Here is a 55037-nt window from a genome sequence, read left to right as displayed (position 1 = left end):
CCTTGTCTACGGCTGGCTGGCGTACCTGATTGTGCGCGGCTTCTTTAACCGTTCCGGCCAGCAGATTGCATTGGGCGTCATTCTTGGTTTTCTGTACTCCGGTTTGGTGTGGGGCATGTTCCCCGGCAACCCGGGCGTGAGCTGGCAGGCGCACCTGTTCGGTGCGATTGGTGGTGCAGCTGCTGCGATGATCATCACCTCTGATGACCCGCCGGCACTGGTGATGAAGCGCCAGCGCAAGCAACTGGAGAAGCAGCAACTGAAAAACGCCCAGCAACCGGTGCAGATGCCGTACCAGCAGAACCCGTTTGGTAACCAAAGGCGTTAGGTGAATCCGGTGGTAGAAGCTGTGGACACTGTGGGCACTGTGGATGCGCAAGCCCCGATTGGGATTTTTGACTCCGGCGTTGGCGGACTCACCGTTGCGCGCGCGGTGATGGATCAGTTGCCGCATGAGTCCATGATTTACATCGGCGATACCGCGCACGCCCCCTACGGGCCGCAGCCGCTTGCAGATGTGCGTGCTCACGCCCAGCGCATCAGCGACGAGCTTGTAGAACGCGGCTGCAAGATGCTGGTGATCGCCTGCAACACGGCCACGGCTGCCTTTCTTCATGACGCGCGGGAGCGCTACAACGTACCCGTCGTGGAAGTGATCCAGCCAGCGGTGCGTCGCGCTATGGCTACTACCCGTAACGGCAAGGTCGGCGTGATTGGCACCCAGGCCACGATTACCTCCGGGGTGTACCAGGACCTGTTCGCGCTCAACCCGTCGGTAGAGGTCACGGCCGCGGCGTGTCCGGCATTTGTCGAGTTTGTGGAGCGCGGTATCACCTCCGGCCGCCAGATCCTTGGTGTGGCGCAGGGCTACCTTGAGCCGCTGCAGGCAGCCGGCGTGGACACTCTTGTGCTTGGGTGTACGCACTACCCGTTGCTGTCTGGCGTGATTCAGCTGGCTATTGGAGACGGCGTGACGCTGGTCAGCTCTGCCGAGGAAACATCTAAGGACGTGCTGCGTGTGCTGACAGAGCAGGACATGCTCGCCGAAGCCGGTATGGGAGAGGGCCGCGCTACCGCACCGACTCGCGTATTTGAGTCCACCGGCGACCCGGAGAAATTCGACCACCTTGCGGAACGTATTTTGGGCCCGCGTATTCATGCCGTGCAGCGCTGAAGGCATGCGTACCTAGTACAGTGTCATCCATGAAGTTGACCATCATCGGTTGCTCTGGAAGCTTGGGCGCGCCGGGCAATCCCGGATCTTCGTACGTGGTGTCCACTGAGGGCAACCCGGACGTAGTGATGGATTTGGGACCGGGTGCGCTTGCTGGGCTTCGTAACCTGGGCTTTGATCCGTCGGCAGCGCACGTGACGTTTTCGCACTTGCATGCGGATCATTGTTCGGACACGGCGTCGTTGTTGGTGTGGCGTCGCTACCACCCGGAGCGCCCGGCGGTGGGGAAGAACCGGATGTATGGGCCGAGTTTTACCGCGGACTTTATTGGCCAACTGGGTGCCGATGGGCCGGATAAACCAACTGACATCACGGATACGTTTGATGTTGGCGTGTGGCAGGAGCACCAAGCGGTCGCTTTCGAAGGCGTGACTATTACGCCGTTTGCGGTGGAGCATCCCGCTGAAGAGTCGCATGCGTTGCGTGTCCAAGACAACGCCACGGGTGCGGTGCTGACGTATTCGGGTGATAGCGGCTATACGGCGTCGCTAGTCAAAGCAGCTCAGGGTGCGGACCTATTTTTGTGTGAGGCTGCCTGGGGGCCTTCGGCTGAGGGACAGCCGGAGGGCATGCACTTGTCCGGTGAGGAAGCCGGCCGCATTGCGCGTGAGGCCGGGGTGAAGAAGCTGGTGTTGGTGCACATCCAGCCGTGGAGTGATAAGCAGGCCACCCTGGAGGCTGCCCGGACGCAATTTGATGGCCCGATTGTGCTTGGTGAAGCGGGAGCGGAATTCACTGTGTGAGTTAGGCTGGGTCGCATGACTGATCCAGCTTTGTTTACGCGTGCGGATGGCCGTGCGTTTGATGAAATGCGTCCGGTGCGCATCACCCGTGGTTTTACCTCCAACCCGGCGGGCAGCGTGCTCGTGGAGTTTGGTAACACTCGCGTGATGTGTACGGCTTCTGTGGAAGAGGGCGTGCCACGTTTTAAGAAGGATTCTGGCGAGGGGTGGCTGACTGCGGAGTATTCCATGCTGCCGGCCGCAACGCATGAGCGCATGCCGCGTGAGTCTATGCGCGGCAAGGTCAAGGGCCGTACGCACGAGATTTCTCGTCTGGTGGGTCGTTCGCTGCGCGCTGCGGTGGACCTGAGCCAGCTGGGGGAGAACACCATCCAGATTGACTGTGATGTGCTGCAGGCAGACGGTGGTACCCGCACCGCTTCGATTACCGGCGCGTACGTGGCGCTGGCGGATGCGATTGGGGTGCTCAAGGAGCGTGGGGTGGTTCCGGGTGAGCCGTTGTTAGCCCCGATTGCGGCGGTAAGCTCCGGGATTATCGACGGTCACGTGTGCCTCGACCTTCCCTACGAGGAGGATTCCCGCGCGGAGGTGGACCTGAATGTGGTGATGCAGGAGGGTGGCAACTTCGTGGAGATCCAGGGCACGGGTGAGCACGGCCTGTTCGGCCGCGATGAGCTCAACCAGATGCTGGACGTGGCGCAGAAGGGCTGCAACGAGCTGATTCGCGCGCAGCGAGAGGCGCTTGGTCTGTGAAGCTGCTCGTAGCCTCCGGGAATGCGAAGAAGCTTCGTGAGTTAGACCAGGTGCTTCAAGATCTGGATATTCGGGGTGTGGAGCTTCTTTCGCTTAGCGACGTTGACGCGTACCCCGAACCACGCGAAACCGGCCTTAGCTTCGCGGAGAATGCCTTGATCAAGGCTCGAGCGGGCGCGCGTGCTACAGGCTTTGCGTGCGTGGCGGATGATTCGGGTCTGAGTGTGGATGCGCTGGGTGGCATGCCGGGGGTGTTGTCTGCGCGCTGGTCGGGTGCGCATGGGGACGATGAGGCAAACAATCGTCTTTTGCTTGCCCAGATGGAGGACATCGAGCAGCGTGCTGCGGCGTTTGTGTCCTGCTGCGCGCTGGTGGTGCCGGACTTGGAGGTGGGGTCGGGCGCTTTGCGGGAGTTCACGGCTGAGGGGCGTTGGGAGGGCCAGCTGCTGCGCGCCCCGCGTGGGGAGAATGGCTTTGGCTATGACCCGCTGTTTGCACCCGCTGATGCCGATGGGCGTTCGTCTGCGGAGCTGACGGCGGAGGAGAAAAACGCCCGCTCCCACAGGGGGCAGGCGTTGCGGTTGCTGGCACCGCATATTGCGGCGTTGCTCTAGAGCTGGCTTTTAGAGCTGGCCTTTAGAGCTGGAAGGTCTGCTTCACTTCTTTACGACGCTTCGCTTCCACCACAAACGACAAGAACGGCACCACGCCTGAAATGGCCGTAACCACCCACGTTGCTGCCGGCCAGCGGGCGGTGGTGCCCAAGTTCAGCGACGTCATCAGAAACAGCACGTACGCGAGACCATGGACGCGTGCCACCCAAGCCAAGGCTGCAACATCCATGTGGAAGCCATACTCCAAGATCATGCGGATCACCAGCAGGATCAGCAGTATGCCTGTCAGCCACGCGGCTACCGAGAACAGGTTCAGCGCAGTGCGCACACGGCGTTGGCGCTCCGGGTGGATACGGGGCTGTGCCGACTGCTGGGTGGATTCCTGAATGGGCTCCGTCATGAATCGCCTTTCTCTGGGTCTGGTTGGTGTCGACGCTGTGGCGTTAACAACTCGTTGTACTCGTCTATGTCGAGGTGTGGGCGTTCGGGCAAGAAAGACTCATCAATCGCCCTCGGGCCGACGGCGGAGGAGTCTGCGCCGTATTTGGCAACATCGGCCTCATACATGTCTTCCATTGCTTTGCCAGCGTTGATGGCGTCGATCTTTTCGTTCTCCATCCGGATTCCGGTGCGATACGCGTAGACAAAGAACGCCCCGAAGAACGGCCACTGCAAGGCGTATCCCAGGTTCTGGAAGGTACCGGTACCGGATTGGTAGCGCTGCCACTGCCAGTTGGCCAGCAAGATGGTGGTTATCACCGCGGCGATCAGGAGGAGAATGTGCCAGGCGCGTACGCGCACACGTTGACGCGGTTGCTCTGGTTGTTCATTCATATCCCACACCTTACCCCCGTGCGGTGCGGGGCAAAACGGTCAAGCAGTGTAAAATGTCTAACGCATGCGCCCGTGGCGGAATTGGCAGACGCGCTGGATTTAGGTTCCAGTGCCTTAGGGCGTGAGAGTTCAAGTCTCTCCGGGCGCACCACTTATGGCTAGATACCCCAGTCGCGCAGGATGCGGCCAACGTGGCCGGAGGCGCGGACGTTGTACTGGGATTGTTCGATTTTGCCGTCGTTTACCAGGAATGTGGAGCGAATGACGCCTTCGACGATTTTGCCGTAGTTGTTCTTCTCACCAAACGCACCCCATGCGCGCAGCACGTCCTTTGACGGGTCGGAGAGGAGCTCGACCTTCAGGTCGTGGTCTGCACGGAACTTTGCAAGCGCCTCTGGTTTGTCGGGGGAGATGCCTACAACTGCCACGTCAGCATCCGCAAAGGCGGACCACTCATTGGTGAAGTCGCAGGCTTCGGTGGTGCAGCCGGGAGTGTTCGCGCGGGGGTAGAAGTAGATAATGACGCGCTTTCCTGCGTAGTCAGACAGCGAGACTTCCTCGCCGCGGTCATTGGTCAGGGTGAATGCTGGGGCGGTGTCGCCTGCTTCAAGTCGAATCTGCTCAGTCATGCCTCTCCGTTTTACACGTTTTTCTATTAGTGTGGTTCGCAGTACTGAGAAGTTTTGATTGGAGTTTTACCCGTGGCACGTGACATCAACGACATTGAGCGCGAGCTTGCTCGTACCCGCACCCAGCTCGCCAGCACTTTGGATGAGCTCGCGGACCGTACCAGCCCCTCTGCGCTTGCAGACAACGCGAAGGGCCAGGCGAAGAACCTTCTGCAGGATGAGACTGTGCAGAAGGTCATCGGTGGCATCGCAGTGGGTGTTGCCGCGTTGGTGAGCATTAAGTTCTTCAACAGCCGCAAGCGCAAGAACGAGCTCAAGGAGCTGCAGCGTCTGCTGGCCAGCCGCTAAGATCAACAGGTGCGACCAAAAATCATTCTTCGCGCCGCCCGTACACCGCAGTCATCGCCATCCTGGCAATCGCACTGCTTGTACTGGCGGCGTTGTTTGTTGTTCCCCGATTCCGCAGCGGCGCTGGCGGCGACGGCGCCCCGAACGACGTTGACGTGCACTTTGTTGGCATGATGGTCCCGCACCACGATCAGGCCATCGAAATGTCCGATGTGTTGCTTGCCTCCGATGTGGAAGACCCGGCTGTTCGTGACCTCGCGCAGCGCATTAAGGAAGGCCAGGAGCGGGAGAACGAGCAGATGCTCGCGTGGGCCGACGAGTGGGGGATCGAAGAAGACATGGAGCTTCACTCCCAACACATTGCCAACGGCATGTTCATACCCTCGCAGCTTGAAGCGTTCCGCAACCTTTCCGGCGATGAGCTTCGAGCAGAGTTTCTCGAGATGATGCACCACCACCATGCCGAGGTCATCGCGATGACGCAGGGCGAAGTGGACAACGGCGGATACGCCCCTCTGAAGAAGATGGCGAAAGAGATGATTGCGGTGCAAACCGCTGAGATGCGCGAGATGGAGCAGCTGCAAGCTGCCGGTTAGTCCACGATTTCCGCGCCGGCCACTTGCATCTCGGTGAGTGCGGCTTGGCCACGTGCGGCGTCGACAGGCGAGCAAAGCTGCGGAAGTACCCGCACGGAAAACCCTTCCTTCAGTCCGTCTAGGACCGTGGCACGCACACAGTGATCGGTAGCAATACCCACAACGTCGATCTCGTCAATGCCCTCAGCGCGCAAATAGTCCGCGAGTAGGGTGCCGGCCTCAACATCGCCTACACGGCCCTCAAAACCCGAATAGGCGGCCGTAAACGCCCCCTTGCGGAAGAAGGCGTCAATCTTGTTGCTGTGGGCGTCTAGCGGCGCACGAAGCGCAGCCCCTTCCGAAGACGCGACGCAGTGCACCGGCCAGGTATCTACAAAATCTGGAGTCTCCGAAAAGTGTGAGCCCGGATCAATATGCCAATCCTGCGTGGCAAGGATGTGGGAGTACTCACTGCCATCCGCCTGAGCCACCAGTTCTGCGATGCCAGTGGCGACCTGGTCGCCCTTCTCCGTGGCAAGCGAGCCACCGGGGCAGAAATCATTTTGAACGTCCACAATCACTAACGCACGAGTCATGTGGCTAGCGTAGCGAAAAGCCCCTAGCCTTTGTGTAAAAGCTAGGGGCTTTGCCCTTGTGCGCCATCAGGGAATCGAACCCCGAACCCACTGATTAAGAGTCAGTTGCTCTGCCAATTGAGCTAATGGCGCAACGGGATATGACTATAGCAGCGTATTTATTATGTGTGAAATCGCCTGTTCAGGGCGGATTTTTGCGATAGTGTTGCGCGTTTAAACTTTTGTTTGTTTGGCGCTATCGTGTCATGGGTACAACAAATGGTGCTTGGGCCTGAAGGGGCTCGGAAGCTTGAAGGGTGGCGAAATGCGAAGCAGGGCAATTGCGGCGACGCTAGCAGGCCTAATGCTGTGCGGAATCACACTCATTGCTTGCACCATTGGGGAACCCGGCACGGGCCAAGACGCTGACGCAGATACCTCGCTTACCACCGGTGCTGCAGCAACCACCACCGCCGCAGCTAAACCGCCACGCATTTCCGTCAAGGACGGTGCGACGGGGGTGGAGCCATGGGATGGGGTGATGGTGACGTCGGCAAGCAAACTGCTCGAGGTCAGCATGACCAACGAACAGGGCCGGGAAATTGACTCCAAATTCAATGCGGACAAGACCGAATGGACCATCGATGAGCCGATGGGCTACGGGCGCACCTACACGTTGACCGCGAAAAACGTGGACGGCAAGACGTCAACCGCCACGTTCAGCACCATCGTCCCGGACCGGCAAGCCACGGCAGCTGTGGGGCCCCTCGACGGATCAACCGTTGGTGTGGCGCAGGCCGTGAGTTTCCGCTTCAGCGTGCCAATCACGGACACCAAGGCGGTGGAAGACGCAATTACTATCGAGACCTCAAACGACACCGAAGGCGGCTTCTTCTGGCTCGACCCTTATGAGCTGCGCTGGCGTCCGAAGGAATACTGGGAGCCCGGCACCAAAGTGGACGTTGCGGCCGAGTTCTACGGGCGCGATTTTGGTGGCGGCACCTGGGGATCCAGTGACATCAACATCAGCTTCACCATCGGTGACGCAGTGGAGACCGTCATAGACAACGCCACGAAGACCCTGACTGTGACCCGCAATGGTGAGGTGCTGAAGTCATTTCCCATCGCGCTTGGTCGCGACGGCGCCTACGACACCCCCAATGGCACCTACGTGGTCGGTGACGAGCACGCGAGCCTGGTCATGGATTCCCGCAGCTACGGCCTCGGCCTGGACCAGGGTGGCTATGTCACGCCGGTGGATTGGGCGACGCAGATGTCTTACTCCGGCATCTACGTCCACTCCGCACCGTGGGCTGCCTGGGCGTGGGGCAACACCAACGTCTCCCACGGCTGCGTCAACGCATCGCCGGAGAATGCCCGCTGGTTCCAGGAGACCGTCCGCCGCGGTGACCCCGTCATTGTGAAAAATGCGCTGGGAGGGGACCTTTCGCCTTACGACGGCCTCGGGTACTGGAACTTTCGCTGGGAACAGCGCTCCGGCGGCTCTGAAGACCCAAACGCTTAAGGCTAGGCCTTAGCGCTTTCCTCCTCGGCTTCGATCTGCGCGTTGAACTCTCGCTTTGAAGCCTGCCACTGGTCTTCCGTCATGCCGATCCGCCAGTAACCGGAGATGGACACGTCTTGGCGTGCAATTTCCGAATCAACGAAGAGGAAACGGCGCATCTCCTTAATCATCTCCGCGACACCGTGGATAAACCATCCCGTTTTCTTGCCCTCGGGGATGCCGGCTTCGCGGACAACGCGGGAAAGCTCAGTGCCGTGGGTGGCACCGTTGCGGGTCACCCAGTGGATTTCCACACCTTCGCGGGTGGGCAGTTCGAACGTGCGGTCATCGGCTTCGATCTCGATGTAGGCGGTGGCCGTCGCACCCTCAGGCAAGTGCTTTAATCCAGCGCCGATGGCGGGGGCGGAAGATTCGTCTCCAGCAAAAACGAAGTGGTCGTAGTCTTCCGTCGGGCCCCACGCGCCGCCTGGGCCGAAGAAGCCAAACTTCTCTCCCACCTCAGCCGTGCGCGCCCAGGGGCCAGCCAGCCCAGCGTCACCGTGGGTGACAAAGTCAACGTCGAAGTCGCCGGTTTCCGGATCCAGGTTAATCAGGGTGTAGGTGCGGGTAACCGGCTGCATGTCACGCGGCAGCTCTTCGCGGACTTTCACGGCATCAAATGGCCAGGAATAATCGGCGCCTTCTGGCACGAACAACAACTTGATGTAGTGGTCCGTAAACTCCAGCTCTCGGCCCACGAGGGCAGGGGAGTTCATGCTCAAACGAACCAGGTCTGGGGAAAGCTGGCGGCGGCCCGTCACGGTTGCTTCGTTTGCCTTGCGAACTTTGCGCCGTGGCGCCGTGTTATTTGTTTGCTCGGCCATAGTCATCACAGTCCTCGAGTTCTTGCTTGGGGAATGTCTGTCGAGGCCATCGTACACGTTTTGGATTTAGGTAAGGCTAACGTATGTTGAGGGTTTGGTCTTTTGCGCACAACGAAAACCGGCGCCCACCCGAAGGTGAGCGCCGGCGCTAGGGGTGGCTGACGGGGCTCGAACCCGCGACACCCAGGATCACAACCTGGTGCTCTACCAGCTGAACTACAGCCACCATCGCTGTTTTGCACTAGCCATAAACGCTATGCTTAAACAGCCCTGCCTACCTTAGTACGACCGCCCGGGGAAACAAAAATCGCAGGCCAGTCGCGCTAACGCAGAAGCGGTGTGGGCTACATGCCGCACAGTGTGCGGGTGGCGTCGGAGAGCCTAGCCAGGCGTGCGTCAGCAGCCTCCCAGTCCACAACACCAGAACCAGTCTCCATGACTACCTCCAGGTAGCACTTCAGCTTTGGTTCGGTGCCGCTTGGGCGGATGATTACGCGGTCATCAGCCTCGGTGCGAATCAGGATGCCGTCAGTGCCGGGGGTGTTGCCATAGCCGCCAGCAAGATCGACGTACTCCGTAACGGCAGAGCCGACCAGCTCTTGCGGCTGTAGAGCGCGCAGTCGCTGCATGGCCTCGCTGATCAGGGACAAATCCTCCACGCGGAATGTCAGCGGCTGCGTGCGGTACAGGCCGTAGGTGCCGGCGAGCTCGTCGAAGTGCTCAAGCACACTCACCCCGCGTGCCTTCAGTTCAGAGACCACGGTTGCGGCGACGATGGCGGCACTAATCCCGTCTTTGTCACGCACGTGTGCGGGGTCCACACAGTGGCCGATAGCTTCCTCGTAGCCGTAGACAAGCTCAGGTGTGCGCCCGATCCACTTGAATCCGGTGAGCGTGGTGGCGTGCTTCAGGCCGTGCGCTTTGGCAATCTGGCCCAGCATCCTCCCGGAGACGATGGAGCAGGCAGTCGCGCCGCCAGAGGCATGTGAGGCCTTATACTCGCCGATCAGAGCGCCGGTTTCGTCGCCGGAGAGCTTCACCCATCCGTCCCCGATCGAGGTGCCTGCAGACGCCTCGTCGCGCGCCGGGACCGCCAACGCACAGCGGTCCGCATCCGGATCGAGAGCAATGATCAGGTCCGCACCCACCTCGTTCGCCTTCGCCACAGCCAGGTCGAGTGCCCCGTCTTCTTCCGGGTTGGGGAAAGCCACCGTTGGAAACTCCGGATCAGGGGCCCATTGCTTATCTACGCGCACTACGTCCCCAAAACCCGCCGCCGCCAGCGCGTCTTCTGCCAACTGCCCACCTACGCCGTGCATGGGGGTTAGCACGATGGTGATGTCCGCGGCGGGTTTGCCAAGTGCCGCTGCGGCTTCGATGTAGGCGGGGCGGGGGTCGGGGTTGTCGTGAGCGCCTGCAAGCACAAGCTCCGTAGCCCCAGGAGCTTTCGCGATCTCGGCTGCAATCTCCTTGTCCGCGGGTGCGATGATCTGGACACCGGCAGCATCACCTGTGGCAACGCGGCCGCCAAGGTAGACCTTGTAGCCGTTGTCCCACTTCGGGTTGTGGGAGGCAGTAACCATGATGCCGGCGTCCGCCTCAAGGTGGCGCACGCTAAATGAGGTCAGCGGGGTCGGCTCTCCCAGCGGCAACAGCATCGCGTGGCCGCCAGCGCCAGCGACAACCTGCGCTGCTGCTTGGGCGAACTTGGAGGAGCCGTGGCGAGCGTCGCAACCAATGACCACGCGCGGGGTTTCCACCTGCTTGTTCAGCCAGGCCATCAAGCCTGCGGTGGCGCGCATGACAACCGCCTGGTTCATAGCGGATTCGCCGAAGCCAATCGGGCCGCGCAGCCCGGCAGTGCCGAACTCCAGTGGGCCGGCAAACGCGCGTGCAAGCGCCTCCTCATCGTTGTTATCCAACGCTTCTTGGAGCGCCGCACGGGTCTTCGGGTCGGGATCCTGTGCCAGCCACGCGCTAGCATGTTCGCGAGCTTGTTCACGCAGCATCGTCTACTCCCAACCGTCCAGCACAGCCTCGGTGCCGGACAGGCCCAAGCGCGAGGCGCCTGCCTCGATCATGGTGCGGGCGGTTGCGGCATCGCGGATACCACCGGAGGCCTTGACGCCAAGCTGCGTGCCCACGGTCTTGCGCATCAGCTCCACCGCGTGCGCCGAAGCGCCACCCGCCGGGTGGAAACCGGTGGACGTCTTCACAAACTCCGCGCCGGCGGCAACGGAGGCTTCGCATGCTTTGACGATTTCCTCGTCCGTAAGAACTGCGGACTCGATGATCACCTTGAGCAGCACGTCACCGCAGGCCTTCTTCACCGCGGCGATGTCTTCGCGTACGGCATCCCAGTTGCCTTCCTTGGCAGCACCGATGTTGATCACCATGTCCACCTCGTCCGCGCCGTTGTTCACACACCACGCGGCCTCAGCAGCCTTGGCCGCAGTGGGCACTGCACCCGAGGGGAAGCCGCACACTACGGCTACCTTGAGGTTGTCTGGCGTCTGGATTGGAAGCATGGACGGCGACACGCAGACGGAGAAGGTGCCCAGCCGGGTGGCGTCTGCAATCAGCTTCTCCACGTCGGCGTGGGTGGCCTCCGGCTTGAGCAGCGTGTGGTCAACCATCTGAGCGACATCTGAGCGAGTAAGTGAAGTCATGGGTTGTTCTCCTTCAAGGTATGAGTGGTGTCTGGGTTCTTAGGCGCGCTTAAGCGCGCTTAGGCGGGCTGTTTCATGCGTGCCGTCATTGCGGCGTAGAGCAGCGTGCCGGCAACGGCGATGGCAGCCAGGATCAGCATGACCATCGGGTATGTGCCAGCGCTATCCGCCAGGAAGCTCGGCGCAGGAAGATTCAGGTCTGCCAACTTTGCGCTGTACGCAATGCCAAGCGGCACGGCCAGGTTGATGGTCAGGTTGTAGAAACCAATGGCAATACCGGACTTTGCAGGCGGGATGTTGCCGATAGCAGTAGCCACCAACGGTGCGTAGAGCAGGGCGAAGCCACTAGCAAACAGCAGGGACGACAACACGAACACCCACGGGCCGACCTGCATGAAGAACGCCACAATAAGCAGTGCCACGGTAATGGAGGAAAGCGCGGTAAAGATCGCCGGGCGGGTAGGCAGGAACTTGCCGATCTGACCAGAGAACACGCCAACCAAAATGGCGGCGGTGTAGCCGGGGATGAGCAAGTACGAAGCAGTGTCTGCCGTCAGGCCGTGGACCTGCTTTGCCATTGCCGGGAACAGCACCAGGTAGCCGAGCTGCACCGAGTAGACAATGAACACCAAAATGATGGCGGTGACGTACGAGCGGTTCTGGAAGAACTCCGGATTGACCAGCGGGCGCTTGCCGTTTTTCACGTACATGACAAACAGCACCACAGCGGCGAGCAGCGGCACCAGCCACAACCAGTTAAACGCCTGCATGAACATGATCGCGGAGGTGGCCAGCACGGCGATCAAGCCGAGGCCGATCCAGTCCACGTGGCCGGATTCCAGCGATGCCTCCTCCGGCACGGTTTTCAAAATCACCGGGATGGCCAGCACGAGCACCAGCGGCACGAGGAACATTGCGGTCCAGGAGACCTGGGTTGCAATGTAGCCGGAGGTCAGCGCGCCGAACAGGGTTGCTGCCTGGAAAGCTGCGGTGGAAAAGCCCAAGTAGGTCTTCTGATCCTTGGGTGCGAGGTGCTTGGTTACGTAGATAACGTAGAGCGTTTCCGCAGCGGCAAGGCCGGTGGTCTGGATGATGCGGCCGGTCAGCACCAGCGGCCAGGAGCTCTGGCCGAAGTAACCAATCAAAGATCCGATCAGGGTGAGCACGATGCCCACGAGCAGCAGCTTACGAATGCTGACTATGTCTGCCAGCGCCGCGTAGACCACGGCGCCGATGCCGATGATCACACCGGCCAGGGAGGCTTGCAGACTGACCTCATTGAGCGACAGGCCAAGCGCCTCACCCATCGGGTCAGTCATGAACTTGAAGCCGTTATCAATGATCAGTGAGAAAACGAACGTGAACAAAATGATGGGCACGGCGTGCTTCGGGCTGATTTTTACGTCGGTGCCCGGCTGGGAGCCCGCCTGTGCGGCCTGTGTTGTCATCGCTTCGGACTTTCTGTGTCAGGGATTTCTTGGTGAATGTGCTTAGACAGCAGCCAGCGGCAGCGCCAGCTCCATCATCTGGGTGAATGCGCTCTCGCGCTGCTCGGCCGTAGCCTTTTCGCCGGAGCCGATGACATCAGAGACGGTGAAGATGCCCAGTGCGTCAACACCGGCTTCAGCAGCAGTGGCGTAGAGGCCAGCGGATTCCATCTCCACGCCGAGCACACCCATGCGGGTCCAGCGGTCATTCACGTCATCTTGGAAGTTGTAGAAAATGTCAGAGGACAAAATGTTGCCAACGTGGATGTCCACGTTCTGCTTTTTCGCTTCCTCGGCGGTGGCAGAGAGCAGCTTCCAGGAGGCCGTCGGGGCGTAGGTGCCCGGCAGGTTGTACTGCTCCAAGAAGCGCGAGTCTGTGGATGCAGAGGATGCGACGATGATGTCAAAGAGCTTCAAATCCGGCTGGAAGCCGCCGCAGGAGCCGACGCGTACCAGCTTCTTCACTCCGAAGAAGTGGATCAGTTCGTAGGCGTACAGACTGATGGACGGCACGCCCATACCGGAGCCCATGACCGAAACCTCGTGGCCCTGGTAGGTGCCGGTGTAGCCGAGCATGTTGCGCACGGCGTTGAACTGGACAGCGTCTTCAAGGTAGGTCTCTGCGATGAACTTTGCGCGCAGCGGGTCGCCGGGCATCAGGATCGTTTCAGCGATCGGGCCGGTGGGCACAATGTGAGCGGTTTGGGTGGTTGGAATCGGGCTGGAGTTTGCCATGGTGCGGATGTCCGCCTTCCTGAGAGTGAACCTGTTCTTGCGCCCTTTATTGTAGAAAACCCTCAGAACATATGGCAATTGTTATTTTTGCAAATGTTTACGACGTTCGTGGAGTGCGAGCACGCGCCGGGCCGTGTGCTCATCAATCACCAGGTCAGTAGCCAGCCCCATCCACAGCGCAGTTTCAATTGCCTCAGCCTTGTATGTCCCGCCGGCAATGAGCACGCGGCGCGGACGTGCACGCAGATCCTCCAGGCTGATGCCTACGGTCAAGGCATCGATATCCGGGGCAGCAATCTGCCCGTCGTGGGTGTAAAACCGCGAACACACATCACCAACGGCAACTCCCACGAGCTGCTCCACCATGGCGTCCGAAAGATAGCCCAGGTTCATCACCAGGGATTCCCTGCGTGCAGAGCCAACCGTAAACGCCACGAGATCCGTCTCGCGGCCTTGGTTTAGCACATCAGCAATGTGGGAATCCTGCTCCACAATGTGCTTGGTTTCCACCTGGTCAAAAATCACCGGCAGCGGCAGCGCAAGCGCAGGGGCGTTGAACGCAGCGCAGAACAGGTTCATCGTCTCAAAGTTGTTCGTAGACAAGTTTGAACGCGAAGAACCGCCTTTCAGCTGCACAATCTGGCGCGCCCGAGTATGCGTGTGGCGTAGGTTGCGAGCCACATGCAGCATGGTTTTACCCCAGGACACGCCAACAGACATGCCATCTTCTACCACTTCTTCCAAAAAGCGTGCGCCCGCAATACCAAGGTCATCGGCTATCGACGGATGATCGCCCGCCCCACTCGGCGCCTGCGGAGGGTGCACCACGCGCACGCCATCAAGACTGAACAATGCGCGCAACCGATCACCAACCTGCGCACCCGCCTCCTGCGGGTCATGGATCTCAATAACCACAAAGCCACGCTCACGGGCATGCTGCAGAAGCTTCGCCACCGTCGGGCGCGAAATACCCATCTGCGCCGCCACCTCCGCCTGGCTTAAGCCCTCGCGGTAATACAGCTTTGCGGCGTCAATCGCGTCACGGTCGCGCTGCACCGTGCCCGAACCCGCCGTGCCCGAACGCTGGCCCGAACCTACCGTGCCCGAACGCTGGCCCGTCATAGGTACGGCTTGTAAGCTTCGTGCGCGTTATTCGCGGCGGCCTTGGCAGCGTCGCCGTCGGGGCCGGGGGAGGGGGTGAACACACAGCGCCGGTAGTAATCAAGCTCCTGGATGGACTCCACGATATCCGCCAGCGCACGGTGGCTCATGCCCTTATCCGGCTGGTTCTGGTACGTCTTCGGATACCAGCGGCGCGTGAGCTCCTTGATGGTCGAGACATCGATCATGCGGTAGTGCAACGCAGCGTCAACCCGTGGCATCTGCTCACGGATAAACATCCGGTCCGTAGCAATGGAATTACCCGCGAGCGGCGCCGGGTGATTGGGATCGCAGTGCTTTGCAATCAGCTCCAACACCGCGTCTTCGGCTTCTTCGATGGTCACGGCGGAACGCTCAATCTCGTTCAACAGCCCGTTTTCAGAGTGCATGTTGCGCACGAAATCATCCATCTGCGCAAGCTGCGCTTCAGTGGCGTGGACAACCAGATCGATGCCGCTATCCAAAATGTTCAGGTTCGCGTCCGTGACCAAGGCGGCAACCTCCACAATCACGTGGCGGGAGGGGTCAAGCCCGGTCATTTCGAGGTCGACCCAGACCACGCGATCGTCGCGAAGCAAAAGCTCAGGCATCCTGCTCTTCTCCCATCTTTGCGTAGAAGGACCCCAAAAGCGGCGAGAGCGAACCGCGCGGGGCATACGTTGACACAACGTCCATCGCCTTCGACAGCGGGCCCGGTACAACGCGACGCTTGTTGCGGCGCATCGCACGTAACGTGTCATCAGCGCAGGACTCATACGTGGTCCAAAGGAAATCGGGCACAAGCTTGTCAATAAAGCTCTGCTCTTCCTCCGGAATCTCCGCCGCACGCACCGGCCCCGGGGCAAGCAACGTGCAGTGCACGCCCGTGGGTTTCAGCTCATAGTGCAGCGACTCCGTAAACGTATTCACGCCCGCCTTAGTGAAAACGTAGGTGGAGTTGTTCGGAATAGGGGAGTTACCCGCGGCGGAGCCAACGTTGCACAGCGCACCGGTGCCGCGCGGCACCATCTGGTCCAGCACCGCCTTGGTCAGGCGAAACACCGCCGTGGCGTTCAAATTGAACTGATCCACCTCGTAGTTCCAGTCCTGGCGCATGAACGGGCCGAAGCTAGCAATACCCGCGGAGTTGACGCAAATGGCGACCTCACGGTTCTGGATGTGCTCAATCAGTGCGGTCACGTCACGTTCCTTTGACAGGTCCGCCGCAAACACCTCCACGTGCACACCGTGCGCGCTCGCCAGCTCCTCCGCCAGCGCCATCAGCACGTTTTCGCGCCGCGCCACGACAATCAGGTTGTAACCGCCCGCGGCCAGCTTGCGGGCCATCGCCTCACCGATGCCTTGGCTCGCACCGGTGATCAGGGCATAGTTGCTTTTCGACGCCTCCGGGAAACTCATAACCCTAAACCCTACCCACTTACGTCACTTTCACCGGCGATAGAACGCAACGCATCCATATGGCCGCGGTACGCGGCAAGGCCCGCCTTGGTCAGGGTTACCCACACGGTGTCTTTCGCGCGGATGGAGCCATACTCGCGAAAGCGGGTGACGTAGCCGTGCTCTTCAAGCACGCTGAGCTGCTTGGATAACGTTGCGTCAGTGGTGTCTACGATGTCTCGCAGCTGCGCAAAGCGCATTTCCTTGCGGATGTTTTCCTCAGTAGCGCCCGCTGCGGCCAGGGCTGCGCAGATCTTTAGACGCGTAATCGGGTGGATGATTGGGTCGAGCTGGCTCACTTGGATACTCGCCCCCACGTAAGGCTCGTCGCCACGATGAAGACGATCGCGATGAGTGTGCCAGCGGTAGCTGCCACGGCGATGTTGTTGCGTGGCAGGAACTGGAGACCGACGTATAAAACGGTGTAGCTAGCCATGTAGAAAAGGAACGTGGTCCAGCTCCACGTGGTGTCGTCCGGGCGCACCTCTTGCTTGTAGGAAATGCGCACCGCAGATTTCCTGCGCCCCTCTACGGCCCAAACAAGAACGATGGTGCCCGCGATGAGGAGGAATGTGATCAGCACTTGCTCCATAAGTGCCGTGAAAAACGCCAGACCCATGGCAATTCCAGTTGGAATGATGTACGCCCACGGTTTTGATGTGGTTGTCTCGGTTGCGCGCGTTTCAACGTATTCGGCGGCGCGCAGTGCATCACGGGCGTCTCGTACGGCTTTTGCTGCCTCCATATTTTCCATAGTGGAAAGTGTACGCGGCTTTGGAACTGTTTGCAGCTACCTAGACGCAGCTACCAAGCGAAAAAGGGACTGATAGCTACAGGTAGGTAGCTACAAACGTGGATTCCGTTGCTGAACCTCGACGAAAAGCGCCCCCAGCAGGACTCGAACCCGCGACACACCGGGTAGAAGCCGGTTGCTCTAATCCACTGAGCTATGGAGGCAGTACACGAGGGATTGTAACGCAGCCCAACACACAAAGAACACCAAGAGCCGGTTAGGCCTAGAAAACGTTGGAAACGTAGGGTTGTTGCCATGCGTGAAAAGCGGTCTGTGCAGGCGGCGTGGCCGTTCTATCTCACCTCAATACTTCTTGCAGGAATTCTGGCGGGAACGTTGGGGCAGTTGTTCTCCGGTGAGTCGCTGGCGGTGCTGGGTATTCCTGACCCGGGGTGGCCGACCACGTTCGGGCTGCCCGCAGTTCGCGGGGCGGCGTGGATGCTGGCGGCACTGGCCAGCGGGTCCTTCCTCTTCTCCGCGTTTCTGATCCCGCCGAAGCAGGTGGGCAAAGACCTCAACCAGGCCCCATTGACGGTGGATGGGGTGGTGGCGTCGCGGGTGGGGGCGTGGGCGTCGATAAGCATGATGGCTCTCGGACTGATCATGATTCCACTGGTGCTTTCAGACGTTTCGGGCCAGCCCCTAAAAGATGTCCTGTTCAGCCCCGGCGCGTGGTCCACCGCCATTGACCAGGTCAAAGAAGCCAAGGTGTGGCTCATCGTTGCTGCGATCGCAGCAGTAGTGGCGGTCGGGGGATTCATAGCACGCACCTGGTGGCCGCAGGTGGCGCTGTTTCTCGGCTCGGTGCTTGCCATCATGCCGCTGGCGCTGACCGGCCACTCCGCATCCGGCGGCAACCATGACTTTGGCACCAACTCCTTTATCTGGCACCTGGTTGGGATGCTGCTGTGGGTCGGGGCGCTGATAGCGTTGGTGGCACACGGGCGCAGGCTTGGACCCAACATGGAGCAGGCGGTGCGCAGGTACTCAACCATTGCGCTGGTGAGCTTTATTGTCATGCTGGCCTCCGGCGTGGTTAACGCGTTGATCCGCATCGCACCTGAGCAGCTCACGCAGTACCACTACGGGTGGGTCCTGCTTGTTAAGTTTGTGGGCATCTTCATCCTGGGGCTGATGGGCTTTGTGCACCGGCAGAAAACCATTCCAGTGTTGAGCACCAACCCGCGGGCGTTTACTCGTCTGGCCACCGTAGAAGTGCTGTTCATGGCACTGATTACCGGCCTGGCGGCAACGCTTGGGCGCACGCCGCCGCCACCGCCGCAAGTGTTCAACATCACTGTGATGCAGGTGAAGATGGGCTACGACTTGCACGAGCCGCTCACCGTGGGCAACTGGCTGACCTTGTGGCGTCCGGAGCTGCTTTACAGTGCAATCGCCTTGCTGTTGGCCGTGTATTACCTCTCCCTGGTGCGACGCGTGAAGAGTTGGGAGCTCTCCCGCACCCTCTGGTGGCTTGCGGGCTGTGCGACGATTGTGATCACGCTGTCTTCGCGCTTAGGAATGCACATGCCGGCGTCCTACTCCGCACACATGACAGTGCACATGATCCTGTCCATGGTGGTACCAGTATTTATGGTGCTTGGCGCGCCGCTGACGCTGATCCGCCGCGCCTACCCGGAAGGCGAATTCAACCCGCGACTGTGGGCGGAGAGCTTCCAAAACTCGAAGTTCTTGAGGGTTGTGACGTTCCCGCCTCTGAGCTTGGGACAATTCGTGTTCTTCTTCTACGTGATGTACCTGTTCCCGTCGCTGTATGAGCTGATGATTTCGGAACACGCAGGCCACGTGATCATGAACGGCATATTTATGGTCTCTGGCTACTTCTATTTCTGGGAACTGATTGGTCCTGATGAGATCCCGGGCCGTGTCAGTGCGAAGGCGCGCCTTGCGTGGCTGTGGGTGTCCATGCCGATCCACCTGTTCATGGGTGTCTACCTCATGCAGCTCAGCACGGTGCTGGCAGAGGACTTCTACCGCATGCTGGCACTGCCGTGGGACCCGGATCTGTTGGCGGACCAGAAGGCCGGCGGTGGCATTGGTTGGGCGTCTGGCTCGTTCCCGCTTGTGATCGTCTTCGGCGTGCTGTTCCGTGCCTGGTTGGCTGAGGACCGTGAGGAAACCCGTGAGGTGGATCGCCGCGCGGAGGAAAACGATGATGATGAATGGCGCCGCTACAACGAGATGCTGGCGCAATACAATCGCCAATAGGGTGTCCTGAACTGCGCGTTTTCATTAAGTGTGGATAACTTCCGAGTTATCCACAGCTTTTTTCTTTGGGGGTTGGCAAGCAGGTGTTGCCGTGAGATTCTGCCCGTGGGTACGCAAAAGAACGTGCCCGAACCGCCGGGAACAACCGGTAACTGTTTAGAAGGAAAATCACGGAAAGGGGGGCTCTTCCATGAGCACCGACATCACCATCCACGGCAACCTTGTTGCAGAACCGACCATCGCCTGCGTAGGAGAGAAGGGAACCGCACTGTCCAAGTTGCGCGTTGCTTCTTCACGACGCCGCCGCACCGACGAAAAGGATGAACACGGCAAAGACGTCTGGATGGACATTGACCAGCTCTACATTGACGTCAATTGCTGGGGTGACCTGGCGGTAAACGTCAAGGCGTCGCTGTTTCGCGGCAGCCCTGTTGTTATCACCGGCCGTTTGCTTACAGAGTCGTGGGAGGAAACCGGCGAAGACGGCAAGACCGTCAACCGCTCAAAGATTGTCATGCGCGCGAGCCGCGTCGCGTTTGACTTGGGAAACTTCCAGATCAACTCGCGCAAGACCACCAGCGTCTCCCACACTGTGGAGGGCACCGAAGAGGTACAGGTGAAATCCTTAGAAGACCTGCTGCGTGGCAACAGTCAACCTCGCCAAAGTGCGGAGGACCAGCTGCCGCCGAGGAAACCCATGGCGCCAAGCTTTGGGGATAGAGCCAACACCGCGCCAACGACTGAATCCAGCGCCGAATCTAACGATGAGCTAGTCGGTGCCGCGGCAGGGGTTGATGAGGACGGGAGACCCTTTTAGAAACCTAGTGTTCCTGCCGCTCTAGCAAGGGCGCGCGTGATGTACCCTGTGGAAAGCATTTCAAGCACTGTTTAACACAAGGGGATACCACGTGGCTGAGTTCATCTACACGATGAAAAATGTTCGCAGGGCCATCGGTGACAAGGTCATTTTGGACAACGTCACCATGGCTTTCTACCCCGGCGCCAAGATTGGCGTCGTCGGCCCCAACGGCGCCGGTAAGTCGTCCTTGCTCAAGATCATGGCTGGCATTGACCAGCCGAACAACGGTGAAGCGTTTCTGCAGCCCGGTGCCTCCGTTGGCATTTTGCTGCAGGAGCCGCCGTTGAATGAAGAGAAGACGGTTCGTGAGAACGTCGAAGAGGGCCTGGGCGAGATCTTTGAGAAGAAGCAGCGCTTCGAGGCGATCGCCGAGGAGATGGCCACCAACTACTCCGATGAGTTGATGGAGGAGATGGGCAAGCTCCAGGAGGAGCTGGATGCCGCTGACGCTTGGGAGGTTGACTCCAAGATTGAGCAGGCGATGGAAGCGCTGCGCTGCCCGCCGTCTGACGCTGCGGTAACCAACCTGTCTGGTGGTGAGCGCCGCCGCGTGGCGCTTGCGAAGCTGCTGCTGAGCGAGCCGGATCTTTTGCTTCTTGATGAGCCGACGAACCACCTGGACGCCGAGAGCGTGCTTTGGCTGGAGAAGCACCTGCAGACCTACCCGGGTGCCGTCCTTGCCATTACTCACGACCGCTACTTCCTGGACAACGTCGCAGAATGGATCTGTGAGGTTGACCGCGGCCAGCTCTACCCGTACGAGGGCAACTACTCCACCTACCTGGAGAAGAAGGCTGAGCGTCTTGAGGTTGCCGGCAAGAAGGACCAGAAGCTGCAGAAGCGCCTGAAGAACGAGCTTGAGTGGGTGCGTTCCTCCCCGAAGGCACGCCAGGCGAAGAACAAGGCTCGTCTAGAGCGCTACGAAGAGATGGCTGCTGAGGCGGAGCAGTACAAGAAGCTGGACTTTGAAGAGATCCAGATTCCGACCCCGCCACGCCTGGGCAACAAGGTTGTTGAGGTTGAGCACCTGGACAAGGGCTTTGACGGCCGCATCCTGATCAAAGACCTGTCGTTCACCCTGCCGCGCAACGGCATTGTGGGCGTGATTGGCCCCAACGGTGTGGGTAAGTCCACCCTGTTCAAGACCATCGTGGGCTTGGAGGAGCCGGACGCCGGCACCGTCACAGTCGGTGACACGGTGAAGCTGTCCTACGTTGACCAGAACCGCGAGAACATCGATCCGGAGAAGACGGTGTGGGAAGTGGTTTCTGATGGACTGGACTACATCGTGGTTGGCCAGAACGAGATGCCTTCACGCGCATATCTGTCTGCCTTTGGTTTCAAGGGTGCGGACCAGCAGAAGCCGTCCAAGGTGCTCTCCGGTGGTGAGCGCAACCGCCTGAACTTGGCGCTCACACTGAAGCAGGGCGGCAACTTGATCCTGCTCGATGAGCCGACGAACGACTTGGACGTTGAAACCCTTGGTTCCCTGGAGAACGCGCTGCAGAAGTTCCCGGGCTGCGCTGTGGTGATTTCTCACGACCGGTGGTTCTTGGACCGCACCTGTACCCACATCCTTGCCTGGGAGGGCAACATTGAAGAGGGCAAGTGGTTCTGGTTCGAGGGCAACTTCGGCGACTACGAGAAGAACAAGGTTGAGCGCCTTGGTGAGGAAGCGGCCAAGCCGTCTCGTGTGACACACCGTAAGCTCACCCGCTAAACCACACGCTAAACCACACGCTAAGCAGCTGTTTACCCCGCGCTGGATAGAATTCGGCGCGGGGTTATCTTTGGCGGGTAGGGTTTAGCACATGTCTGAACAGGGTGTAACAAATAACGTCCACGTGTATGAAGTGCCGCTGCGGTGGGGGGACTTTGACCGCTATGGGCACGTCACAAACTCCGCCTACCTGGAGATTGCTCAGGAGGCGCGTCTTGCGTTTGCTCGTGAGTACTTCTACTCGCGGGGCCACGATTTTGCGGTGTTTGTGCGGCGTGTGGAGGCTGACTACATGCGTCCTATCCTGCCGAATACGGCGACCGCGGTGATTGAAACGCACGTTTCGCGTTTGGGCAACACGTCGTTTACTACCCACCAGGAGATCAAGGACTCGCAGGGCAGGGTCTGCTGTGTAGTGGAGTGCGTGCAGGTGACGGTGGATGACGCAACTGCTACCCCACGTTCGATTACAAAGCAGGAGATCGGCATCCTATCGCTGACGGCAGCACCGGATGCGGGGGAGTCGGAGTAAAAGTAGCCGCAGTGTCTGTGATTTCCTTTAGCACGCACGGCGGCCAAGGCCTTGGCGGCGTGCGAGCGCTGCTCCAGCGCGCAGTAGCACTAGATCCGCATGCGCTTGCTCGCTTCCAAAAGGTGGGCGACGCTCTGAACGTGTTTGTGACCACGCCGTTTGATTGCATTGTGGCCAGGCGCGTCGCGGGCGAGGTTTCGCGTGACGGTGCGGCTGTTTCGGCCGCGGAGTTTTTGGAAGCACTCGCCGAGCAGACCGTGACGACGCTTAGCATTGGTCGCCCGCAGGATGCCTCCTGGCCAGGTGCCCTGCCGCCGGTAGAGGGCTTCCAGCTTTGCGACGAAGTGCCGGTCAGCACCGCACGCCAACTCGCAGACGAAGGCAAACGCCTTGCCAAACAATTCTCCGGACCGGCAGGGCCGCCGCGCTCGCTTTTAGACGCCATTGTGATCACCTCAAACGCCACTGCGGAAACCCCTGTCGAGGTGCCCATGCGCATGATCTTTACGTGCACGGCCTTGGGCCTAATCCCGGGCTTTGAGGCGCCGGCAAACATCCCACGCCACTTGCGCGTAGCCAGCGCCGGTAGGTGGGTGCGCCTAGATGCCCCGTACGGATCCGTGTTTAGAAACGCGGGTCTGGGATTGCTTTTCTAAAAGTCAAGCCGTTGTCCGTTGTAATTAGGCGGGGCTACCCGGCTCCTGGTTAATCATCATGTACGCCACGCGCTGCATGTGGTTCCAAAGTTGGTGGCGGTGGTGGGGCGAAAGCTCGTCGTCAGTAAATTGCTCCAATGAGCGCCCCATGAGTTCTAGCCAACGCTCTGCCTCAGCCATGCCAATTTTGAAGGGGAAGTGGCGGCGGCGAAGCATCGGGTTGCCACGCTTTTCTTGGAACGTGCGAGGCCCGCCCCAGTACTGTTCGAGGAACCAGCGGAGGCGGTCCTCGGCACCGTCGAAATCACCCTCCGGGTACATGGGCCCGATCAGATCATCGGTTTTGACCTGGGTATAGAAGCCTTTGACTAGGCGGGTGAAAAACTCGGTGCCACCGACGTCCTCGTACAGGGTGCGCTCCTGGTCATCGCGCGGTGGCATTGGGGTGATCTCCACCTCAATCTCCTTTCGTTGCAGCTGTGTCTGTGTCTGTGTCTGAATTTCCAAAACCAACGAGTACCGAATCCATTGGGGCGAGCACGATGCCAGCATCGTGCAGGTCTTTCAACACGCGGTGGTTGATGAAACGGGCGACGGACCACTGCTGGCCGGGCATCGTCTTTAAGGTAACGCGGAAAGACGCGTACGTGGGGTTGAACTCCGAGGGACCAAGCATGGATGGCGGGCTCATAACCTGGTCGCGGATCTCCGGATCCTGGCTGGCTGCCTGTGCAGAGCGCTCAATGATTGCGGCGGCCTCATCCGGGTCTGCCATGACTGAAACCGGGATCTGCAACCGCGCAACCGAATACAGGACGGAGTGGTTGCCAACGCGGTCAATGTCACCGTTACGGACATGCCACAGTGCGCCGTCCATGTCGCGGATAGTGGTAACGCGAAGGGTCATCTCCTCAACGTCACCAACAATGTCATCAACCTGAATGGTGTCTCCAACCCCGTACTGGTTCTCCAGCAGGATGAACATGCCGGAGAAAAAGTCTTTAACAAGGGATTGTGCGCCGAAACCAATGGCCACGCCTACAATGCCGGCAGAAGCGATCAAAGGTGCCACGTTCACGCCAAGCTGGTCAAGCACGGCGAGCAACGCCCACGTCCACACCACAATGGCGGCCACTGAACGGGCAACGTTGGACAAGGTCTGCAGGCGTTGCCGGCGCCGGCTTTCCTGTGCGCGGTCCTGCGGAGTGTCGGGGATTTCGCGTGAGCGCAAAAGGCCAGGGTTTTTCATGCGGGCGTGCGTGGCGCGGCGGATGAGGTGTGCGGCAACCCTGTCAAGGATGAGCGCTATGACCAAGATCAGCACGATTTTTAACGGCCGTTCGAGGACCAGCTCACGTGTATCGGGATCCTTCCACCACGTGGAGACCCCTTCTACTGCTTCTTCGAGGTTTTGCGCAGCTGCCAAAATGTAGGTGGTATTCATCAGAGCCACAGTCTACGCGAGTGGGGAAGGGGAGCGTGCATATAAATCGTCGATAATGAACAGCTTGGTCTAGATAATGGCTACGATGCTTGGCATGTCTACCAACACGAGCAATCCAGGCCCGTCGACTGCAGCGATTCACGCAGGTTACGAACCAGATAGCCTCTATGGGTCCATCAACACGCCTATTTACGCTTCCACCACGTTTGCACAGAACGGTCTAGCGGAACTGCGTGGCGGCTACGAATACACCCGCGTTGGCAACCCAACAATCACCACGCTGGAGAAGTCCGTTGCAGCCCTTGAGGGTGCTGACTTCGCTGTCGCGTTTGCATCCGGCATGGCCACGGTGGACGTGGTCCTTCGTACGCTGCTGAAGCCCGGCGACCACATCGTGGTGTCCAATGACGCCTATGGCGGCACTTACCGTCTGATCCAGCAGGTGTTTTCCCTCTGGGGTGTGGAAAATACCGTGGTGGACATGACCAACGCCGAAGAGGTCGGCGCGGCGGTACAGGACAACACCAAGGTGATCTGGGTGGAAACCCCGACGAACCCGCTGCTGTCCATCGTGGACATTGAGGCGGTGGCCAAGGTGAAAGGTGATGCTGCGCTGGTGGTGGATAACACGTTCGCCTCGCCGTACCTGCAGCGTCCGTTCGAGTTCGGCGCGGACGTGGTTTTGCACTCCACCACCAAGTACATCGGCGGCCACTCCGACGTCATCGGCGGTGTGGTTTGTGGCAAAGATGACCTGATTGAGGGCTTTGAGGAGCAGCTGCGGTTCTTCTTCGGCTGGGTGGGCGCGATCCCATCGCCGTTTGATACGTACCTCACGGGCCGCGGCTTGAAGACGCTGCCGGTACGCATGGAACGTCACTGCGACAATGCCGAGGCCGTGGCTAAATACCTTGAGGGGCGTGAGGAAGTTGCCCGCGTGTGTTACCCGGGTCTCGAATCCCACCCTGGCCACGAGGTGGCGAAGAAGCAGATGCGTCGTTTCGGCGGCATGGTTTCCGTGCTATTTCAAACTGAAGAGCAAGCCAAGAAATTCTGTTTATCCACTCAGCTGTTCTGCCTTGCGGAATCGCTCGGCGGGGTGGAGAGCTTGCTTGAGCACCCGGCAACCATGACCCATGTATCCGTAGCTGGGTCTGCGCTTGAAGTGCCCGGCGAGCTGGTGCGTATCTCTGTTGGCATTGAGGATGAAGCGGACCTGATTGCAGACCTTGAGCAGGCGTTTTCACAGCTTTAAGCGAAGGCTGCGGGGAAGCGCATTCTACGTTGATTGCTGGGGATTCTGTAAGCACCTTTAAGTCTGCAGCGAGATTTATATCCCAAGAGGCTTGGCGATGATCTAACAGAATTCAGCCTCATCGCCATCCGGCCGGATGCCGCAAAGTTGCGCGCGGTCAATGCCGGCTAACTACTTATTAGCTTCAGCGTCCACCGTGCGGTTGCGCAGCTTACGCGCCGTGCGATCCTGGCCTTCGGCCACAACGCGCTTCAGGCCGGAGGGCACATGTGGATCATTAAGCAGGGCATCGGCCTTATCCACGCTTGCCTGATCCACAGCCCAACCCGGGTACATGCCCTCAAGGGTGCGCTGCGCCATCTCATTGGTCAGGCGGTCCCATAGGCCAGGGGCAATGCGAAAGTAGTCCTCTGCCAAACCTTCCAAACCTTCGTCGGTGAAGGTGAGACCGTCCATGAGATAGCGGGCCTCAAGGTTGGTCAGGTCCTCTTCCACAAGCTTCTTCCACGCCCACGCCTTGTCAGCAACCGCGCGCACGCGCAGGCGAGAGATCGCACCCTCGGAGGAGTCGTCGCGCTCCTGGTCAGCAGCCGACGCCGGCAACTGGCCAGCCGCAACCAGGGTGGTGATAGCAAGCCAACGCACCTCCTGGTTCTCAGAGGTCTCCAGCAGGCGCTTGAAGTACGCCACTGTCTCATCGTTGGGCTGCAAACGCGCCAGAGCACGATCCGAGATTGCGAGCGGCTCAGCACCACGGAAAGCGTTGTTGAGCAGGTCAAAGCCCTCGGCCTGCCAGGATGGGTCCACAAACCCGCGCACTGCCGCGGTACCCTGTGCAAACAGGCGCTCCTGCACACTTGGGTGCGTTTCCGCAGGCGCAAACCGGGCCACCAGGCGCACAAACTCACGAGCCGGCAGGACACCGTCGCGGGTGGCCTCCCACAGCGACGACCACACCAAGGTGCGCGCCAGCGAATCCTCAATCTCACCCAGGTGCTCAAGCACGAAGCGGGTGTGCTCCTCGCTCAGACGCATCTTGCAGTAGGTCAGGTCCTCATCGTTCACCAGCGCAAGGTCGTGTTCCACGCCCGCCAGCTCTGGGATCTCGGTGCGCTCACCGTGGATGTCGGTTTCTACTTGGTGGGTGCGTTTGACGCAGCCGTCGACAAGCGAGTAAAGCCCCACGCGAACGCGGTGCGGGCGCAACACATCAGACTCCTGCACCACCGCAAACCCATCGGAAGTATCTGCACGCAGGGTGGACACGCCCGTGGTGCGCAGCCACGCGTCAGCCCAGTCGGACAAGTCGCGGCCCGAGGCCTGCTCAAGCGCCCCAAGCAGGTCATCGAAAGTGGCGTTAGCAAACGCGTGGTTATCAAAGTGCGTACGCACACCCGCGAAAAACTCCTCATAGCCCACATACGCCTGCAGCTGCTTCAACACGGAAGCCCCCTTGGCGTAGGTGATGCCGTCAAAGTTCTGCTCCGCAGTCTCAATATCCGGGGCGTCTGCGGCAATCGGGTGCGTGGTGGGCAGCTGATCCTGCTGGTACGCCCATGCCTTCTCCACAGCGGCAAACGTGGTCCACGCCTCTGGGTATTCGCCGATGCCGGTCTGCGCGGTGGCGGCGGACCAGGTAGCGAAGGACTCATTGAGCCACAGGTCATCCCACCACTGCATGGTCACCAAATCGCCGAACCACATGTGCGCCATCTCATGCAGGATCGTGTCGTTACGACGCTCAAGGCGGTACGGTGTGGGCTCAGAGGTGAAAATGTACTCATCGCGGTACGTCACGGCACCCACGTGCTCCATGGCGCCCATGTTGTACTCCGGGCAGAAGATCTGGTCGTACTTGTCACCAAACGGATACGTGCGGCCGAAGTTGGCATGGTAGAAATCAAACCCTGCCTTGGTCTGCGTAAATAGACGCTCCGAATCCATGTGCGGGATCAGGCTGGCACGCGCGTACAAGCCAAGCTCGATCGTGCGCTTGCCACCGTTGTCGCCGGTGCATGTGTAGGTGTCCGTGACGCGCTCATACTCGCCGGCCACAATCGCAATGAGGTAGGTAGACAGCGGGTAATCAATCTTGGTGGTCCACGTCTTGGTGCCGTTGCCGTTGTTGGTGACTTCTACCGTCTCGTTGAGCACCACCGTGTACGCATCAGGTGCGGTGACCGCAATGTCGTAGGTTGCCTTCAAATCCGGCTGGTCAAAACCAGCGAACACTTTCATCGCCATCGCTGGCTCAAACTGGGTGTAGAGGTAGTCCTTGCCATCCACCGGGTCGGTGAACTTGTGCAGACCCTCACCGGTGCGGTTGTAAGTGATGGTGGCGTTGACAGTGAGCTCGTGTGCGCCGCTGGCAAGCACAAGCTCATTTCCGTTGGTGGGGGTGCCGTCCAGGGTTGCTGCAAACTCATCAGCAACCAGGTCAAAATGGGTCTGACCTGCCTTGGAGTCAAACGTGACCACAGTGCGGGAAGTGAACTGCTCCTTGCCAGTCACATCCACGTGGATGTCGTAGTGGACATTGTCAATCAGCGATTTTCGTGTTTGCGCATCATCGCGCGTCAGATTCGTTTTCATAGGCGCCACGCTACTGAATATCGCTACAGTGGGCCGCATGAGCCTCAGAAAAGTAACCTTCTATTTCGATGTCTCTTGCCCTTTCGCCTGGTTGACCTCCCGCTGGATGAAGGAAGTGGAAAAGGTCCGTGAGGTTGAGGTGGAGTGGGTGCCGATGTCGCTCGCAGTTCTTAACGACGGCCGCGACCACCTCCCCGAAGCCTACAAAGAAGCCATGAAAGCGAACTGGGGGCCCGCGCGTGTCTTTGCCAAGGTGAAATCTGAAAAACCAGAGATGGTTGACGCACTCTACACGGCGATGGGCACCAAGATTCACGCGGAAGGCCAGGACCACAAGCAGGGCTACGGTGCGTACGACGAAATCATCCGCGCAGCCCTTGCAGAGGTTGGTCTGCCTGAGGAATTTGCTGAGGTAGCCAACGTTGACGGTGACGATGCGCTGCTGCGCGGCTACCACCAGCAGGCGATGGACGCCGTTGGTGACGAGGTGGGCACCCCGGTACTCAAGTTTGGCGACACCGCCTTCTTCGGCCCCGTTATCACCCGCGTACCCACCGGCGAGGACGCAGGCGAGATGTTCGACCACGCCGTTGGCCTGGCGAAGTTCCCGTATTTCTTTGAGATGAAGCGCTCCCGCACCGAGAACCCGCAGGTGCGCTAGTTTTTGGGTCTGATCTGACGCTGGTTTTGGGGCTGGTTTGGTGGGGGCCGGTGGGGGTCCGGGGTACGCTTGTGGGCATGCGTATTTACCTTGGAGCAGACCACGCCGGATTCGAGCGAAAGAACCAGATCAAAGCCCACCTTGAGGCCCAGGGCCACGAGGTGACCGACTGCGGCGCCCACGAGTACGACGCCGCTGATGACTACCCGGCGTTTTGCATCGCCGCGGCCGAGGCCGTGGTAGCTGACCCGGGTTCCCTGGGCATTGTGCTTGGCGGTTCCGGCAACGGTGAGCAGATCGCCGCGAACAAGGTCAAGGGTGCGCGCTGCGCCTTGGCGTGGAGTGTTGAGACCGCCAAACTGGCCCGAGAACACAACAATGCCCAGCTCATCGGCATTGGCGGCCGCATGCACACCGAGGAAGAGGCGCTGGCCATTGTGGACGCTTTTGTGACCCAGCCGTGGAGCGAAGAGGAGCGCCACCAGCGCCGTATCGACATCCTTGCCGAGTACGAGAAGACCGGTGTGGCGCCGGAGGTCCCGGGTGTCTAAGGGCGTTGCTGCTTTCAGCCGCCCTTTGGCGGTACCGTGGCTGTCCTTTGGCGGTACCGTGGCGGTCCCACAGCTGTCCTTTGGCCGTTTGTAGCTACCTACACCCGGCTACCTGCCGTTTTTATCGCTAGTAGCTGCAAGTAAGTAGCTGCAATCTTTGCTGGGGCATCCCTCACGCGGGGTGTTCCGGCGTTATCAACGAGCGATCGAGGGGGGGATTCACGATGCAGATAAAGAAGACCGCGTTCAGCATGGCGTTGGCGGGGGCTGTGTTGTTAGTGGGCGGATGCGTGCCGTCCGAGAAGATCGGCAGCGTAGCTGCCTCGCAATCCGCCGCGGAGGAGGATCCGCGGGCCTTCTATTTCGAATCGGGTGTGCTGGAGTTCGGTGACTTCGACCCGTATTCGCTTGGCGACTCCCTCTTCAACCCCTGCACCGAAATCACCCCCGAAGAATACGCGGCGGCTGGCTTTCCGGAGGTCATCGTGAAAGACGAGGGGCGGACGATGGTCGGACTGAACTCGTGTCTTGTGTCGAGTACCGAAGAGCAGAAAAAGCATGCGGTATCTGTTTCCTTTGATAATGGCAACACAACCAGGGAGATGATCGAGACCCAGGGCCTCTTGTATCCCGAGTACCGTTCGGAGCTCATTCCCGAACTCTTCGCATTCGCGGCTGAGGATGGCTACCCAGGTTTCTGTTACACCCAGATTGATACCGCTCGTGGAGGATTCGGTGCCTCAGCAGGAGGCCATGAGTTGCATGTGACAACCGGAGAAATGTGCACCCTCGCGATCGAGGCGATGGAACAATTATTCCGGACGTTTGGAAGCCCGAATGTCCACTAGAGTTTGGTGGGAGGTTTTGAAATCCGAGTTAAGGGGGATTTGTGATGAGAAAGAGGTCGGCTGCGGTCAGCTCAGTGTTGGCAGGAGTTGTGCTGTTGGTCAGTGGGTGTGTGCCGTCCGAAAAGATTGAAGGCGTAGCTGCGTTTCCGCCTGCGTCTTCGGTTTCGGCTTCGGAGTCTGCCGCGGGTGAGACGCCGAGGGCGTTTTACTTCGATTCGGGGGTGTTGGAGTTCGGGGATTTCGATCCTTATTCGCTTGGTGATTCTCTTTTTAACCCCTGTACCGAGATCACCCCGGAAGAGTATGCTGCGGCTGGTTTTCCGGAGGTCATCGTGAAAGACGAGGGACGGACGTTTCACGGGTTGAACACCTGCCATCTGCCGAGTACGGAGGAGCAGCTCAAGAAAGCGGTAGGGATTTCATTCGCCAACGGGAACATCACCAGAGAGATGGTTGAGGAACGAGGGCTCTTGTTGCCTGAGTATCGCTCCGAGCTCATTCCGGAACTCTTTGCCATTGCGGCAAATGAGCACTACCCAGGCATCTGTTATATCCAGATTGATACCGTGCGTGGAGGGTTTGGTGCTTCAGCTGGGGGTGACCCGCGGTTCGTAACAACAGAAGAGATGTGCAACGCTGCGATCGAGATTGTGGAGCAACTGTATCGCACGTTTGGCAACCCTGATGTCCACTAGAGTTGTCCACTGGAGTTTGGTGGGCGGTTTTGAAATCCGAGTTAAGGGGGATTTGTGATGGGAAAGAGGTCGGCTGCGGTCAGCGCGACGCTGGCGGGGGTTGTGCTGTTGGCGAGCGGATGTGTGCCGTCCGAAAAGATTGAAGGCGTTGCTGCACTTCCGCCTGCGTCTTCGGTTCCGGCGTCGGAGTCTGTCTCGAGTCAGCTGCGGGCGTTTTACTTCGAATCGGGGGTGTAGGAGTTCGGGGATTTCGATCCTTATTCGCTTGGTGATTCTCTTTTTAACCCCTGTACCGAGATCACCCCGGAAGAGTATGCTGCGGCTGGTTTTCCGGAGGTCATCGTGAAAGACGAGGGACGGACGTTTCACGGGTTGAACACCTGCCATCTGCCGAGCACGGAGGAACAGCGAGACAAAGCCGTGACAGTCTCGTTTGCAAACGGGAATACCACCAGAGAGATGATTGAGGCCCAGGGACTTCTATACCCCGAGTACCGTTCTGAGCTCATTCCGGAACTCTTCGCTTTTGCAGCGACCGATTTTTACCCAGGCTTTTGCTATACCCAGATCGATACTGCGCGCGGAGGCTTCGGCGCTTCAGCCGGAGGTGATTCGAGGTACGTAACAACCGAAGAGATGTGCAACGCTGCGATTGAGGTTGTTGAGCAACTCTATCGCGCGCTCGGTAGCCCCGATGTCCACTAAAGTGTACACGGTTCCTGCTGTCAAAAGACGTTTTAGGCTCTAAGATGGTGTCTCACAAGGCTGAACCAAGACACCAAAATACGGGGGATTTTTCATGAACCAAGTAGTTCGTTTAGATGTAGAAGCACTGATGCGGGGGATTTCCCTCCTCAGGAAGGAAGCAAAAACAACTCGGAGTTCTGGGCGCGAGGGGGTCAGGAGCGCACTCGCTACTTTCTCCCAGTTATCGGGGTTTCGTGAATCCGGGCAAATGCTGGGAGCAGTCTCGGCAGTCAATGCACCGAAGTCGTCTTTTGCGTTGGCTTCACACATGCTGGATGCTGCGCACGTTTCCGAGGTCAATCTGAAGAACATGCAGCGTGCTGATGATTCGCTGGCGGGCGCGTTTTCCGCGATCAACTTTGCCAACCAGGATTCGTTTTCGGAGTGGTTGGGGCGCATGGAAGCGTCGACAGGACTCTCCAACGCGAAGGCCCCGAGTTTTGCGCCTACGGCACCCGTTGTTGTGCCGCCCATGAGCCTGCGCGTGCTGGAGCGGCTCCTCGCAGCGTCGAACGTGGCTGCCGCGGAGGCTGAGGCAGCGAGTTGGACAATGGCAGCCCGCGCTCTGGATGAGTCCGTGATGGCACTGTTTGAGGTGAAGAATTGCTTTGCCCCCTCAATGGAAACAGCATGGGTCCAGCGTGGCGACGCGCACGTGAACAAAATCCAACGCGCCGGCAATGTTTACGCTCGCCGTGCTGATGCGATGTCCGCGCACACCACAGCGCTGGGGAGCTTGGCGTCGGCAGAGACCGTCATGGCCGCGGTGGCAGCAGCGGCGGCCATGGCGCTTCCGCCCGCGATGCGTCCGGCGTATGAGGCACAATACCTCGCAGTCTTCGCACCTAGGGCGACCTCGCAACTTGCGGCAACGGTGCCGTCGTTTGTCCAGCTGTTGCCCGACTTAGATCAGCTTTCGGGCAACCCCTTCGACATCCGGGAAATCAACGCGCCAGACGCACCATCGTTTGAACGCTCGCCGCTGCCGAAGGTCATCCAAGAATCCTTCCGGGCTCTCGGCCACGCGGACCTTGCCCGAGCAACCACGCCTGATGACGTCATCGGCGCATACGGCAAGGTCAACCCAGATGTTGTTGAGGCGATTAAGGCGGGTGCGACGCAGACGCAGGCGGCGTCGTTGGCGGCGCCGTCGATACCCCCGTCGTTAACCCCGGGCGCGGGGATGGTTGGTGGCGCGCCGGGCAACCTTGCATCGGGTGGTGCTGGTTTGAACGCTATGGCACCTGGCAGCGTCGGTAGTACTGCTGCTTCGGCTTCTGCGGCCGGTACAGGTGCTCCGGCAGGTGGCGTTGCGGGAGGCATGGGGGCTCTTGGCGGGGGTGGCGGTCGTGCGCAACAAAGCAACCGCAGCGGGCGCAACCCCGGTCTAAGAAGTGATCTCGCAAATGGGCTCGCCGCGGGCGCAGGCGCGGGTGGCGTCGCAGGAGGCATCGGCGCTGGCGGCGCACCGCTTGCTGGTCCGGGAATGGGCGCTGGTGCAGGGGCCTCGCCACTATCGACGAGCACTACCACCGCACATACAACACAAGGACGTGGAACTGCGTTTGCCGGTGGACCCATGGGCGTAGCTGGAGCCGGTCAAGGGCAGCAGGGCAAACAACGTAAGGCCGCCAAAGTTCAAGCGGTGACCAGCGCAGTTGAGCGTGAGGGCAACCTCAGGGCGCTGCTTGGGGAGGCACCGCTGGTGCTACCCAGCGTCATCGACGGCAACGTGCGTGAATGAGGGGAGTAGCGGAGATTATTTGGGGTTGGCATTGCGCGCCATGCGGATAACCTCCACGCCACCCATCAAGGCAAGACCGCCAATGGTGAGCGTGGGGGCGTTCGCGGGGAGATCGTGTTGGGAGATGGTGACGCTTTTGTCGTCGTGAATCTCGAAGCCACCCATGAGGGCGAAACCCTCGCTGAGGACTCGGATATCCTCAGGCACGATGATGCGCACCCCGCCCATCAGGGCAAGCGTGTTAATCCTGGTGTGCGCCTCGGTGAAGCGAGCTTTGAGCAGGTTCAGATCCGTGCCACCCATCAGGGCAAGGGAGAAGTGGCTTGGCGCAACAAGCCAGTTGCCGGAGCGTCCAACACCACTCATTACGGAAACAGAGATGGCGCTACCCCCAGGCTCACCCGTGACCATGGACAACGCGCGGCTGGTGTTTGCTCGCGGAGCCAACGGTGCGTAAGGCATGTTCTGGGGAAGCACGTCGTCGTTGCCGGGGACATCCAAATCAGCGGTGAGATGTTCAACCTCGTCGGCATAGGTTGCGCCCCACGCTTGCTTAGTACGCAGGTCAAACTCTTCAGTAGTGAGCTGGCCATCGGCATACGCCGCCGCCAAGGCATCGGTCGTTGCCTGGCGGGCGGCACTGGAAAGGCGTTTACGAGGTTCGTTTGCTGTGCTCACGTGCTCTAGCCTAAGTGAAAATAATGGGTTTAGAAGTCGAAGCCGAAGTCAAAACCGCCGCCATCAAAGCCGCCGCCCTCGAAACCGCCCATATCGCCCGTGCCTTCAGCACCACCGACATCGGACATGCCTTCCATGCCACCCATGTCACCAGCCATGTCGCCGCCGAAATCGCCAGCCCCAAAGGCCTCCGGCGACGGGGTTCCAGCCATGCCTGCGAACATTGCGGAGTAGAACATCATTGAAGACGCAGCCCACATACCTGTCATCATCGCCGGAGCCCACCACGCAGTGGAGTACCAACCGGCCGGAACAGGACGACCAGCGACGGCGCCGCCGGGGTAGTAGTGCGGGGTAGCTGCAGTAGCCACGGGGGAAGCGGTAACGACGGTGCCGTCTTCCTGACGCACGGAGCGCTGCTCAGTCACGCGGCCCGCCTGGCGTTGCCCCTCAAGCTCAGGCAGCTGCGGACCTGCAGGAAGCCCCATGATTTCGCGGGCGGCGTTGACGTAATGCAAGCCCTCAAGCGCAGACTCGCGGGCGAGCATCGCCTGCTTGGGGGTGCGTGCGTCCGCAAGGCCGGCAGAAGCTGCGTTGAAGCGCTCGGAAGCGTCAGCCATGGCCTGGGTTGACGCGGCGTCATTACCGGAAATTGTGAGCACTTGGGAGCCTAAACGGTCGGTCCAGCGTTTGGCGTCCGCCAATGCGTCGTCAAGCGAAATCTGCTCCTGCTGCCGCTGCTGTACCTGCCGATCGCCACCGGAAGGAAGCAACACTACAACCGCGCCAACAATGAGGACGATGAGCAAAAACGTGAGCAAGAATCCTCCTAAAATTCGTTGTTGTTTGGTTCAACGGGTGAACCTGCGCTAAAGTTCCGAGCAGCTCATCTGAGCAGCGTTTAGGCGCATGGGAATGTCGTATAGTGGCTAATACCTCAGCCTTCCAAGCTGAAGACGCGGGTTCGATTCCCGTCATTCCCTCCAAGAAAAGCCCCTCTGAACGGGGCTTTTTTGTTTTTTCGCGACCCGTTGCTATCTCTTATAGGCACGGGTATTACAATGACCCGACGTGAGTTTTTCACGACTCACGGGGCGTGGCGCAGTTTGGTAGCGCACCTGCTTTGGGAGCAGGGGGTCGCAGGTTCAAATCCTGTCGCCCCGACAAGGTTTTTATAACCGTTCAATCGATTTAGTACAGGAGTTATTCGTGAAGACAAACGTCGAGAAGCTCAGCGACACCCGAGTCAAGCTGGACGTCTCCGTCCCCTTCGACGAACTGGGTCGCGAGATTGACCAGGCGTACAAGGCAATTGCACAGCAGGTCAACATCCCGGGCTTCCGTCGTGGCAAGGCTCCTCGCCAGCTTATCGACGCTCGATTTGGCCGCGGCCCAATCCTCGAGCAGGTAGTCAACGACATGCTGCCGTCCCGCTACGACCGTGCGCTGTCCGAGAACGAGCTGAACCCGCTGGGCCAGCCGGACATCGAGATCACCAAGATCGAAGACAACGACGTTGTTGAGTTCACTGCCGAGTTCGACGTACGCCCGGAGATTGAGGTTCCGGACTTCTCCAAGATTGACGTGACCGTCCCGGCCCGCAAGGTTGACGACGAGGCTGTGGACAAGGAGCTCGACGACCTGCGTGGCCGCTTCGGTGAGCTGAAGGAAACCAAGCGTAAGCTGAAGACCGATGACTTCGCTGTGATCGACGTTGAGGCGACCGTTGACGGTGAGAAGCTCGACGAGGCTTCCGCAGAAGGCCTGACCTACCAGGTTGGCTCCGATGACCTGATCAAGGGTCTTGACACCGCACTGCGCGGCATGAAGACCGGTGAGGACAACGAGTTCACCACCAAGATCGAATACGGCGAGCACAAGGGTGAAGAGGCCACCGTGAAGGTGACCGTGCAGCAGACCAAGGAGCGTAAGCTGCCGGACCTGGATGACGAGTTCGCACAGCTCGCTTCCGAGTTCGACACCGTTGAAGAGCTGCGTGAGTCCACGAAGTCCCAGCTTGAGGAGGGCCTGAAGGCTCAGCAGGCTGCCGACATCCGCGACGAGGTGCTCAAGGCTGCACTGGCTCAGGTTGAGTTCCCGCTGCCGGAGTCTGTCGTTGATGAGCAGGTGCACAACCAGCTTCACCAGCTCCTGGGCCAGCTGGCACATGACGAGAACGCTCTCGCTCAGCTGCTTGAAGCACAGGGCACCACCCGCGAGGAGTTTGACAAGGACTCCCGTAAGCAGGCTGAAGAGTCCGTGCGCACCCAGCTGTTCCTCGATGCTGTCGCAGATGCTGAAGCTCCGGAGGTGACCCAGGAAGAGATCACCGATCACATCCTGTTCACTGCGCAGTCTTACGGCATGGACCCGAACCAGTTCATCGCAACGCTGCAGCAGAACAACCAGATCGGTAACCTGTTCGCCGACGTTCGCCGCGGCAAGGCCCTGGCAGCTGCCATCTCCCGCACGTCTGTGAAGGATGAGGACGGCAACTCTATCGATCCGAACGAGTACTTCGGCGAGATCGAGGACGAGGCTGACGAGGCTTCCGCCGACGAGTAAGGCTTGTTAACGCAAGCGCCCCGTGCACCCGGTGAGGGTGGTGCGGGGTGTTTTTGTTTGTTGCCCGGACGCCCGTTTGTAAACGACCACGGGGTCATTTACAAAGCCCCAGGTCGGGTTTGTCACATCCGTAGCAAGGCGGCTTCGCTTACAAAAACCCGCGCCAGGGCACCCGATGCGCTGAAAACAAATGCAAAATCTTTCAGGCCCCTGCGGTTTTGCAGTCACATCCGTAACAAATCGAAATGTTTGCAATGGGACTAGCGTGGCGAGCGGGACAAAAGGTGGCGCAAGTGGGTAAAAGAGCCAAAAGGAGTGGGAAGGGGGCGTACGCCGGTAGCGAACGTGGGCGTCGATAGTGTAATGCCCGAGTAAGGTAGTGGCGTTAATAACTAGTGAAAGCAACAAAGGTCTTTAGAAAGGACGCGGCAACAATGACGCAGCCGACTGGCATGAACTTGGGTGACTCGGTCTATGAGCGCTTGCTCCGTGAGCGCATTATTTTCCTGGGCCAGGAGGTGAATGATGAGATTGCGAACAAGCTGTGTGCGCAGATTCTCCTTCTGTCCGCAGAGGACCCGACCCGTGACATCAACCTCTACATCAACTCCCCGGGCGGCTCTGTGACCGCGGGTATGGCGATTTATGACACGATGAAGTACTCCCCGTGCGACATCGCCACCTACGGCATGGGCTTGGCTGCTTCGATGGGTCAGTTCCTGCTCTCCGGCGGCACGAAGGGTAAGCGCTACGCGCTGCCGCATGCACGCATCATGATGCACCAGCCGTCCGCAGGTGTTGGCGGTACCGCAGCAGACATTGCTATCCAGGCTGAGCAGTTCGCGCAGACCAAGCGTGAGATGGCGAAGCTGATTGCGGAGCACACGGGACAGACCTTCGAGCAGATCACCAAGGATTCTGACCGTGACCGTTGGTTCACCGCGCAGGAAGCCAAGGAGTACGGCATTGTGGACCACGTTATTGAGCACGCCGCTCAGGCTGGTGCGCACGCAATCGGCGAGTAATCACCCGGCAAGCGACAACGCAAGCAAAATCACAGAGGAGAACTTTTCATGACTTTCCAGATGCCCACCTCGCGTTACGTGCTGCCGCAGTTCCTCGAGGAAACCAGCTTTGGCACGAAGCAGATCGACCCGTACGGCAAGCTGTTTGAAGAGCGCATTGTCTTCTTGGGTACCCAGGTGGATGACACGTCTGCAAACGACATCATGGCGCAGCTTCTGGTGCTGGAGTCCCAGGACCCGGATCGTGATATCACGATGTACATCAACTCCCCGGGCGGTTCTTTCACCGCGTTGATGGCTATCTATGACACGATGCAGTACGTCCGCCCGGACGTCCAGACGGTCTGCCTGGGACAGGCTGCGTCTGCTGCGGCTGTGATCTTGGCTGCAGGTGCCCCGGGTAAGCGTGCGGCACTGCCGAACTCACGTGTACTGATCCACCAGCCGGCAACTGAGGGCACTCGTGGCCAGGTGTCGGACTTGGAGATCCAGGCCAATGAGATTGAGCGTATGCGTCGCCTCATGGAGGAGACGCTTGCGCACCACTCGGGCCGTAGCCCGGAGCAGGTCCGTATTGACACGGACCGCGACAAGATCCTTACCGCCGCCGAAGCGAAGGAGTACGGGATCATCGACCAGGTCTTTGATTACCGCAAGCTGAACGCGTAACCAGAGCGTAACCAGAGCGCGTAAGCCAACAGCGCCAACAGCGCCAACAGCTCCAACAATAAGCCGCCCTCACCCCCCAAATAGAGAAGGGAAGAGGGCGGCTTTCGCGTTCTTGAGCGTTACTCCGCAGGGGTGCAGTACACCGCGGCGTTGCGGATGGCTTCTGGCGCGCCGTTGAAGTCGTCGCGGGCCCAGCAGACGTCGTTGCCCACCGTGCCGTCTGGGTCGACGCTGGCCCAGCCGTTGCCGCGTGCCTTCCAGAAGTACTGCTGGCCATCCAGCATTGTGCGGGCCCATTCGCGGTCGCAGAAGGTGGAGAATTCGCGGCCGTTGGCGTCGCTCTGGCTCGGCCATGCGCACTCTGCACCCGGGAGTGGCTCGGGTTCTGGTTCGGGCGCAGGTTCCGGCTCTGCTCGGCGGGTGGTGCTGGAGGTAGAAGTAGAGGTACGTGTTGAGGTACTCGAAGAGGTGGATGAGGAAGAGCTGGTTGTAGAAGAGGTTGTGGTCTCCTCGGGTTCTTCGGTGGTTATTTCAATTTCTGGCTCCGGCAGTTGCGAGGTGCTGGTGTATGGGAAGTCCAGCACTGGCTCGGCCAGGCGCACCTCATCACCCTCGCTGCCACAACCGGCCAGCAGCATCGCTGAAGTGGCGACGATTGCGGCAGCGGTCTTGACACGGTTCACGCGAGTTTTTCCTTTCGGAGCTTTTTTGCTTATCGACGTACCAATCTAACCCATCACGCCCCCAAAAATCCCGTCACCACCCGGTTGAATTCTTCTGGGTTCTCAACGGCCAGCTGGTGGGAGCCGTCGAGAACTGCGGATTGCACAGGGCCAGCAACGCCAGCGGCGATTTCGGCGAGCTGTTCAGGGCCGGTCCCGGCATCGTCTTTACCTGCAACGGTGAGCACCGGGCACGTGATGTTGCCTAGTTGGTCGGCGAAGTCCCAGCCGGCGAGGGCGTCGCCGTTTTGGGCGTAGCCTTCGGCGTTGATACGCAAGATCATCTCGCGTACCTCGTTGACTGTTTGTGGGTGGCTGGCGCGGAAGCCTTCGGTGAACCATGCTTGGATAAACGCGTCGGCGAGAGCGCCCATGCCTTGCTCGCGGGCGATGGTGGTGCGCTCGATCCAACGTTCTTCACCGCCAAGGAACGTGGCGGTTGCGCAGAACACTGCCTTTTCCACGCGGCCAGAATTGGCGGTCAACCACTGCGCTAGCGCACCGCCGAGGGAAAGCCCGACGATGTGGAAGCGGTTGACTCCTACGGAATCCAACGCTTGGGTGATGTCCTGGCAAAGATCCTCCACGGTGGTGGAGCCGGGAGCTACCTGTGCAATCTCAGACTGGCCGTGGCCGCGGTGATCTACGGTGACTACCCGGAAACGCTTGGCAAGCTCTGGGATGAGTGCGCTCCACGTTTCGTGCGTGGTAGCGATAGAGCTAAGCAGCACCACTGTCTTCTCAGCGGTGCCGTCGGTGGGGCCATGTTCAGTGACGTGTAGGTGAGTCATGGCCCCATTGTTATGAACGTTGACTTAGCGGGCAACCGGCACTGGCTCTTGTACAGGAACAGTCCGCGCTAGAATCGTGCGAGTTTGACTGAGCAAGTATGATCAAGAGATCACCTGTCCGAGATGGACTCAGACACCACGCAGGAGTTTTTGAAGGTACATGGCAGTAACGCACGACAGCTCAGACCTGCTGAAATGCTCGTTCTGTGGGAAGACGCAGAAGCAGGTTCGCAAGTTGATCGCCGGGGGCGGCGTTTACATTTGTGATGAGTGCATTGAGCTGTGTAATGAGATTATTGAAGAGGAGCTGGCGGGGGCGGGCACGCAGGCGTCGGCAAGCGAAGAGAAGCTCCCTCGTCCTTCGGAGATCACTGCCTTCCTTGACCAGTACGTGATTGGCCAGGATGTGGCAAAGCGCACGCTGGCGGTTGCGGTGTACAACCACTACAAGCGCATTAAGGCGGAGCAGAAAGTGCTTGGTGCGCGCCGTCGAGACGAGGATGTGGAGATTGCGAAATCCAACATCTTGCTGCTCGGTCCAACAGGCTCCGGCAAGACCTATCTTGCGCAGACGCTGGCCCGGATGTTGAATGTGCCGTTTGCTATTGCGGACGCGACGAGTCTGACTGAAGCAGGCTACGTGGGCGAGGACGTGGAAAACATCCTGCTCAAACTGCTGCAGGCGGCGGATTTTGATGTCAACCGTGCGCAGACCGGCATTATTTACGTTGATGAGGTGGACAAGATTTCGCGCAAGAGCGAAAACCCCTCCATTACTCGCGACGTGTCTGGTGAAGGCGTACAGCAGGCCCTGTTGAAGATCCTGGAAGGCACTGTGGCCTCCGTACCGCCGCAGGGCGGGCGCAAGCACCCCAACCAGGAGTTTATTCAGCTGGACACCACCAACATCTTGTTCATTGTGGCCGGCGCATTTGCTGGCCTGGACAAGGTGATCGCTGAGCGTGTGGGCAAAAAGGGCATCGGCTTTGGAGCAGAGATCGACTCAAAGGCAGAGCGCGATGACTCGAATCTGATGTCCAAGGTGCAGCCGGGTGACTTGGTGAAGTTCGGTCTGATTCCGGAGTTCATTGGCCGTCTGCCAATCTTGGCGCACGTGGAGGACTTGGACCGCGAGTCAATGGTTCGCGTGCTCACGGAGCCGAAGAACTCTTTGGTGAAACAGTACCAGCGTCTGTTTGCCATGGATGGTGCGGAGCTGACCATTACGGAGGATGCGCTGGGCGAGATCGCCGACAAGGCCGCCGAGCGCAAAACCGGCGCCCGTGGCCTGCGCGCGATTATGGAAGAGCTGCTGGTGCCGGTGATGTATGACCTTCCTGACCGCGAGGATATTGCAGAGGTTGTGATCAACGGTGCGGTGGTGCGTGGCGAGGAAGAGCCGCGCTACTTGGCTGAGGATGAGGAGCAAAGCGCCTAACGCCGCCAGCACTCAAGAGCACTCAAGATCTCTGTGCCGCTCACGCCTATACTCGAAGGTGTATCTGACCAGCTTCTGCATGGAAGGGCTTCGAGAGAAATGGCATCGAATTTGGCACAGGCGAAACAGCCGGTAAAGGTCACCATCACTGGCGCCGCGGGCAACATTGCATACTCCCTGTTGTGGCGTGTGGCTTCGGGTGACGTGTTCGGCCCGGATCAGCCGGTGGATCTGACACTGCTGGAGATTGAGCCGGCGGCAAACGCCGCTGAGGGCACTGCGATGGAGTTGTCTGACTCCGCGATGCCGCTGGTGCGTGGGATTACGGTGACCACGGATCAGCGTGCAGGTTTCGAGGGCGCGAACGCAGCTTTCCTGGTCGGTGCGAAGCCGCGCGGTAAAGGCGAGTCCCGCGCTGACATGTTGGCTGCCAACGGCAAGATTTTCATCGAGCAGGGCAAGGCGATCAACGCTGGCGCGGCTGATGACATTCGCGTACTGGTGGTTGGCAACCCGGCGAACACGAACGCCTACATTGCGGCGAAGGCTGCCGGTGATGTTCCGGCTGATCGTTTCAACGCCTTGATGCGCCTAGACCACAACCGTGCGCTGTCCGTGCTGGGGCAGAAGCTTGAGGCATCCACGGATGCGTTTGAGCGCGTTGTGGTGTGGGGCAACCATGCTGATACGCAGTTCCCGGACCTGACCTACGCGCAGCTTGACGGTGCTGATGTGATGCCGAAGGTTGACCAGGCGTGGTACACCGACGAGTTCATTCCGCGTGTGGCAAAGCGCGGCGCGGAGATTATTGAGGTGCGCGGTAAGTCTTCAGCTGCGTCGGCTGCGTCGGCTGCTGTGGATCACATGCGTGACTGGGTACAGGGCACTGATGGTCGTTGGACCACGGTGGCGCTGCCGTCCATGGGTGCATACGGCGTGGATGAAGGCTTGGTCTTCGGCTTCCCGGTGGTTGGTGCCAACGGCCAGTGGCAGGTAGTTGAGGGCCTTGAGATCAATGATTTCCAGCGTCCGCGCATTGATGCGAACGTGGAGGCGTTGCGCTCTGAAGCAGAGGTAGCGGCGCAGCTTTTCTAAGGGTCTAAGATGGTTCGTTGTGACTGAAGCGACGAACTTGCCTGCAACGAACCTCCCTAGGTCTTGGGACCCGAAGGAACAAGAAGAGCGCCTTTACGAAGGCTGGGTCAAGGCGGGGTATTTCACCGCCGACCCGGCTTCGGAGAAGTCGGCGTATTCCATTGTGCTGCCGCCGCCGAATGTGACTGGTCAGCTGCACATGGGGCACGCGCTTGACCACACTTTGATGGATTCCTTGGTGCGCCGTAAGCGCATGCAGGGCTATGAGGTGTTGTGGCTGCCGGGTATGGACCACGCTGGTATTGCCACCCAGACCAAGGTTGAGGCGAAGCTGAAGGCTGAGGAGGGCAAGGACCGTTACGACTATGGTCGTGACGAGTTTGTAGATCGTGTTTGGGAGTGGAAGCACGAGTTCGGCGGCACGATTACCACACAGATGCGGGCTATCGGCGACTCGGTTGATTGGTCGCGTGAGCGCTTTACGCTTGATAACGGCCTGTCGCGCGCCGTGCAAACCATCTTCAAGCAGCTGTATGACGCTGGCATGATTTACCAGGATTATCGCCTGGTGAACTGGTCTCCGGTGTTGGAGACCGCGGTGAGCGACATTGAGGTGGTGTACAAGGACGTCGAGGGCGAGTTTGTCTCCATCCGCTACGGCTCGCTCAATGATGATGAGCCACACCTGGTGGTTGCAACCACTCGTGTGGAGACGATGCTGGGTGACGTTGCTATTGCCGTGCACCCGGAGGACGAGCGCTACGCGCACCTAGTTGGCCAGGAGTTTGACCACCCGTTCCGCGATGACCTGAAGCTGAAGGTGATCGCTGATGATTACGTGGACCGCGAGCTGGGTACCGGCGCGGTGAAGATCACCCCTGCGCATGACCCGAACGACTACGAGATGGGTCTGCGGCACGATCTGGACATGCCGATCATCATGGATGAGAAGGGCCGCATTACTCATACCGGCACCGAGTTTGATGGCATGGATCGTTTCGAAGCCCGCGTGAAGGTGCGCGAGGCGTTGGCGGAGCAAGGCCGCATTGTGAAGGCAGTGCGCCCATACGTGCACTCGGTTGGCCACTCGGAGCGTTCCGGTGAGCCGATTGAGCCGCGTCTGAGCTTGCAGTGGTTTGTGAAGGTGGCTGAGCTGGCACGCATGTCCGCTGAGGCGGTGCGTGAGGGTGATACCGAAATCCACCCGACCTCCATGGAGAAGCGTTACTTCGACTGGGTGGACAACATGCACGACTGGACGATTTCACGCCAGTTGTGGTGGGGCCACCGTATTCCGATCTGGTACGGGCCGGAAGACGCTGAGGGCAACCGCGACGTGGTCTGTGTTGGCCCGGATGAGGAGCCGCCGGCAGGCTACGAGCAGGACCCGGATGTGTTGGACACGTGGTTTTCCTCTGCACTGTGGCCGTTTTCCACGATGGGTTGGCCGGACCCAACCCCGGAGCTGGAGAAGTTCTACCCAACCACCGTGCTGGTCACGGCGTACGACATTTTGTTCTTCTGGGTTGCGCGCATGATGATGTTCGGTACCTTTGCTGCAACGCAGACCCCTGAAGTGCTGGGCCAAGGCGCAGATGGCCGCCCACAGATCCCGTTCGAGCACCTGTACCTGCACGGGTTGGTGCGCGATGAGAAGGGGCGCAAGATGTCGAAGTCTTTGGGCAACGGCATCAACCCGATGGACTGGGTGGAGCGCTATGGTGCGGATGCCCTGCGGTTTGCGCTGGCTCGTGGTGCGAACCCGGGTGTGGATCTGCCGATTGGTGAGGATAACGCCACCTCTGCTCGCAACTTCACCACCAAACTGTTCAACGCCGCGAAGTTTGCGCTGATGAACGGTGCCACGGTGGATGAGCTGCCAGCACGCGAGGTGTTGACGGACGCTGACCGCTGGATCTTGGACCGCTGCGAGGAGGTCCGCGCGAAGGTAGACGCCTACCTGGACGATTACCAGTTTGCTAAGGCCAATGAGGAGCTCTACCACTTCGCCTGGGATGAGCTGTGTGACTGGTACTTGGAGATTGCCAAGACGCAGATCCCGCGCAGCGCCGCTGACGCTGCGCGGGAGGAGAAGGAACGCGGCCCGAACACCCAGGTTGTGCTGGGTCGTGTCCTGGATGTGGTGCTGCGCCTTTTGCACCCGACCATGCCGTTTATCACCGAGGTTTTGTGGACGGAACTCACCGGCGGCGAGACGGTCACGCTTGCGCCGTGGCCGAGTGCACAAGACACCAACGGTTCCGCGGAGTCGGATCTCAACGCGCGCCGTCGTATTGAAGACTCCATCAAGCTGATCACGGAGCTGCGCCGCTTCCGCGCTGACCAGGGTGTTAAGCCAAGCCAGAAGGTGCCTGCGAAGCTGGACTTCACTGCGGCTGATTTGGTGGCGCAGGAAGACATGGTGCGCCAGATTGCCAGGGTTGAGGAGCCGGGTGAGGGGTTTGTGGCGTCGGCAAGCATTGAAATGCGCTTAAGCCAGACCACCCTGGATGTGGCGTTGGATACCTCGGGCACAGTGGATGTGGCGGCTGAGCGCAAGCGTCTGGAGAAGGAACTGGCCGCAGCACAGAAGGAGCTGGACACCACGGCGGCGAAGCTGGGTAACGAGCAGTTCTTGGCTAACGCGCCGGAGCCGGTGGTGGAGAAGATCCGCCACCGCCAGCGTGTGGCGCAAGAGGAGTTTGCGCGTGTCAGCGCACGTCTTGAGGGGCTCAATGGCTAACGGGATGGCTAACCAGTTCGGCAACTTCGAGGTTTCGGAAGACGAGCACGGCCGCTCGATCGACCTTGGCCAGTGGGCTGGGGCCACTCTTGGCGACGTTGACGTGAACGACACCGATACCGACACCGACACCGACACCGACGCTGAAGACGCGCCCATCGAACGCCCAGTCACGGACGAGGACCTCGCCGCGCTTGCGCAGGTGGAAGGGGAGCTGAGCGCGCGCTGGCCGGAGACGGACATTGATCCGTCACTTCAGCGCATCGAGCTGCTGATGGATTTGCTGGGCCTGCCGCAGAAGTCCTACAAGGTCATCCATGTGGCGGGCACGAACGGTAAGACGTCGACGGTGCGGATGATTGAGTCGCTTTTGGCGGCGTTTGGCAACCGCGTCGGTCGCACCACCAGCCCACACCTGCAGCTGATCACGGAGCGCGTGGGTATCGACGGTGCGCCGATCCACCCCGCCGATTTCGTGCGCATCTACCGCGAGATTGAGCCGTATATCCAGATGGTGGATGAACGCACCGGCACACCAATGAGCTACTTCGAAGTCACCGTAGCTATTGCGTTCGCCGCGTTTGCGGACGCTCCGGTGGACGTTGCCGTGGTGGAAGTGGGCATGGGCGGACGTTGGGACGCCACCAATGTTGTTGATGCTGACGTAGACGTGATCATGCCCGTGGGTCTTGACCACACGGATTATCTGGGGGAGACGGTCACTCAGATCGCCGGGGAGAAGGCCGGCATCATTCGCTCTGCGGAGGCGGTGGCGGTTATTGCCAATCAGGAGCCGGATGCGATGAACGTGATCCTGCAGCGCGCCGTGGACGTTGGTGCGACGGTTGCGCGTTTGGGCAGTGAGTTTGAAGTGGCTTCGGCAGACGTAGCACTTGGTGGCCAGATGCTCACGCTGCGCGGGCTCTCCGGCGAGATTGACAACGTGTTCATTCCCCTTGCCGGTAAACATCAGGCACGCAACGCCGCCGTGGCGTTGGCCGCGGTGGAGGCGTTCTACGGTGCGTCCGCGCAGCGCCCATTAAGCCCAGACATCGTGCGAACCGGCTTTGCTAACGCTGCATCACCTGGTCGCCTCGAGCGCGTCCACACTGCGCCGACCACGTTTGTAGACGCCACGCATAACCCGCACGGCGCCCGCGCCCTTGCCGCGGCGTTGAGCCGTGACTTCAACTTCACCCGCCTGATCGGCGTGCTGGGCATTTTGGGTGACAAGGATGCCCGCGGCATTATGGAGGCGCTTGAGCCGGCGTTGACGGAGGTTGTGGTGACGCAGAATACGTCCCCACGCGCAGCAGACGCCTACGATCTGGCTGAGATCGCCCGCGAGATCTTTGGTGATGAGCGCGTCCACGTCGAGCCGAACCTCGCCGGTGCCTACGACCTAGCTGTGGAGCTGGCGGAAGAAGAGCTCGACGAAGCTGGCGTGCAGGCTGGCAACGGTGTGATCATCACCGGCTCTGTTGTCACCGCTGGCGAGGCCCGCGCATTGTTTGGAAAGGACCCTAAGTGAGCTCGAAGCATTCACGCGAAATCCCCGTCGGCCCCCTCGGTCCCGGCCACGCCCCGGTAAAAGACCCGATGGCGGGTCTGCGTCCCGTGATGTCCGGCACGCTAGTCATGGAGGCCATCACGGTCTTTCTGATCCTGCTTGTAGTGCTGAAAGTAGATGGTGGCGTGCTGTGGACCACGTTTAACTGGGGCTACATCACGGTGTTGGGTGCCGCGCATCTGATCATGGCGTTCGCGCAACGCGCGCCGGGTGCGCTGTGGATCAACCTGGCTTTGCAGATCCCGTTGATCTTCGGGTTTTTCGTGCACTGGTCGGTCACGGCCGTGGGCATCATCTTTGGCATTGTGTGGTTTTACATTGTGAAGCTGCGCTCAGAGATGGAGCGTCGTATGCGTGGCGGCTACCTGGTTACGCAGCACCTGGGTGCCTCAGAGGGGTAGGTTGCGTCGCAGGATTTTGCCTGCGGCGTTGCGCGGTATGTCATCGACCACGGTGATGCCGCGCAATTTTTTATATGGGGCGACGCGCTCGGCCATCCAGGCAATGAGATTTTCCTTGCTTATCGACGCCCCACGCAACACCACAAACCCCCACGGCACCTCCTCACCGTCATCGGTTTTCCTGCCCGCCACTGCGGCATCTGCCACCTGCGGGTGGGTGAGTAAGACGGCTTCTAGCTCTGCGGGGGAGATTTGGTAGCCGTGGTATTTGAAGATGTCTTTGACGCGGTCGATGATGTCCACGGTGCCGTTGTCACGCAGCCGCGCAAGATCGCCTGTGTGCAGCCAGTCGTTTGGGCCGAGTGGGGGTTGGTCGCGGTAGCCGCGCATGAGTTGTGGGCCACGGATGAGCAGTTCGCCGGTTGTTGCGTCTTCGCCGGTGTCTAGGTCAACGATCCGAAACTGTGTGTTGGGTACCGCAAAGCCGATGGAGCCCGGCGTTGACTTCCCCGCGATGCCCACGTGTGTGACCGGCGCCGATTCCGTGGTGCCGTAGCCCTGCAGGATTGTGGTGTTCAATTTGCGTTCCACGCTTCGTGCAAGTTCCTCATCAAGCGAGGCTGCCCCGCACACCATGAAGCGGCTGGCGGCAAACGCGCTTGCGTCGAATTCCTGCTTGGCCAGAAGGCGCGCGATCGGAGGCGCGATAAACGTCAGCTCAATGCTGTGCTTCGCGTGGGTGGCAACCATCTCTTCGAAGGAAAAGCGCCCGGTGGTGTGGATATGGTGCCTTGCGCGTAACGACGCCAACAGCAACGTATTCAACCCATAAATATGCGTAAATGGCAGCGGCGCAAACGTCCGCGTCTGCGCTTCGATGCCGCTTGCGCGAAGGGCGGCGTCGAACTGCGCGGCGTTCGCCGTGATCGCGGCATGGGTCAGTTCCACCGCCTTGGGAAGCCCCGTAGTGCCTGAAGAAAACGGCACCGCAGCGATGGATTGCGGGTCAATCACCGGCGGGGTGTGCTGGATGCCGTGCTGGATCTCGTGCGGGATCTCAGCAAAGTTGAGTTCGCGGGTGGTATGGGAGAGGCGTTTGAGGGTCGACGCTTCGTCGTCAAGCAATAAAGGCCCAATCAGCGTGACAGTGGAGCCGGCGCGCAAGATGGCCAGCAGGCCGACGGCGAAGTCGATCGAGTTCGGCTGGCGCAACGCGATGACTTCCTCAGGGGCGATGGTGGTGGCGAGTGCTTCGACACGGTTTGTGAGTTCGCCGTAGGTAACCGTGCTGCCGGTGTCTACCTCGGTGATTGCGGGCAGGTCAGCGTCGTCGCCGAGCTTGCCCAGGACAAAGCTGAACACGTCCGTGTTGGGCAAGTCGATATCTGGCAGCGGGCTACAGTACTGCATGCGCACAGGCTACCTGCGGTATAAACAGGGCTCATGCGCAACCTTGCATTTATCCTCGCTGGCATCCTGTCGTTGCTTGCCGTGTTCAGTGCACCACTGGGCTGGCCGCGCTGGGTCGCACTTGCTGCACTCGGGGTCGCCTTCGTGTTTCTCGCGTGGGGCTTTGCAGACACAGCCCGCAACATGCAGGCAAAACCGAAGATTCTCGATGCCGAGCAGCACGCAACCATCGCCCGCATGAAAGCCGAAGGCAACACGCCGATGGCCATCTCGCAGGTGCAGCTTTGGTTCCGCAACACCTCACCAGAGGAGGCGGCGCGCATAGTTGCCGGGGTGTAGGTAGAATTTAACGCTATGACTGAACGTACTCTGATTCTGATCAAGCCGGACGGCGTGGCAAACGGCCACGTTGGCGAAATCATTGCCCGCATTGAGCGCAAGGGCCTCAAGCTGGTCGAGATGGATCTGCGCACCGCAGACCGCGAGACTGCAGAAAAGCACTACGCTGAGCACAAGGACAAGCCGTTCTTCGGCGAGCTCGTTGACTTCATCACCTCCGCACCGCTGGTTGCCGGCATTGTTGAGGGCGAGTCTGCAATCGCAGCATGGCGCCAGCTTGCCGGTGGCACCCACCCGGTTGAGAAGGCCACCCCGGGCACCATTCGCGGTGACTTCGCACTGACCGTTGGTGAAAACGTGGTGCACGGCTCTGACTCCCCGGAGTCCGCTGAGCGCGAGATCGCCATCTGGTTCCCGAACAAGTAAACGCTTGTTCTTTGCGCCCCGCCTTTGTGCGGGGCGTTTTCGTTTCTGTGGGGGTGTTGCGATTTTTGTTGGGGGTGCGGGGCTCGTTGTCCCCTTCCCCCTGGGGATCGTTTCCCCCTCCCGGGGTCGTTGACCCCCTCCCGGGAACAAATATGCATATGCATATATGCATGTCTGCAGGTCACGGCCAATTTTCATTAACGCGGGTCTTATTGAAAAAACGCTGTGACCATTGCTTATGCATATATGCATATGCATATTTGTTGGAATCGGCTCTGTTCGCCGTTGGGGCGAGCCGTGTGAGGAACGTCTGGATTGCCCGCGGTGTGCAACAATGGGGCCAGACTTTTTACAACCGTACGGTTCCCGTTGAGTGGCAGCGCTGTGCGGCGGCGGCGAGAAACTTCGCCAGCGCCCGGCGTTGAACACTTCAAGGGCCAACAATAAAAGAGGAGCTAATCGTGGCACGTAGCGACGAATCCGCTGAGCAAAACGAACGCCCAGCAACTGAGAAGTCGGCAAAGAGGACCACCAAGCGCACGGCCAAGAAGACCGCCGCCAAGAAAACCACCGCGAAAAAGGCCACCACGAAAAAGGCAACGGCCAAGAAAACTGCGCGTAAGCGTGCAACGGAGTCTGCACCGCAGAACAAGTTTGACGCGTTTGATCGTTCCCAGCTTGGTGAGAAGACGCGTGTGTTCAACCTGGCCAAGGCACTGGATGTGCCGTCGAAAGACCTAGTCGTTGCGCTGTCTGAGCAGGGGTTGGTGAAGGTTGCGCAGTCTACGTTGACGCGTGCGGAGGCAGAGCAGTTGCTGACTGCGTTGTCTGCAAAAGCGACCAACACTGAGGGGGCCGGACAGTCCGGGCAGTCCGGAGCGCAGGATAGCGCTGCCGCTGATGAGGCGGATGAAAAGATCCGCCAGCGTGTGCGCAAGGACGTTGCTAACGAGATCAACCAGATTGAGCGCAAGGTGGAAGCCGAGCTTGCCGAAAGCGCTGGAAATGCCGAAAGCGCTGAGCGCGCACAAGACGTAGACAGTGCAGCGGAGGCAGAAACCGCAGAAAACCCAAAGGCCCTGCTTACGGACGTTGAGCCGGAGGTCACCCCGGCGCCGGCCGAGGAAGCTGCTGCGTATGCGCCGGTGTTTAAAGCGCCAGCACGCTCGACGCGTCGCCGCGCGAGCCGCCCAAGCCAGAAGCCGGATCAGGACCAGAAGCCGGACCAGGATCACGACCAGGACCAGGTGGCTACCGAGGACACCGCCGCCGAAACTGGTGAGGGGGCCAAGCAGCAGGCGCAGCCGAAGCGTCGTCGTTCGCGCAGGTCTAGCACTGCACAAAACCGGCAAAACACCCAGGACCCCCACGACAACCAGGACGCCGATGACAACCATGACAACCAGGACACCCATGACGCCGAGGTGATCGAGGAGCCGAAGGCGATTAAGGGCTCGGCGCGGTTGGAGGCGCAGCGTCGTCGTCGCAGCGAGAAGCGCGAGGAGGGGCGGAAGCGTTCCAAGATTGTGTCGCAGGCGGAGTTCTTGGCGCGTCGTGAGTCGGTGAAGCGCACCATGGTGGTGCGTGAACGCGAGCGGCATGACGGTACGGGCAAGATCACGCAGGTCGGCGTGCTTGAAGACGGCCTGTTGGTCGAGCACTTCGTCACCTCCGACGCTCAGGCGTCCATGATCGGCAATATTTACCTGGGCCGTGTGCAGAACGTGCTGCCCAGTATGGAGGCCGCGTTCATTGATATCGGCCAGGGTCGCAACGGTGTGCTTTACGCCGGTGAGGTGGACTGGAAGGCGGCGGGTTTGGGTGGACGCTCGCGTCGTATAGAACATGCCCTGAAGTCCGGTGACCAGGTGCTGGTCCAGGTGACCAAGGACCCGATTGGGCACAAGGGTGCGCGGCTGACCACGCAGATTTCGCTGGCTGGGCGCTACTTGGTGTACGTGCCGGGCGGCCGCAGTGCGGGCATTTCGAGGAAGTTGCCGGCGCCGGAGCGTAAGCGTCTTAAAGAGATTTTGAACAACGTGGTTCCGGGCAAGGGTGGCGCAATCATTCGCACGGCCGCGGAGAACGTGTCGGAGGAGGCCATTGCGGCGGATGTGAACCGTTTGCACACGCAGTGGGAGGCTATCCAGAACCATGCGGAGAAGGAGAAGAACGCCAAGGGTGCAACCCCGGTCACGCTGTATGAAGAGCCGAACCTGTTGGTCAAGGTTGTGCGTGACCTGTTTAATGAGGACTTCACCGAGCTGGTTGTAGACGGCCGTAAGCCGTGGAACACCGTGCATGCGTATGTGGAGTCGGTGGCGCCTGACCTGCTGGACCGCCTGGTGAAGTTCGACCGTAATAAGCACGACGGCCAGGACGCGTTCGAGGTCTACCGCGTTGATGAGCAGATTGAGAAGGCGCTGTCGCGCACGGTGTGGCTGCCGTCGGGTGGTTCTTTGATCATTGATCGCACTGAGGCGATGACGGTCATTGACGTCAATACGGGCAAGTTCACGGGCTCCGGCGGTTCGTTGGAGGAGACCGTGACCTCGAACAACCTTGAGGCTGCCGAGGAGATTGTGCGTCAGATTCGCCTGCGTGACATTGGCGGGATCATCATCGTTGACTTCATTGACATGATCTTGCCGGAGAATCAGGATTTGGTACTGCGTCGTTTGAAGGAGGCGTTGGGCCGTGATCGTACGCGTCATCAGGTTTCTGAGGTGACGTCGCTAGGCTTGGTGCAAATGACGCGTAAGCGTTTGGGCACTGGCCTGCTGGAGACGTTCGCGCAGCCGTGTGAGGTGTGTGGCGGCCGCGGGATTTTGGTTGCTGATGACCCGGTTGATGGCCATGAGCACCACGAGCACCGCGATAGCCAGGACAGCCGCAAGGATCGCAGGGGTCGCCGTCGTCCGAAGGGGGAGCACCCGGTGGCGAAGGCGATGCGCGAAGAAGCTGCTCCGAAGGACATCGATCCGGCCGTTGAGGCTGAGTTGGATGAGATGTTGGATGAGATCGCCGACTCGATCATTGTTGAGGCAGCCACTGACATCGAAGAGCCGCAGGAGAAGCGTCCGCGCCGCCGCGGTCGTCGCGGTGGTTCCCGTGGGCGCGGCAAGGAGCTTCAGCTTGACGACGCCAACGTCAACACCCCAACCCAGACCTATGAGGAGGCGGTTGAGGAGTTTGAGTCCTCACCGCGCCGTAAGCGCCGCACGCGTGGGAACTCGCGCTCGGATCACCGTCCGAAGCGTGAGGACTTCATCACGGAAGTAGCGGAAGTAGCGGTAGAGGAAAGGGCGGAAGCATCGCCGCGCGAAGGCAGTCGCAGTGCTCGCCGCTCTTCTGCTGCGAAACCGCGTACGCGTCAGCGTCGTAGGGCAACGCGTCGCACTTCGACGGCTGCTGCCCGTTCCCAGTCGGGTACAGGCTCTGCCCAGGGCAAGGGCGGCGAGTCTTCGCAGAAGCGCGCTGCTCAAACGAAGCGCGAGGCGGCACATGTTGAGGTCTCGCAGCGTCGTGGACGTCGTAGGGCGACACGCCGTACGTCTAGCAGGTAGCAGCAGGAAAGGCCGAGGTTTGGTAAATCGCGGCCTTCCGGTGTAGTCTTTGACAGTCGCTGTTTTGGGGTGCTCGCACCTCGTTGCCCAAGCATGCGGGCACGGCGGGCCACTGCCACCTAAGAAGGCGGGCCCCGAAACGCTAAATGTTGTTCCATTTCCGTCACCGAGGCATGCCGGGGGCGGGCGAGTAAGAGAGAAGGGGTAACCCTCTATGTACGCGATCGTCAAGACCGGCGGCAAGCAGTACAAGGTTGCCGAGGGCGACCTGGTCAAGGTCGAGAAGCTTGAGGGTGAAGCAGGCGACAAGGTCGAACTCACCCCGATCCTTCTCGTAAATGGCGCAGACGTCACCACCGGCGACAAGCTTGCTTCCAGCAAGGTTGAGGCTGAAATTGTGGAGCAGACCAAGGGCAAGAAGGTCGACATCCTCAAGTACAAGAACAAGACGGGCTACAAGGTCCGTCAGGGCCACCGCCAGCCTTTGACCGTGGTCAAGGTCACCGGCATTAAGTAAGCAAACTTTTCAACGTCAAGGAGATTTGAATAATGGCAACCAAAAAGGGTGCATCCAGCTCCTCGAACGGCCGTGACTCTGAGTCGAAGCGCCTCGGTGTGAAGCGTTTCGGCGGCCAGCAGGTCAAGGCCGGCGAGATCCTCGTTCGCCAGCGTGGCACCAAGTTCCACCCGGGCGACAACGTTGGCCGTGGTGGCGACGACACCTTGTTCGCACTGGCAGCTGGTTCGGTGCAGTTCGGCATCAAGAAGCGTCGTCGCGTTGTGAACATTGTTCCCGCTGACGGCCAGGGCGTCTCCGCTGAGGTGCTCGAGGCTGCTGAGGCTGCAGGCGTAGTCGAAGAGACCGCCTAAGCTACCTAAGTTTTACGCTGCCCTGAACTCCAGTATTGGACTGGAGTTCAGGGCAGTTTCGTCTTTGCTCGCCATCGCAGGCAGTTTTAGGTGATGGTGATTACTACGGTGTTGCCGCGTGCAGCTGCGTCAGCATAGAAATCGGTCAAGGTCGCAATACCATCGGGAAGCCGACTCTTGTCGGGGATTACACGTTTGAGCTCCTGCGCCATCTGCGCAACATCTGCAACCAGGTTGAAACCGAACCCCTCTGTCTTTTGTTCCGGGTCCCAGTCGTATGTGCCGCGCATGATAGCATCAGCACGATCCTCGCCCAGTTGGAGCGAAAGTTTGTAGTAGGTAATATCAGCCATTTTGTCTATGTCTGCGACAAGCTCGGCGGAATCTTCCCAAATCTTCACCAATGCGAGTTCGCGCTCATCCATCTCCATGGCGTTAAGACGCTCAAACTCCTTTGGGGAAAGCTGCGTATAAACAGGGATCAAGCTCACAAAAACTCCTCATTTCCAGTGCTTAACACGGGCCCTAGGTCCGTTCGTAGGGGTCGTCATCCATCATCGCTTTGTGTTCTTGCCATGCCTGCTCAATTTTGCCGGGTGTCATCTCCGGGTTGTCGCCATAGCGCAATGCGCTGATCTGATCCAATGTGGTCAACGCCTGCATACCGGCCTTCAACGCGTCAAAAAACGTATTCAGATCCTGCCGCCGAGCATCAAGATCGAAATACTCAGGAACATCCTGGCGACGATATTCCAGATATTCATCATGAAGTCCCGATATGAAGAAGGCAGAGAAGGGCTGACCGGGCAACTTACTGTAGTCAACACAAACAACGAAGTCCAAGGAATCAAAATCAACCAACTGTGGAAGAAGCAGACCAGGGGCTTGTTTCGTGTTCGACTAATCCTCGTTTACCCATGCCGCGGGAGCGAATTCAACACCAAGGAAAGAATACTCATTGAGAAGGCCGTCGTAGTCCATCCGCACGATCCAGATTAAGTCGCCCGAGCGCATCGACCACACAAACGAGTCGCCTATAAGCGCATTATCGATACGTGAAAAATGCGCGTCCAAACACTCGAACAACACATCATTAAACTGTGTAAGATCCATCGGCCATCCTTAAGACTCAAAGGGTTGGTTGGGATTTTGATACCGGGTGGTGCCGTCTTCCAAGATGGTGCCATCTGGGCTGTGTCAAATTTTGTGGACGGGTAAACC

The 55037-nt window shown here is 59.7% G+C and carries 58 protein-coding genes, 6 tRNA genes and 1 pseudogene (1 of these 65 running past the window's edge); 37 read left to right on the top strand and 28 right to left on the bottom strand.

Going from position 1 to position 55037, the window contains the following annotated elements:
* The 5 genes in view from HMPREF3101_RS11035 to rdgB are tightly spaced (at most 29 nt apart) and all read left to right on the top strand, a layout consistent with a single transcriptional unit that may run on beyond the window.
* Positions 1-328: the 3' end of a rhomboid family intramembrane serine protease gene (locus tag HMPREF3101_RS11035; protein WP_070465678.1), read on the top strand. It extends 353 nt beyond the left edge of the window; the window shows 328 of its 681 coding nt (coding positions 354-681); the start codon falls outside the window, past its left edge; it ends in the stop codon at positions 326-328.
* Complete coding sequence (gene murI, locus HMPREF3101_RS11030) at positions 329-1174, top strand: glutamate racemase (protein ID WP_246816740.1); 846 nt, start codon at positions 329-331, stop codon at positions 1172-1174.
* A gap of 29 nt (positions 1175-1203) precedes the next feature.
* Positions 1204-1977, top strand: coding sequence for an MBL fold metallo-hydrolase (locus tag HMPREF3101_RS11025; RefSeq protein ID WP_070465610.1), 774 nt, complete (start codon positions 1204-1206; stop codon positions 1975-1977).
* Positions 1978-1992: 15 nt separating this feature from the next.
* The gene (rph, locus tag HMPREF3101_RS11020) at positions 1993-2730 is read left to right on the top strand and encodes a ribonuclease PH (RefSeq protein ID WP_070465607.1); all 738 of its coding nucleotides are present in this window, start codon (positions 1993-1995) and stop codon (positions 2728-2730) included.
* On the top strand, positions 2727-3344 hold the full coding sequence (rdgB, locus tag HMPREF3101_RS11015; RefSeq protein ID WP_070465604.1) for an RdgB/HAM1 family non-canonical purine NTP pyrophosphatase: 618 nt from the start codon (positions 2727-2729) through the stop codon (positions 3342-3344). The genes rph and rdgB overlap by 4 nt, the downstream gene beginning before the upstream one ends.
* Positions 3345-3366: 22 nt before the next feature.
* On the opposite strand, the gene HMPREF3101_RS11010 is transcribed toward rdgB, so the two are convergent.
* Together HMPREF3101_RS11010 and HMPREF3101_RS11005 are read right to left on the bottom strand one after the other, a co-directional pair.
* Positions 3367-3744, bottom strand: a complete 378-nt coding sequence (locus tag HMPREF3101_RS11010) for a DUF3817 domain-containing protein (RefSeq protein ID WP_070465601.1) — start codon at positions 3742-3744, stop codon at positions 3367-3369.
* On the bottom strand, positions 3741-4178 hold the full coding sequence (locus HMPREF3101_RS11005) for a hypothetical protein (RefSeq protein ID WP_070465598.1): 438 nt from the start codon (positions 4176-4178) through the stop codon (positions 3741-3743). Before HMPREF3101_RS11005 ends, HMPREF3101_RS11010 begins: the two co-directional genes overlap by 4 nt.
* Before the next feature lie 66 nt (positions 4179-4244).
* Between HMPREF3101_RS11005 and HMPREF3101_RS11000 the strand changes: the two genes are divergently transcribed.
* Positions 4245-4329, top strand: a tRNA-Leu gene (locus HMPREF3101_RS11000).
* Between the two features lie 7 nt (positions 4330-4336).
* Here the strand turns inward: HMPREF3101_RS11000 and bcp are convergent.
* Entirely contained in the window at positions 4337-4807 is a 471-nt protein-coding gene (bcp, locus tag HMPREF3101_RS10995; protein ID WP_070465595.1) for a thioredoxin-dependent thiol peroxidase, read from the bottom strand.
* 72 nt (positions 4808-4879) lie between these two features.
* On the opposite strand from bcp, the gene HMPREF3101_RS10990 reads away from it, so the two are divergent.
* Positions 4880-5155: a DUF3618 domain-containing protein gene (locus HMPREF3101_RS10990; RefSeq protein ID WP_070465593.1), complete on the top strand. Its 276-nt coding sequence runs from the start codon at positions 4880-4882 to the stop codon at positions 5153-5155.
* A 92-nt stretch (positions 5156-5247) separates the two neighbouring features.
* Positions 5248-5751: a DUF305 domain-containing protein gene (locus HMPREF3101_RS10985; RefSeq protein ID WP_246816739.1), complete on the top strand. Its 504-nt coding sequence runs from the start codon at positions 5248-5250 to the stop codon at positions 5749-5751.
* Here HMPREF3101_RS10985 and HMPREF3101_RS10980 read toward each other — a convergent pair.
* Both HMPREF3101_RS10980 and HMPREF3101_RS10975 read right to left on the bottom strand, forming a co-directional pair.
* Positions 5748-6326 (bottom strand): isochorismatase family protein, encoded by a 579-nt coding sequence (locus HMPREF3101_RS10980; protein WP_070465587.1) that lies wholly within the window; start codon positions 6324-6326, stop codon positions 5748-5750. The genes HMPREF3101_RS10985 and HMPREF3101_RS10980 overlap by 4 nt on opposite strands.
* 59 nt (positions 6327-6385) lie before the next feature.
* Positions 6386-6458, bottom strand: a tRNA-Lys gene (locus HMPREF3101_RS10975).
* Between the two features lie 211 nt (positions 6459-6669).
* Between HMPREF3101_RS10975 and HMPREF3101_RS10970 the strand changes: the two genes are divergently transcribed.
* Positions 6670-7830 carry a L,D-transpeptidase gene (locus tag HMPREF3101_RS10970; protein ID WP_246816738.1) on the top strand — a complete coding sequence of 387 codons (1161 nt, stop codon included), beginning with the start codon at positions 6670-6672 and terminating at the stop codon, positions 7828-7830.
* A gap of 2 nt (positions 7831-7832) precedes the next feature.
* Here the strand turns inward: HMPREF3101_RS10970 and HMPREF3101_RS10965 are convergent, their stop codons facing one another.
* The 12 genes from HMPREF3101_RS10965 to HMPREF3101_RS10910 form a co-directional block, all read right to left on the bottom strand.
* Positions 7833-8699, bottom strand: a complete 867-nt coding sequence (locus tag HMPREF3101_RS10965; RefSeq protein WP_070465585.1) for a siderophore-interacting protein — start codon at positions 8697-8699, stop codon at positions 7833-7835.
* A 147-nt stretch (positions 8700-8846) separates the two neighbouring features.
* Positions 8847-8919, bottom strand: a tRNA-His gene (locus HMPREF3101_RS10960).
* Positions 8920-9037: 118 nt separating this feature from the next.
* A complete protein-coding gene (locus tag HMPREF3101_RS10955; RefSeq protein WP_070465582.1) occupies positions 9038-10702 on the bottom strand; it encodes a phospho-sugar mutase in 1665 nt (554 codons plus the stop codon).
* A gap of 3 nt (positions 10703-10705) precedes the next feature.
* Complete coding sequence (gene deoC, locus HMPREF3101_RS10950) at positions 10706-11362, bottom strand: deoxyribose-phosphate aldolase (protein WP_070465579.1); 657 nt, start codon at positions 11360-11362, stop codon at positions 10706-10708.
* Between the two features lie 59 nt (positions 11363-11421).
* Positions 11422-12810 carry an MFS transporter gene (locus HMPREF3101_RS10945; RefSeq protein ID WP_070465577.1) on the bottom strand — a complete coding sequence of 463 codons (1389 nt, stop codon included), beginning with the start codon at positions 12808-12810 and terminating at the stop codon, positions 11422-11424.
* A 42-nt stretch (positions 12811-12852) separates the two neighbouring features.
* The gene (gene deoD, locus HMPREF3101_RS10940; protein WP_070465574.1) at positions 12853-13584 is read right to left on the bottom strand and encodes a purine-nucleoside phosphorylase; all 732 of its coding nucleotides are present in this window, start codon (positions 13582-13584) and stop codon (positions 12853-12855) included.
* Between the two features lie 81 nt (positions 13585-13665).
* Positions 13666-14706 carry a sugar-binding transcriptional regulator gene (locus tag HMPREF3101_RS10935; protein WP_083280230.1) on the bottom strand — a complete coding sequence of 347 codons (1041 nt, stop codon included), beginning with the start codon at positions 14704-14706 and terminating at the stop codon, positions 13666-13668.
* Complete coding sequence (orn, locus tag HMPREF3101_RS10930) at positions 14703-15335, bottom strand: oligoribonuclease (protein WP_070465570.1); 633 nt, start codon at positions 15333-15335, stop codon at positions 14703-14705. The genes HMPREF3101_RS10935 and orn overlap by 4 nt, the downstream gene beginning before the upstream one ends.
* Positions 15328-16143 (bottom strand): mycolate reductase, encoded by an 816-nt coding sequence (gene cmrA, locus HMPREF3101_RS10925; RefSeq protein ID WP_070465567.1) that lies wholly within the window; start codon positions 16141-16143, stop codon positions 15328-15330. The genes orn and cmrA overlap by 8 nt, the downstream gene beginning before the upstream one ends.
* Positions 16144-16154: 11 nt before the next feature.
* The gene (locus tag HMPREF3101_RS10920) at positions 16155-16481 is read right to left on the bottom strand and encodes a transcriptional regulator (RefSeq protein WP_070465564.1); all 327 of its coding nucleotides are present in this window, start codon (positions 16479-16481) and stop codon (positions 16155-16157) included.
* Complete coding sequence (locus HMPREF3101_RS10915; RefSeq protein WP_141737449.1) at positions 16478-16936, bottom strand: hypothetical protein; 459 nt, start codon at positions 16934-16936, stop codon at positions 16478-16480. The genes HMPREF3101_RS10920 and HMPREF3101_RS10915 overlap by 4 nt, the downstream gene beginning before the upstream one ends.
* 129 nt (positions 16937-17065) lie before the next feature.
* A tRNA-Arg gene (locus tag HMPREF3101_RS10910) sits at positions 17066-17139 on the bottom strand.
* Between the two features lie 91 nt (positions 17140-17230).
* Between HMPREF3101_RS10910 and HMPREF3101_RS10905 the strand changes: the two genes are divergently transcribed.
* From HMPREF3101_RS10905 to HMPREF3101_RS10885, 5 genes are all read left to right on the top strand, one after another.
* Positions 17231-19204, top strand: coding sequence for a bifunctional copper resistance protein CopD/cytochrome c oxidase assembly protein (locus HMPREF3101_RS10905; protein WP_070465558.1), 1974 nt, complete (start codon positions 17231-17233; stop codon positions 19202-19204).
* Positions 19205-19394: 190 nt separating this feature from the next.
* The gene (locus tag HMPREF3101_RS10900) at positions 19395-20021 is read left to right on the top strand and encodes a single-stranded DNA-binding protein (protein ID WP_070465554.1); all 627 of its coding nucleotides are present in this window, start codon (positions 19395-19397) and stop codon (positions 20019-20021) included.
* A 91-nt stretch (positions 20022-20112) separates the two neighbouring features.
* Entirely contained in the window at positions 20113-21783 is a 1671-nt protein-coding gene (gene ettA, locus HMPREF3101_RS10895) for an energy-dependent translational throttle protein EttA (protein WP_070465551.1), read from the top strand.
* A gap of 91 nt (positions 21784-21874) precedes the next feature.
* Positions 21875-22315, top strand: coding sequence for an acyl-CoA thioesterase (locus tag HMPREF3101_RS10890; protein WP_070465548.1), 441 nt, complete (start codon positions 21875-21877; stop codon positions 22313-22315).
* 11 nt (positions 22316-22326) lie between these two features.
* Positions 22327-22971 (top strand): DUF8185 domain-containing protein, encoded by a 645-nt coding sequence (locus HMPREF3101_RS10885; protein WP_070465545.1) that lies wholly within the window; start codon positions 22327-22329, stop codon positions 22969-22971.
* Positions 22972-22995: 24 nt separating this feature from the next.
* Here the strand turns inward: HMPREF3101_RS10885 and HMPREF3101_RS10880 are convergent, their stop codons facing one another.
* Both HMPREF3101_RS10880 and HMPREF3101_RS10875 read right to left on the bottom strand, forming a co-directional pair.
* Entirely contained in the window at positions 22996-23412 is a 417-nt protein-coding gene (locus HMPREF3101_RS10880) for a globin (RefSeq protein WP_070465669.1), read from the bottom strand.
* A gap of 16 nt (positions 23413-23428) precedes the next feature.
* Positions 23429-24415, bottom strand: a complete 987-nt coding sequence (locus HMPREF3101_RS10875; RefSeq protein ID WP_070465544.1) for a mechanosensitive ion channel family protein — start codon at positions 24413-24415, stop codon at positions 23429-23431.
* Positions 24416-24509: 94 nt separating this feature from the next.
* Here HMPREF3101_RS10875 and HMPREF3101_RS10870 point away from each other — a divergent pair, with 94 nt between their 5' ends.
* A complete protein-coding gene (locus tag HMPREF3101_RS10870) occupies positions 24510-25670 on the top strand; it encodes a cystathionine gamma-synthase (protein ID WP_070465666.1) in 1161 nt (386 codons plus the stop codon).
* A gap of 171 nt (positions 25671-25841) precedes the next feature.
* On the opposite strand, the gene pepN is transcribed toward HMPREF3101_RS10870, so the two are convergent.
* A complete protein-coding gene (pepN, locus tag HMPREF3101_RS10865) occupies positions 25842-28262 on the bottom strand; it encodes an aminopeptidase N (protein WP_070465541.1) in 2421 nt (806 codons plus the stop codon).
* 37 nt (positions 28263-28299) lie between these two features.
* Here pepN and HMPREF3101_RS10860 point away from each other — a divergent pair, with 37 nt between their 5' ends.
* The 7 genes and pseudogenes from HMPREF3101_RS10860 (at position 28300) to HMPREF3101_RS10830 (ending at position 33508) form a co-directional block, all read left to right on the top strand.
* Positions 28300-28923 (top strand): mycothiol-dependent nitroreductase Rv2466c family protein, encoded by a 624-nt coding sequence (locus HMPREF3101_RS10860; RefSeq protein WP_070465537.1) that lies wholly within the window; start codon positions 28300-28302, stop codon positions 28921-28923.
* Positions 28924-29000: 77 nt separating this feature from the next.
* Complete coding sequence (locus HMPREF3101_RS10855; protein WP_070465534.1) at positions 29001-29474, top strand: ribose-5-phosphate isomerase; 474 nt, start codon at positions 29001-29003, stop codon at positions 29472-29474.
* Positions 29475-29698: 224 nt separating this feature from the next.
* Positions 29699-30322 (top strand): DUF3558 family protein, encoded by a 624-nt coding sequence (locus tag HMPREF3101_RS10850; RefSeq protein ID WP_070465532.1) that lies wholly within the window; start codon positions 29699-29701, stop codon positions 30320-30322.
* Between the two features lie 44 nt (positions 30323-30366).
* A complete protein-coding gene (locus tag HMPREF3101_RS10845) occupies positions 30367-31017 on the top strand; it encodes a DUF3558 family protein (protein ID WP_083280229.1) in 651 nt (216 codons plus the stop codon).
* A gap of 57 nt (positions 31018-31074) precedes the next feature.
* Positions 31075-31254, top strand: a complete 180-nt coding sequence (locus tag HMPREF3101_RS10840) for a hypothetical protein (RefSeq protein ID WP_070465527.1) — start codon at positions 31075-31077, stop codon at positions 31252-31254.
* 42 nt (positions 31255-31296) lie between these two features.
* Positions 31297-31722: pseudogene (locus HMPREF3101_RS10835) on the top strand (hypothetical protein); the annotation flags it as partial.
* Between the two features lie 250 nt (positions 31723-31972).
* Complete coding sequence (locus tag HMPREF3101_RS10830; RefSeq protein ID WP_070465521.1) at positions 31973-33508, top strand: hypothetical protein; 1536 nt, start codon at positions 31973-31975, stop codon at positions 33506-33508.
* A 15-nt stretch (positions 33509-33523) separates the two neighbouring features.
* Here the strand turns inward: HMPREF3101_RS10830 and HMPREF3101_RS10825 are convergent, their stop codons facing one another.
* Both HMPREF3101_RS10825 and HMPREF3101_RS10820 read right to left on the bottom strand, forming a co-directional pair.
* The gene (locus HMPREF3101_RS10825; protein ID WP_070465518.1) at positions 33524-34186 is read right to left on the bottom strand and encodes a DUF1707 SHOCT-like domain-containing protein; all 663 of its coding nucleotides are present in this window, start codon (positions 34184-34186) and stop codon (positions 33524-33526) included.
* Between the two features lie 29 nt (positions 34187-34215).
* Positions 34216-35007 carry a hypothetical protein gene (locus tag HMPREF3101_RS10820; protein WP_070465514.1) on the bottom strand — a complete coding sequence of 264 codons (792 nt, stop codon included), beginning with the start codon at positions 35005-35007 and terminating at the stop codon, positions 34216-34218.
* Positions 35008-35097: 90 nt separating this feature from the next.
* Between HMPREF3101_RS10820 and HMPREF3101_RS10815 the strand changes: the two genes are divergently transcribed.
* The 5 genes from HMPREF3101_RS10815 to HMPREF3101_RS10795 all read left to right on the top strand — a co-directional run bounded on the left by HMPREF3101_RS10815 (position 35098) and on the right by HMPREF3101_RS10795 (position 38445).
* Positions 35098-35172, top strand: a tRNA-Gly gene (locus HMPREF3101_RS10815).
* 104 nt (positions 35173-35276) lie between these two features.
* Positions 35277-35350: transfer RNA gene (locus tag HMPREF3101_RS10810), tRNA-Pro, on the top strand.
* A gap of 45 nt (positions 35351-35395) precedes the next feature.
* Entirely contained in the window at positions 35396-36751 is a 1356-nt protein-coding gene (tig, locus tag HMPREF3101_RS10805) for a trigger factor (protein ID WP_070465512.1), read from the top strand.
* A gap of 434 nt (positions 36752-37185) precedes the next feature.
* A complete protein-coding gene (locus HMPREF3101_RS10800; protein ID WP_070465510.1) occupies positions 37186-37776 on the top strand; it encodes an ATP-dependent Clp protease proteolytic subunit in 591 nt (196 codons plus the stop codon).
* A 48-nt stretch (positions 37777-37824) separates the two neighbouring features.
* Positions 37825-38445 (top strand): ATP-dependent Clp protease proteolytic subunit, encoded by a 621-nt coding sequence (locus HMPREF3101_RS10795; protein WP_070465507.1) that lies wholly within the window; start codon positions 37825-37827, stop codon positions 38443-38445.
* A 119-nt stretch (positions 38446-38564) separates the two neighbouring features.
* Here the strand turns inward: HMPREF3101_RS10795 and HMPREF3101_RS10790 are convergent, their stop codons facing one another.
* Together HMPREF3101_RS10790 and HMPREF3101_RS10785 are read right to left on the bottom strand one after the other, a co-directional pair.
* Positions 38565-39128 carry a hypothetical protein gene (locus HMPREF3101_RS10790; RefSeq protein ID WP_070465504.1) on the bottom strand — a complete coding sequence of 188 codons (564 nt, stop codon included), beginning with the start codon at positions 39126-39128 and terminating at the stop codon, positions 38565-38567.
* A gap of 53 nt (positions 39129-39181) precedes the next feature.
* Entirely contained in the window at positions 39182-39958 is a 777-nt protein-coding gene (locus tag HMPREF3101_RS10785) for an alpha/beta fold hydrolase (RefSeq protein WP_070465502.1), read from the bottom strand.
* A 160-nt stretch (positions 39959-40118) separates the two neighbouring features.
* Between HMPREF3101_RS10785 and clpX the strand changes: the two genes are divergently transcribed.
* From clpX to HMPREF3101_RS10760, 5 genes are all read left to right on the top strand, one after another.
* Positions 40119-41396, top strand: a complete 1278-nt coding sequence (gene clpX / locus HMPREF3101_RS10780) for an ATP-dependent Clp protease ATP-binding subunit ClpX (RefSeq protein ID WP_070465500.1) — start codon at positions 40119-40121, stop codon at positions 41394-41396.
* 99 nt (positions 41397-41495) lie between these two features.
* A complete protein-coding gene (locus HMPREF3101_RS10775; RefSeq protein ID WP_070465497.1) occupies positions 41496-42491 on the top strand; it encodes a malate dehydrogenase in 996 nt (331 codons plus the stop codon).
* Between the two features lie 19 nt (positions 42492-42510).
* Positions 42511-45234: a valine--tRNA ligase gene (locus HMPREF3101_RS10770; RefSeq protein WP_070465494.1), complete on the top strand. Its 2724-nt coding sequence runs from the start codon at positions 42511-42513 to the stop codon at positions 45232-45234.
* A 4-nt stretch (positions 45235-45238) separates the two neighbouring features.
* Positions 45239-46765 carry a bifunctional tetrahydrofolate synthase/dihydrofolate synthase gene (locus tag HMPREF3101_RS10765; RefSeq protein ID WP_070465662.1) on the top strand — a complete coding sequence of 509 codons (1527 nt, stop codon included), beginning with the start codon at positions 45239-45241 and terminating at the stop codon, positions 46763-46765.
* The gene (locus HMPREF3101_RS10760; protein ID WP_070465491.1) at positions 46762-47205 is read left to right on the top strand and encodes a DUF4233 domain-containing protein; all 444 of its coding nucleotides are present in this window, start codon (positions 46762-46764) and stop codon (positions 47203-47205) included. Before HMPREF3101_RS10765 ends, HMPREF3101_RS10760 begins: the two co-directional genes overlap by 4 nt.
* Here HMPREF3101_RS10760 and HMPREF3101_RS10755 read toward each other — a convergent pair.
* Positions 47194-48615 carry an AMP-binding protein gene (locus tag HMPREF3101_RS10755; RefSeq protein WP_070465665.1) on the bottom strand — a complete coding sequence of 474 codons (1422 nt, stop codon included), beginning with the start codon at positions 48613-48615 and terminating at the stop codon, positions 47194-47196. The genes HMPREF3101_RS10760 and HMPREF3101_RS10755 overlap by 12 nt on opposite strands.
* Positions 48616-48648: 33 nt before the next feature.
* On the opposite strand from HMPREF3101_RS10755, the gene HMPREF3101_RS10750 reads away from it, so the two are divergent.
* The 5 genes from HMPREF3101_RS10750 to rpmA all read left to right on the top strand — a co-directional run bounded on the left by HMPREF3101_RS10750 (position 48649) and on the right by rpmA (position 53816).
* On the top strand, positions 48649-48954 hold the full coding sequence (locus HMPREF3101_RS10750; protein WP_070465488.1) for a hypothetical protein: 306 nt from the start codon (positions 48649-48651) through the stop codon (positions 48952-48954).
* Between the two features lie 15 nt (positions 48955-48969).
* A complete protein-coding gene (gene ndk, locus HMPREF3101_RS10745) occupies positions 48970-49380 on the top strand; it encodes a nucleoside-diphosphate kinase (protein WP_052203289.1) in 411 nt (136 codons plus the stop codon).
* Positions 49381-49841: 461 nt separating this feature from the next.
* Positions 49842-52946, top strand: coding sequence for a translation initiation factor IF-2 N-terminal domain-containing protein (locus tag HMPREF3101_RS10740; RefSeq protein WP_083280227.1), 3105 nt, complete (start codon positions 49842-49844; stop codon positions 52944-52946).
* 214 nt (positions 52947-53160) lie between these two features.
* Entirely contained in the window at positions 53161-53463 is a 303-nt protein-coding gene (rplU, locus tag HMPREF3101_RS10735; protein ID WP_052203292.1) for a 50S ribosomal protein L21, read from the top strand.
* Between the two features lie 32 nt (positions 53464-53495).
* Positions 53496-53816 carry a 50S ribosomal protein L27 gene (gene rpmA, locus HMPREF3101_RS10730; protein WP_070465482.1) on the top strand — a complete coding sequence of 107 codons (321 nt, stop codon included), beginning with the start codon at positions 53496-53498 and terminating at the stop codon, positions 53814-53816.
* Positions 53817-53902: 86 nt separating this feature from the next.
* Here rpmA and HMPREF3101_RS10725 read toward each other — a convergent pair whose 3' ends face one another.
* Genes HMPREF3101_RS10725 through HMPREF3101_RS10715 form a run of 3 tightly spaced genes read right to left on the bottom strand, consistent with a single transcriptional unit; the run spans position 53903 to position 54929 of the window.
* Positions 53903-54307: a hypothetical protein gene (locus HMPREF3101_RS10725; protein WP_070465480.1), complete on the bottom strand. Its 405-nt coding sequence runs from the start codon at positions 54305-54307 to the stop codon at positions 53903-53905.
* A 34-nt stretch (positions 54308-54341) separates the two neighbouring features.
* Positions 54342-54677 carry a hypothetical protein gene (locus tag HMPREF3101_RS10720; RefSeq protein ID WP_141737448.1) on the bottom strand — a complete coding sequence of 112 codons (336 nt, stop codon included), beginning with the start codon at positions 54675-54677 and terminating at the stop codon, positions 54342-54344.
* Between the two features lie 39 nt (positions 54678-54716).
* A complete protein-coding gene (locus HMPREF3101_RS10715) occupies positions 54717-54929 on the bottom strand; it encodes a hypothetical protein (RefSeq protein WP_070465476.1) in 213 nt (70 codons plus the stop codon).
* Positions 54930-55037 lie beyond the last annotated feature (108 nt).

Source organism: Corynebacterium sp. HMSC29G08, assembly GCF_001806875.1.
Classification (GTDB): domain Bacteria; phylum Actinomycetota; class Actinomycetes; order Mycobacteriales; family Mycobacteriaceae; genus Corynebacterium.
The sequence above is the reverse complement of the archived record's forward strand: the minus strand, read 5'-3'. Positions and strand labels throughout refer to the sequence as shown.

Bases quoted from the DNA above. Each gene is read 5' to 3' on its own strand.
- HMPREF3101_RS11025 (WP_070465610.1), top strand. From the start codon at position 1,204: ATGAAGTTGACCATCATCGGTTGCTCTGGAAGCTTGGGCGCGCCGGGC.
- rph (WP_070465607.1), top strand. From the start codon at position 1,993: ATGACTGATCCAGCTTTGTTTACGCGTGCGGATGGCCGTGCGTTTGAT.
- HMPREF3101_RS11010 (WP_070465601.1), bottom strand. From the start codon at position 3,744: ATGACGGAGCCCATTCAGGAATCCACCCAGCAGTCGGCACAGCCCCGT.
- HMPREF3101_RS11005 (WP_070465598.1), bottom strand. From the start codon at position 4,178: ATGAATGAACAACCAGAGCAACCGCGTCAACGTGTGCGCGTACGCGCC.
- bcp (WP_070465595.1), bottom strand. From the start codon at position 4,807: ATGACTGAGCAGATTCGACTTGAAGCAGGCGACACCGCCCCAGCATTC.
- HMPREF3101_RS10980 (WP_070465587.1), bottom strand. From the start codon at position 6,326: ATGACTCGTGCGTTAGTGATTGTGGACGTTCAAAATGATTTCTGCCCC.
- HMPREF3101_RS10970 (WP_246816738.1), top strand. From the start codon at position 6,670: ATGCTGTGCGGAATCACACTCATTGCTTGCACCATTGGGGAACCCGGC.
- HMPREF3101_RS10965 (WP_070465585.1), bottom strand. From the start codon at position 8,699: ATGACTATGGCCGAGCAAACAAATAACACGGCGCCACGGCGCAAAGTT.
- HMPREF3101_RS10955 (WP_070465582.1), bottom strand. From the start codon at position 10,702: ATGCTGCGTGAACAAGCTCGCGAACATGCTAGCGCGTGGCTGGCACAG.
- deoC (WP_070465579.1), bottom strand. From the start codon at position 11,362: ATGACTTCACTTACTCGCTCAGATGTCGCTCAGATGGTTGACCACACG.
- HMPREF3101_RS10945 (WP_070465577.1), bottom strand. From the start codon at position 12,810: ATGACAACACAGGCCGCACAGGCGGGCTCCCAGCCGGGCACCGACGTA.
- deoD (WP_070465574.1), bottom strand. From the start codon at position 13,584: ATGGCAAACTCCAGCCCGATTCCAACCACCCAAACCGCTCACATTGTG.
- HMPREF3101_RS10935 (WP_083280230.1), bottom strand. From the start codon at position 14,706: ATGACGGGCCAGCGTTCGGGCACGGTAGGTTCGGGCCAGCGTTCGGGC.
- orn (WP_070465570.1), bottom strand. From the start codon at position 15,335: ATGCCTGAGCTTTTGCTTCGCGACGATCGCGTGGTCTGGGTCGACCTC.
- cmrA (WP_070465567.1), bottom strand. From the start codon at position 16,143: ATGAGTTTCCCGGAGGCGTCGAAAAGCAACTATGCCCTGATCACCGGT.
- HMPREF3101_RS10915 (WP_141737449.1), bottom strand. From the start codon at position 16,936: ATGGAAAATATGGAGGCAGCAAAAGCCGTACGAGACGCCCGTGATGCA.
- HMPREF3101_RS10905 (WP_070465558.1), top strand. From the start codon at position 17,231: ATGCGTGAAAAGCGGTCTGTGCAGGCGGCGTGGCCGTTCTATCTCACC.
- HMPREF3101_RS10900 (WP_070465554.1), top strand. From the start codon at position 19,395: ATGAGCACCGACATCACCATCCACGGCAACCTTGTTGCAGAACCGACC.
- HMPREF3101_RS10890 (WP_070465548.1), top strand. From the start codon at position 21,875: ATGTCTGAACAGGGTGTAACAAATAACGTCCACGTGTATGAAGTGCCG.
- HMPREF3101_RS10880 (WP_070465669.1), bottom strand. From the start codon at position 23,412: ATGCCACCGCGCGATGACCAGGAGCGCACCCTGTACGAGGACGTCGGT.
- HMPREF3101_RS10875 (WP_070465544.1), bottom strand. From the start codon at position 24,415: ATGAATACCACCTACATTTTGGCAGCTGCGCAAAACCTCGAAGAAGCA.
- HMPREF3101_RS10870 (WP_070465666.1), top strand. From the start codon at position 24,510: ATGTCTACCAACACGAGCAATCCAGGCCCGTCGACTGCAGCGATTCAC.
- pepN (WP_070465541.1), bottom strand. From the start codon at position 28,262: ATGAAAACGAATCTGACGCGCGATGATGCGCAAACACGAAAATCGCTG.
- HMPREF3101_RS10860 (WP_070465537.1), top strand. From the start codon at position 28,300: ATGAGCCTCAGAAAAGTAACCTTCTATTTCGATGTCTCTTGCCCTTTC.
- HMPREF3101_RS10855 (WP_070465534.1), top strand. From the start codon at position 29,001: ATGCGTATTTACCTTGGAGCAGACCACGCCGGATTCGAGCGAAAGAAC.
- HMPREF3101_RS10850 (WP_070465532.1), top strand. From the start codon at position 29,699: ATGCAGATAAAGAAGACCGCGTTCAGCATGGCGTTGGCGGGGGCTGTG.
- HMPREF3101_RS10845 (WP_083280229.1), top strand. From the start codon at position 30,367: ATGAGAAAGAGGTCGGCTGCGGTCAGCTCAGTGTTGGCAGGAGTTGTG.
- HMPREF3101_RS10840 (WP_070465527.1), top strand. From the start codon at position 31,075: ATGGGAAAGAGGTCGGCTGCGGTCAGCGCGACGCTGGCGGGGGTTGTG.
- HMPREF3101_RS10830 (WP_070465521.1), top strand. From the start codon at position 31,973: ATGCTGGGAGCAGTCTCGGCAGTCAATGCACCGAAGTCGTCTTTTGCG.
- HMPREF3101_RS10800 (WP_070465510.1), top strand. From the start codon at position 37,186: ATGACGCAGCCGACTGGCATGAACTTGGGTGACTCGGTCTATGAGCGC.
- HMPREF3101_RS10795 (WP_070465507.1), top strand. From the start codon at position 37,825: ATGACTTTCCAGATGCCCACCTCGCGTTACGTGCTGCCGCAGTTCCTC.
- HMPREF3101_RS10785 (WP_070465502.1), bottom strand. From the start codon at position 39,958: ATGACTCACCTACACGTCACTGAACATGGCCCCACCGACGGCACCGCT.
- clpX (WP_070465500.1), top strand. From the start codon at position 40,119: ATGGCAGTAACGCACGACAGCTCAGACCTGCTGAAATGCTCGTTCTGT.
- HMPREF3101_RS10775 (WP_070465497.1), top strand. From the start codon at position 41,496: ATGGCATCGAATTTGGCACAGGCGAAACAGCCGGTAAAGGTCACCATC.
- HMPREF3101_RS10765 (WP_070465662.1), top strand. From the start codon at position 45,239: ATGGCTAACCAGTTCGGCAACTTCGAGGTTTCGGAAGACGAGCACGGC.
- HMPREF3101_RS10755 (WP_070465665.1), bottom strand. From the start codon at position 48,615: ATGCAGTACTGTAGCCCGCTGCCAGATATCGACTTGCCCAACACGGAC.
- HMPREF3101_RS10750 (WP_070465488.1), top strand. From the start codon at position 48,649: ATGCGCAACCTTGCATTTATCCTCGCTGGCATCCTGTCGTTGCTTGCC.
- ndk (WP_052203289.1), top strand. From the start codon at position 48,970: ATGACTGAACGTACTCTGATTCTGATCAAGCCGGACGGCGTGGCAAAC.
- rplU (WP_052203292.1), top strand. From the start codon at position 53,161: ATGTACGCGATCGTCAAGACCGGCGGCAAGCAGTACAAGGTTGCCGAG.
- rpmA (WP_070465482.1), top strand. From the start codon at position 53,496: ATGGCAACCAAAAAGGGTGCATCCAGCTCCTCGAACGGCCGTGACTCT.
- HMPREF3101_RS10715 (WP_070465476.1), bottom strand. From the start codon at position 54,929: ATGGATCTTACACAGTTTAATGATGTGTTGTTCGAGTGTTTGGACGCG.